Source organism: Victivallis lenta (assembly GCF_009695545.1).
Taxonomy (GTDB): domain Bacteria; phylum Verrucomicrobiota; class Lentisphaeria; order Victivallales; family Victivallaceae; genus Victivallis; species Victivallis lenta.
This window is the reverse complement of the sequence record NZ_VUNS01000020.1, coordinates 1-57,671: the sequence shown is the minus strand read 5'-3', so window position 1 is coordinate 57,671 and position 57,671 is coordinate 1. Positions and strand designations below refer to the sequence as shown.

The following is a 57,671-nucleotide window of genomic DNA, read 5'->3' as shown; positions in this document are numbered from 1 at the left end:
GACCCGGCCGATATTTCGCCGCACTTCGGCGCGTCGCCGCATTTCAGCATGTATAAGAACGCGATTCCGCTGGCCCGGCTGATCGGCTTCCACTCGATCCGCATCCACGCTCTCCGCTGGGACAGTATGGAGAAGGAGCCGGGGAAGATCAACTGGAGCGGCGTTGACGATTTCCTGCGGCTCGCCCGGGAGAACGGCTTCCCGGACGAACGCATCACCTTCAACATCTACGGCACGCCGCGCTGGGCGAGCTCGCGTCCGGAGGCGGACTGGATCAATATTTTCGTTCCGGAATACGCCGCCGTGACGCCGAAAAATCTCGATGACTGGCGGAATTTCATCCGGCAGGTCATGCGCCGCTATCCGAAGATCGGGCGTTACGAGCTCTGGAACGAGCCGCACCTGATCGGTTTCACCTGCTTCTGGGTCGATTCGACGCGGAATTTCGTCGATCTGCTGAAGGCCGGTTACGAGACGGTCAAGGCTGAAAAGCCGGAGGCGACGGTCTGGCTCGGCGGCATCGGCATGCGCTACCTGCCGTTTTACGACGAGTTCCTGAAGCTCGGCGGCGGCAGGTATTACGACGTGCTGCCGCTGCACGGCAGCTGGGTCCGCCCGGAACCGTTCCATGAACTCGAGAAGAAGTACGGACTCGAACCGAAGCCGGTTGTGAGCTCCGAGTGGCATGCGATGCTGCTGAAGCCGTATGCGCAGGACTTTCCGAGCGAACAGCTGCTGGCCCGCAATATGGTGCTCGATTTCCTGAATCAGATCCGTGCCGGAGTGACCGAGGTCGATTTTTTCTGCATCCTGAACCTCTATCGGACCGAGAAGGAGACGTTGCAGTTCCATCGGGAAAACCGCTCGTATGACACGCACGTCTCCGGCCTCTTCCGGCAGGTGCCGTATATCCAGCCGCGTTATCCGGCACTGGCGTGGCAGGTGTTCACCGCGCAGGTAAAGGGGAAGCTGAAAGTCGGCAGCGGGTACCTTTTTGACAACAATACGCAGCGGGCGCTGATGCTCGAAAGCGATTCCGGCCCGATGCTGATGGTCTGGAACACCGGCGGCAAAGCCGCGCCCGCCGCCCCGGAACTTCGCAGCGCAGTCGGTCCGGATTCCCGGATTCTGACGGCGGAGGGGGCGGAGCTTGAACGCGGGGCCCCCCTCACGCTCGAGCCGGAGGTCTATTATTTCGTCCGCGACCCCGATCCGGCCGCCGTGGCGGCATGGCGCAATACCGGCGAGGTGCTGTACGCCCAGAATGCGAAGCTCACTTTGCAGAATAAGCTGAACGGCGTCTACCGGCGCGGTGCGCTCTTTGACGCGGACATGAACCCGGTTTTTCCGCAGAAGATCGCCTGGCAGCCGGTTGCGGAGCGCGTCGTGAACAATCCCGCTCTCGCTCCGGGTGAAACGAAAGGGCGTTTTGCGGCCGGATTCACGTCGGCCGGGCTCGAACTGCTCGTCGAGGTCGAAGACCCCGTGCATGTCATGAAGGCGGACAATGGGAAGGTATGGGAGTTCGACAGCCTGCAGTTCGCGCTCGACACGAAAGGCGAAGGCTTCGACGTCGACCGCATCGAATTTGCCGCCGCGCTCGGCGAAGACGGCAAACCGGTTTTATGGAAAGTCTATGCGCCGAACCTGGCCGGCGATCTGCCGGCGCGTTACACGCCCGCCGGCGAGCGCGTCCGGAACGGCCGCTGCCGGATTGAACGGAAGGACGGCCGGACCGTCTACCGCATCGCGGTTGATGCGTCGGAGCTTTATCCGTTCAGCCTCGAACAGCAGCCGCGCGTGCGCTTTTCGCTGCTGGTGAACAACAATGACGGCAAAGGCCGCGCCGCGTGGATCGAATGGGGCTCCGGCATCGGCGGAGTCAAGGACCCGTGCCGGTACGGCAACCTCACGCCTGCGCTTCCGCCGGGACCGCTCGCGTCCCAGCAGCAGTTGAAGAACAAGGGCTGGAACAAGGAGTACGAGCTTGAATTCCGCAATGAGAACGGCATTCCGTCCGTGAAGGTCGGCAGCTCCCCGCTCTGCGCCGGAGTGAGTTCCGGCTGGTTCGGCGTGGTTCCCGGAGCCGTGTACCGGGTCCGGTTCGAAGCGCGCGGCGACGCGCGGCTTCAGGTGCTGGCGAGCGGATCGGCCGTAAAGCGGCTCGACCTGCTGCCCCCCACTCCGCTCGGCGCCGGGTGGGAGGCTTTCGACCTGCCGCTCTATGTGCCGAAGGAGTGCCGGGGGCTCTCCGTCACCTGCTTCGCCTGGCGGCAGCCGGGCCGTACCTTCGAAATCCGGAATTTCACCGTTGAACCGTTCCGGCAGTGACCGTTGCGGAAAACCGGAGGGGGATGGCTGCCGCCTCCGGCTTTCCGGTTTCCGCTTTCCTGGTTATTGCTTTCTGGCATGCGGACAGGCGAGCACACACTGTTCGAAGTTGCAGGGCCGGATTTTTTCGATGTGCGGCAGCTGCCGGAGCGCATCCGCCAGCGTCTCCTCATTGAGCTGCTCGGGATAGGCGAGGTCGAGGTGCCAGCCGGTGTATTGGTTCCCCTCCGACCCGACCAGGCTGTAACGCTTGGCCCAGTTGCAGCGGTTCACGTCGAATTTGCGGAAGCGCTGCGGCACGCCGCCGAGCACGATCTCGTGCACCTCCGGCTGGAACGCGGCGGTTTTGCAGGCCGAGAAGCAGCTGCCGGAACAGCCGGCGCAGCCCAGCTCCACCGATTTCAGCACCTCGTTCGGCGCGAGCTCCGCATCGGTCACGATTGCGACGTAGCGCATGTTCGAACCGAATCGCGGATTCACGACCGAGCCGCAGAGGCTCAGCGCCCCCAGCCCCGCCCCGACTGCGGCGAATGCGTTGCTGAACGCGTCCGGGTATTCGCCGCGCGGATTCATGCAGACTGACCCGGTGTTGTGCAGGTCGAGCGTGTAGACGCCGCGGTATCCGGCCGCCTCAAGCAGTCCGGTCAGATTCCAGGCCGCCACCCGCAGCCGCATGATCGTCTCATACTGGGCGAATACGTAGGGGCCGGCCGCCTCGGCCGGCGTCCGCGCCGTGATGTCCACTGTGGCTTTCGGCATGCGCAGCCCGATCACGATGACCGATTTCGCACCCGGCAGATAGTCTGCCGGGCCGCAGACCCGGCGCGCCTCCTTCGTGACGACCGGATCGTACGGCTTGTGAAACGAATCGGCCTTGTTCCGGCCGACATATTCGACCTCACCCTCGAAGATCGCCTTCAGATCCGGAACGATCGCGGCGAGCCGCTCCGCCGGCGCCACTCCGAAGAGGTCGCATTCTCGCAGGCGCGCTTCTTCTTCCAGGCGGTCGGTCAGCTCGCGCGGCGGGCCGTTCCGCCGGGCGGAGAACGGCAGTTCGCTGCCGGTCAGCGGCAGCGGCGCATCGGTCAGCAGCGTCAGCGTCCGGATCTCCATTCCGGGCGCTCCGGTCAGCGAAGCTGCAAATGTCTCCTCCGGGAAATTGAGGTACTGGCAGGCCGAATAGCCGAACTTTTCGAGCAGGCGGACCGCGTCATAGCCGGCCTGCGTCATGATCGGGCTCCAGGCCGCGTCGGGCAGATTCCGCTCCCGGTTCGGGATTCCGTCGCACAGCGACAGCGGCCGGCGCATCGAAACCATGCTGACGCTGCGGATCGCCCCCGGCATCAGTGCGCCGATATCGATTCCGGAGCTTTCCCGGAGTTCGTCGGCGCTCCGGACCACGACATGATCGACTCCCCACCCGCCGCCGAGAGCCCGGATCTCTTCGAAAAGGCCGCGGGGAACCGCCCCCTGCACCTCCGGGTTTTCGATATACCGGCGGCGGCGGCGCGGCGCGTTCGTATAATCCCTGTCCCAGTAGCGCAGCGCCTTCGGCAGGCAGTAGCGCAGGCATGAGCCCATCTCTCCGCCGCGGCGGCCGTATTTCACGGTCGCCTCCATGATGACCTTCTCGTCGACGACGTCCGGAATCGGCAGGTCGAGGTCGAGGTCGAAGTGTTCCCCCCACGAGCAGCGCCAGAGATTCTTGTTCGCGTAACGGTATTGTCTGCCTTCGTACTCGATGACGTTCCACCCCTTGATCTCCTTCGAGAGCGCGCCCGAACGGCACTCGCGCTTGCAGATCATGCAGCTGTCGCAGACCGAGCCCGGTTCGAGCAGCGGCGACGGCGTCAGCTCCGCATCGGTGATGACGGTGACGAAGCGGACGCGCGCGCCGAATTCCGGCGTGATCGCCAGCCCGCTGTAACCGTATTCCGCCAGGCCGGCGGCGACCGCCGAATGGATGTGCGACACATCCGGCGCGAACTGCTCCTTCAGGTCCTTGTAGCCGCGATAGCGCCAGATGTTCGATGAGACGATCGGGACCGCATTCCAGCCGAGCTTTTCGAGGAAATTGCTCATCCGGTACGACATGTCGTCGAGCCGCCAGTTCATATGGTACTGGATCTGGTACGGGCCGATCTCCTGCGGATGCTTTTTCCCGCCGAGCTCGATCGCCGCGTCAGGGTGGTGGATCGCCATCACGATGACCGACCGCGCCGAAGGCATGACCCCCTGCGGACTCATTTTGACCGGCGCGCCTGCAAAACGCCCGATATTGGCGATTCCGACCAGATCCGCCCGCAGCGTCTCCAGCGCATAGTGCTTGATCTTCACGGTTTCGGCATTGTCCACCCGGTAAACGGTCTCTGCATTCATGGCCGGCTCCTTTTGGGAAAGGTTTGTTTGGGATGATATTCATTATTGATGAACTATATTCATTATACATGAGTTTGTAAAAAAAGCAACAGCGGAAAGGAGGATTTTTCAAAAAATTCTTTGACGTGCGGGGGATCGGACTTGCGCCGGATGCAAACAGCCGGTATACTTTCCTGTATGACAACCAGGGAGGATGATATGCAGTACCGGAAATTCGGCAATACCGGATTCGAAATTTCAGCGCTCGGTTTCGGCGCGATGCGGCTGCCGGTCGCGGATGTTCCGCTCGACGGGCCCGAGCCCGATCTTGAACCGGCAATCGATCTGCTCTGCCGCGGTTTCGAGGCGGGGATCAACTATGTGGACACCGCCTATTTCTACCTGCGCGGCTGGAGCGAAATCGCGGTCGGCCGCGCGCTGAAGCGGAACCATTGGCGCGACAGGGTCCGGCTTTCGACCAAACTGCCGCTCGGCGAGCTGAAATGTGCGGACGATTTCTGGCGGATTCTCGAAAACCAGTTGCGCAAACTCGATACGGACCATATCGATTTCTATCACTTTCACGGCATCGGCGAATCGGCGCTTTCGGGGCCGATCCGCGAATTCCGGCTTTTCGAACAGGCCGCGAAGGCGCGGGACCGGGGGATGATCCGGCATTTGAGCTTTTCGTTCCACGACCGGCCCGCCGCGATGAAGACGCTGATCGACACCGGCGAATTTTCGTCGGTCCTCTTCCAGTACAATCTGCTCGACGTAGCTAATGCGGAGATGATCGCTTATGCGGCCGGAAAAGGGCTCGGAACCGTTGCGATGGGGCCGGTCGGCGGCGGCCGCCTCGCCTTTGCCGGCGGCGTCTTCGAAGATGCGCTCGGCGGGAAGTTCACGACGCCGGAGCTCGCGCTGCGCTTTGTTCTGGCGAATCCCGCCGTTTCGTGCGCGCTCTCCGGCATGGGGAGCGCCGCGATGGTGGATGCCAATACGCGGGTCGCCTCCGACGCCGACCCGCTGACGGAGCCGGAGCTCGCCGCCCTCGTCCGGGTCCGTGAGCAGTGCGGCGAACTGCGGAATCTTTACTGCACCGGCTGCAACTACTGCGGTCCATCCTGTCCGGAACACGTCCGGATTCCGGCTGTGCTCGAGGCATTGATCTACGACAGGGTCTACGGGTTCCGCGAACATGCGCGCAGCAGCTATGCGAGAATCGGTTCCGCGCCGGATAAGGAGGAGCGCAACGCCTCCGCCTGCGTCGGGTGCGGCCTCTGCGAGTCGAAGTGCCCGCAGAAGCTGCCGATCCGGAAGCATCTGGCTGAAGCGCGCGCCCTGTTTGAAGGCTGAGGCGGTTCCGGGAGCGCGAAGCGGATTTTCGCCGTTTTTCTTTGGATTTTCGTTCGCTCGCGGATTGAACTCAAACCGGGTTCATGATATATTCTGTCGGTGGCGGAACGTGCGGAAATGGATGGAATCCGGTTGGAATTCATCCATTCTCCGATTCCGGCGGTCCGCTCGTCTTCGGAGTAGCATCGATATCAAAATCTGGACAGCGCCAATATGCGTTGGAGCCTCCGGCGTGTATCTTCCGGGCTGTCCTGCAGTTGGAAAGGACGACCTATGCCGGCAATCTGGTTCACTTTGATCTCATTTCTGTTTTTTACCGGCCTCGTCGCGCTGCTGACCTGGCTGGCCACCCGCGGCGAGGACCTCAAGACGCAGAAGGGTTACTTTCTGGCCGGGCGTTCGCTGACTTTCCCGGTGATCGCCGGCTCCTTGCTGCTGACCAACCTGTCCACCGAGCAGATGGTCGGCCTGAACGGCGACGCGTTCAGCGCCGGGCTGTCGGTCATGGTGTGGGAGGTCGTCGCGGTGGTGGCGCTGGTCGCCATGGCGCTCTTCTTCCTGCCCCGTTTCCTGAAGAGCGGCATTACGACGGTGCCGCAGCTGCTTGAGATCCGTTTCGACCGCACGACTCAGATCATCTGCAATCTGATTTTTCTTATCGCATACATGACGATTCTGCTGCCGATCATCCTCTATACCGGCGCGCAGGGTATGGCGAGCATCCTGAATTTGACGGAGCTGACCGGGATTCAGAATCACACCGTCCTGCTCTGGCTTTCGGTCTGGGTGATCGGGCTCATCGGTTCGGCCTATGCGCTGCTCGGCGGGCTGCGTTCGACCGCGTTTTCGGACATGCTGAACGGCATCGGGCTTCTGGCCGGCGGCTTTCTCATCACGATTCTCGGGCTGAAACTGATCGGCGGCGACGCCGGCATTCTCGGCGGCCTCGAGACGCTTTCGACGGAGATTCCGGACCGGCTGAACTCCATCGGGGGAGCGAAGGCGCCGGTTCCGTTCTGGAACATCTTCACCGGCGTCCTGATCATCAACGTTTTCTACTGGTGCACGAACCAGCAGATCATCCAGCGGACGCTGGCGGCGAGCAACCTGGCCGAAGGCCAGAAGGGTGTGCTGCTGACCGGGCTGCTGAAGCTGCTCGGGCCGCTCTACCTCGTGCTTCCCGGCATCATGGCCTACTATATTTTCGTGGTTCAGCGAGGGGAGGAGCTGAAGTCGGTTCTGGCATACGGAACGCTCGTCCGCGAGGTGCTGCCGTGGTGGCTGACCGGTTTCTTCGCGGCGGTTCTGGTCGGCGCGATCCTGTCGAGCTTCAACTCGGCTTTGAACAGCACCTGCACGCTGTTCAGCCTCGGCATCTACAAACGGCTCTGGAAGAAGGATGCGACCGAGATCCAGGTCGTGCGCTCCGGCAAATACTTCGGCTGCCTGATTGCGGCCATGTCGATGATCGTTGCTCCGCTGCTGGCGGGACAGGACAGCATCTTCACCTATCTCCAGACCATGAACGGCATTTACAACATTCCGATCTGCGCGGTGGTGCTCGTCGGTCTTCTGAGCAAACGCACACCGGCGATTGCGGCGAAGATCGCGCTGCTCGGCGGTGTGATCATCATTGCGCTCGGCGTGCTGGCCTTTCCGGAAGCGGTGAACTACCTGTTCGGCGGTCAATGGCACTTCTTCGGTGTGGTCTTCGTGCTGCTGATCGCGGTGATGCTGTTCTTCGCCTATGCGTTTCCGCGTTCGACGCCGTGGGTGCACGAGGACTCCGGCGAGGTGGATCTGACGCCGTGGAAGTACGTGGTTCCGTGCGGAATCGCGCTGCTGGTCGTGGTAGTGCTGATTTATGCGTTCTTCGCGGATTTCTCGGTGCTGTCGCAGAGCACGGAGGTGGTTGCGACGCCGGCTTCCGCCGAAGCGGTGGTGCCGTTCGAATAAAAGCACCGGCCCGGAATTCCGACTCTCCCGCGGTACGATTTCCGCCGCGGGAGGGGAATTTTCGAAAAAATCAAGTTTTTCGATTTGCTTTTCCTGAAACGCGGATTATAGTATAAAACATCACGAGGCGTGGTAGCCAAGAGGTTAGGCAGCGGTCTGCAAAATCGCTCAGACCGGTTCGATTCCGGTCCACGCCTCCAATTTTTTTTGCCCTGATTCCAGCTCTTTCTCCCTTTTGCTCTCCAAGCTGAAATAAGAAGAACCGGTCTGCGAAAGAGAATGGAAATTCATTCGGGCCGTTGACCATTAGCATCCCGATTGGATGGACCTGATTGAACGCCTCATATGTTTTCGATGATGAATTCACTTACGGTATCAGCCGGAAGAAACAGCATGAGCAATCCATCTTGATTGAGCGTAAAAACGCTTAAGGCGGATGGATTTTTTGTTTTATCGTCTTTGGCTCCGATATGTCGGTGAGATATCGATAATGCAATCGGTATTTTTCATTGGTGCAATTGAAATTTCCCGTAAGCGGCTTATATTTAAACAGAGCAGGAGGATATCATGTGCAAACTCGACGAACTCAGAGCCAGACGGAATGAAATCTACCGGATAGCGAAAGCGCACAAGGTGGAGAAACTTTACGTCTTCGGTTCCTGTGCCCGAAAAGAGGAGACGCCGGAAAGTGATGTGGACTTCGTCGCTAAGTTTTCGCGTGGAACCACGCTGTTCGACCAAGCGGAGTTATTGGAGCAACTGTCTGAATTTCTGCACTCCAGAGTTGATGTAGTTTCGTTGGGTGCGTTAAACGGCGACACGTTCAGTCGCGAGGTAGAAAAGGATATGGTGGCACTTTGAATCCTGACATCAATCGGTTGGAACATATACTCAAGAGTATCTCCCGTGTCGAAGAGACTCTGACGGTGTCTTATGATGAATTTATCTGCAATCAGGATAAAAAAGACATTGTCTTCGCTAATTTCGCCATGATTGGCGAAGCCGCCGCCCGGATATCCGATGACCTGCGGAAAGCGCATCCAGATGTTTCATGGAAACGTTCCATTGCCATGCGCAATGTACTGGTACATAATTATATGGCTGTTGACTACAGTATTGTCTGGGATACGGCGATGGATGATTTGCCGGCCCTGAAAAAACAGATACAGAAAATATTGGAGGATATATCGGAGCAATAACCGAATCTTACAATTGAATAAGTTAAGTCAATGTTGACTTCTCAGCAGATGCTCAACTAGAAACCCACTACATTTCTAACACGAGAGTCATTGCTGGAGGAGAGCACCATATTTTTGGTGCTCCCCTCTTGCATTCTCGTGTGGGCTCGTAGTGGGGCCTCTAGTTGGTGCAATTGGGGATGCACCTCTTCTTTTGCACAAATTTTCGTCTGCTGCGTAAGATTGCCGATAGATCCCGGCATAAGATGACAAAGGAGACGAAAAATCATGAAAAGAATGCTGCTTCTGCTGTTCGGAATTCTGCTGCTGGCCGGATGTGCCACTCATCCGCAGACACAGGATAAACTTTATCCCGACGTCAAAGTATCTCGCCTCCTGCGTGTCATTGACGGCGACACTTTCGCCTGTGACATCGACGAACATTCGGCCATTGCCGGAAAGAATATCTCCATTCGTCTCCGGGGAATCAACACTCCCGAACTGCGAAGCAAAGACCCGGAAGAGCGCCTGTCTGCCATCTTCGAAAAACAACGTCTTTCAGACTTACTGACCAATGCCCATGTTATCGAACTCCGAAACATCGACCGGGACAAATATTTCCGAATCGGCGCCGATGTCTATATCGACGGCGAACCGCTTCTGCCGAAACTCAATCAACAATATCTGACCGGAGGGAAATAGGCCGTGAAAACAATTTCAGTTGGTGCTCTTGCCGGAACGTTCAATAATCGGATAGGGGCCGTTTGACTTGTATTCATTGTGGAGATAAGATCTCTCTCTGCTCATGGAGAGTATGAAAGACTTTTGTTTCGACAACTGAGCCTGGATTTGCGAGAAGATGCCTCGAGCCTTGGATCGAGGAGCTTCATTCAGGATAAATAAGTTTTGGCAATCCGCCTTTCCGCATCGATCTGTGTCCGGGCGGCTATGCTCCTGGCTCTGGCTGCCGTTTTTTTTCGCTCATGCCTTGGGACCGCAGCGGGATGAGAACCGGCTCAATCCGCCGGGAATCCAGATGCGCCAGCAGCTCTGGAGTACCGATTACGACCTCTCCGTCCAGAACTTCGTAATCCGAGATGAGGTCCTGGTCGGAACGTTGAAAGCGAAAGCTCCTGTACGGCATCCTGCGTTTGCGAATGACCAGAAAGAGGGTGGAAACCTGCACATTCGAGTCGTAATACCGCTGCACCGGGTAAACCGCCTCGATCTGGAGCGCATTGTTCGCAAATGCTTTTCTTAATTCTTCCTTTTCATAATCATTCCAGCCGGCCGGCCGCAAATCGTCCCGCACACTCAGCGGCTGCATCAGGCGATGCTGCTCGCGGCGCAGCCCGGAGTCGCGCAAATCCAGCAGCCGCTTGATGGATTCATTTTCTCCATGCCTCAAATAGTAGTTCATCAGCGGATCGTTGAGTTGGTAAATCATCAGCGGCGCTTCGGAAAGGATCGTTTCCATCTGGGCGATCAACGTTTTTTGTCCCTCTTCCGTTCCGCTTTGTTCGAGCTGCCTGACCAGGGAAAGGCCGCGGAGCGACAGGGAGCCGGGGAAACGCTTTCGCGCGGCGGCCAGAAGCTGTTCATACTCCTTTTTCCGGCCGATTGATTCCAGAAATTCGAGAAATCTGATCGCCTCCGGTTCATCATTGACCGCTTCGGGATCAAAAGCCGCAAGACGGGCGGCGTATTCTTCGCAATCGGCATGAAGTGCCGAAATTTCTTCCGCAAAAAAACGGCGGTAATAATCGTTGAGCTGTTCGTAAAACACTTTGCCGGGATGCAGCAGTTTCTCAAGTGCATCCGGATCGGCTGTCGCGTACGGCATAAGTTTTTCTGCGTCGTTATATTTCCCGACCCGCTCCCGGAACGGCGGATGCTCGTCGAAAACCGGCGGTATTTCCGCCAGGGCGGCTGTCAGGCCGTTCCGGCACTCATCATAAGAGCATTCCCGGGTCAGTGCCGAACGGATGGCGGCAGCAAAATCGATCTCTTCCGCGCTGTGCGTCATCATGAGCTGTTGAAGCGTTCTGTCTCCGGCGATTATCCGGCTGCACATCGCCGTCCGGGCCATCGCCTCAAGTTGATGATCCCGGCCGAAATACTCGACGATCCGCCGGTCGGCCTCCTGCTCGAACGAACGGCGAAGCGGGTGGAGCAGCAGATCGAAATTCCGCAGGAAACAGCGTTTCCACGGGTAGAGCAGCAGATCGAAAAGCCCCAGTTCAAGCCCTTCCCAGAAGAGGCGGATATGAAAAAACAGAGCCTGCCGCGAAAGATGGCCGCCGGAGACATGCCCGAATTCATGCGCCAGAACCGCAATCACTCCTTTGGAACTCAGAGAACAGAGCAGCGGGTAGCCGATCATCAGCACGTTGGTCCGCAGTCCGGGGACGAAGGTGAACATGCTTCCGACGCTCGCGTTGAATTCGACCGAAAGGTAGATGCGGTGAATCTTCGGAGCTTTCATCCGGCAGGCGATCCAGTTGACTTTCCGATACAGTTCCGGATAATCGCGCGGTTCGAGTTTCATCATCTGTTTCCACGGCCGGTCGCGCAATGCGGCGAGATAGAATGTGATTGTAAAAACGGCATTGACCAGCAGGACTATCCCCGTGCCCGGCGCGGCGCAGACGCGCAGCATGATCCAGACGATCCCTCCGATCACCAGAAACGCCATGCCGAAGGAGAGGAGAATCAGAAACCACAATCCGGCCAGATGCAGATGCGGGTGTTTCTGCCGGAAAACCGCGATCTGCTCGTATCTCTCCCAATCTTTCCGGTTGATCTCTTCCAGAATCACGGGTGGAGTGCCTCCCTCTCTTCGTTCGCCCGGCGCAGCAGCTCAAGCAGGTGTTTCAGCCGCAGCTTCGGCGGGTTTGCGTAGCTGATGACCGGCTGTTTGCCGTCGATGCGGAAGATGGTGCCGCCCGGATTCTTCAAGGTGACTTTGCCGTCGGCGACGGTGAGAATTTCATAACCGGCCCGCGCCGCGAGAATGCGCAGGCGGATGACTTCGAGCAGGTTTTTCACCGGTTCCGGCAGCGGCCCGAAGCGGTCGCGCAGCTCTTCGCCGCAGGCGGTGAGCTGTGCTTCGTCCTCAAGCCCCGAGAGCTTCCGGTATGCGTCGAGACGCAGCCGGTCGCCGCCGATATATTCGGGCGGGAACGCCGCGGCCAGCTGCCCCTCCGGGGCGGTCAGCGTGAAGCTTACGAAGTCGATGCCGAGCTCGACCTCCGGCAGCAGGTCGTGGCGTTCGCCGCGCAGGCCGGCGACTTCCTGCTTCAGCAGCTGGCAGTAGAGATCGAAGCCGATCGTGTTCAGATGGCCGGACTGTTCGCTGCCGAGCAGGTTCCCGGAACCGCGGATTTCGAGGTCCCGCAGAGCAAGCTGGAAACCCGCGCCGAGGTTCGAACAGCGCCGGATCGCCGCGAGCCGTTTTCGCGCGTCGGTGCTGACCAGCTGGCTTTTCGGCAGGAGCATGTATGCATAGGCCTGATGCTTCCACCGTCCGACCCGGCCGCGCAGCTGGTAGAGTTCGGCCAGCCCGAAGCGGTCGGCGCGTTCGATGAGAATCGTGTTCGCATTCGGCACGTCGAGTCCCGATTCGATGATCGTGCTGCAGATCAGGCAGTCGACTTCTCCCTGCAGGAAACGGGTCATGACCTCCTCAAGCTCGTGTTCGTGCATCTGGCCGTGGGCGACCGCGAAGCGGGCTTCCGGAATCAGCTTTTTCAGCTGCTTCGCCTTTTCGTCGATCGTGCGCACCCGGTTGTGCAGGTAGTAGACCTGCCCGCCGCGGGCGAGTTCGGCCCGGATCGCCTGTTCGACGAGGTTGTCCTCTTCGGGGGCGATGACCGTCTTGACCGGCAGCCGCAGCTTCGGCGCGGTCATCAGCGTCGAGAGGTCGCGCGCACCGGCCATGGCGAGGTAGAGCGTCCGCGGAATCGGCGTGGCGGACATGGTCAGCACATCGACTTCGGCCCGGAACCGGCGCAGCCGCTCCTTGTGTTTGACGCCGAACCGCTGCTCCTCGTCGATCACGACCAGCCCGAGGTTCCGGAAGCGCAGCTCCGGGTTGCAGAGCCGGTGGGTCCCGATCAGGATGTCGATGCCGCCGGTGCCGACGCGCCGCATGATGTCGCCCTGCTCGGCGCCGGTCCGGAACCGGCTCAGCACCTCGATCGTGAACGGATACTCCGCGAACCGTTCGCGGAAGCTGTTGTAGTGCTGCTGGGCCAGCACGGTCGTCGGGGCGAGGATCGCAACCTGATAGCCGGCTTCGACCGCTTTGAAGGCGGCCCGCATCGCGATCTCGGTTTTTCCGTAGCCGACGTCGCCGCAGAGCAGCCGGTCCATCGGCCGGGACGACTCCATATCCGCGAACACCTCGTCGGTCGAACGGCGCTGATCCGGCGTGTCGGAGAACGGAAAGGCCCGGACGAACGCGCGGCATTCGCCGTTGTCCTTCGGGAACACGATGCCGGGAGCCGACTGCCGCATCGCCTGCAGACGCAGCATGTCCGCCGCATAGGAGCGCACGCCGTGGCGCGCCGACTCCTTGTCTCTGCCCCACTTCGCGCCGCCGAGCGCGTGAAGATGCACCTTGCCGGGGCTGCCGAGGTAGCGGCTGACTTTGTGGGCCTGCAGAAGCGGCACGTAAAGCAGCTGGCCGTCCTTGTATTCGAGGGTGAGGACTTCCCGGACGATTCCCCGCGTATTCAGTGTCTTGAAGCCGCGGAAGATGCCGATGCCGTGGTCGAGATGGACGGCGTAATCGCCGTAGTCGAGGTCGGCCAGCGAAAACTCCGGGACCCGGACCGGTTCCGGTTCGACTTCGGCGGCGGCCTGTTCTTCGAGCGCCTCTTCGAGTTCGAGTTCGTGCGGGTCGTGCGTGTAGCCGCAGGTGACCAGCTCCCGTTCGGTGATGACCAGCAGTTTTTCTTCCGGCAGGGAGAAACCGCACCCGAGTCGTGCCGCATCGCAGGAGAGTCCGGCCGTATCAAGTCCCATGCGGCGGCAGTAGGCCCGCAGCGCGGGGAGATTCTCCCGGTGGGGCGCGACCAGCACGACCTCATAACCGGTTTCGAGCGCCCGGCGCAGGTGGTCCTCCAGCAGTTGCCGGGCCATCCGGCAGGCGCCTTCGCGCGCTTCCGGCGCGAATACGCTTCCGCCGTCCGTCTCCGGTGACGGCAGCGGCGGTTCGATTTCCGAAGGCGGCGTTTCGGGGTGGAAGGCCCCTTCGGTACTGTCGTAAAAAGCGAAAGAGCCCTCCCGCTTTGCACAGAGCCGGTCGATTTCGTCCAACCGGCCGACGGCTTCGGCTCCCGAGTATTTCCCGAGCCGTTCGCGTCCGGCTTCGGGATAGACGGAGAGAAACGAGAAGTCGACTCCGGCCAGGTAGTCGAAGAAGTCCGCTTCGGCCGCGCCCCCGGCCGTGATGCCGGCCCGGCCGATCACCCGGTATTCATCAAGCGGACCGGTTGAGCGCTGCGTCTCCGGCGCGAAACTCCGCAGCGAATCGATTTCGTCCCCGAAGAATTCGACCCGGCATGGAAAATCGTGCGCCGGACTGAACAGGTCGACGATGCCGCCGCGCCGGGCGAACTCACCCGATACGGTTGCCTCGTATTCGTCGTCGTAATCGAGTTTGACCAGTTTTTCGAGCAGCGCCGCGGGCGGGATTTCAAGCCCGGGGCGCAGGATCAGAGTGGACTCCCGGGTTTCGGCCGGCTTCGGCGCGGGAGCAGTCAGGGCGTGGACACTCCCGATGTAAAGATCGAAGGCATCGGTCAGCGCCGCGTTGAGCGCCCGTGCCCGCCGCGCCTCTCCCCCCGGAAACAGCAGTTTGCCCCGGCCGCATTCCGGGATCGGGAGTATGCGCAGCGGGATGCCGGTCAGCGCCGCGGCGGCTTCGCACTCCGCCGCCGCGCGGTCGGCCAGCTTGAGCTCCGGAAACGCCGCGACCAGAGGCTTGCCGAGTTTCCTGACGGCCTGGATCAGAAGGAAGGCGATGCTGCCCGGATCGACTCCGGAACGGCTGATTCCGGCATCTCCGCCGGTTTCCAGCTGTTTTTTCAGTATTTTTTTCCAGTTTCTCATTTTAATGACTTGACTTTCAGCAGGAAAGCTTTATCTTGGTAAATTTGTGGAAACACGTTTATTGAGCATTTGATCAATTTGCCGGTTCCCGGCGGTTCGTATCTTCTGTGCTCGTTTTATTATATGCCGGAAAGCCGATTTTTTATAGTGGATACGGCATTATTTTTTTATAAATTTCAATTTTTTTCATGTTTCCGCATGGGAAAATGTATTCGGTGAATCGTTTTCGTTTTGCGGAAGAGTTGGGGACCGTTATGCCTGTGAAAAAGAGTGGGTCGAATCTCGGGAAGGACCGGGCGGGCGAAGTGACCGCCGGCCTTGATGAAGAAGTCAAACTCAGGAAATCCATCCGGGTTTCCGCAGCCGGGGAGGAGGAGTCGGCGAGACGTCTCGATGTTCCGGACGAGCTGCCGGAAGAGAGCGAGGCCCCTTCCGCCGATCCGCGGCCGAAGGGCAAGCTGCTGATCAGGAAGGTTGAAGCTCCGCCGACCAAGTTCATGCCGAAGGGGGCCGCCGCGAAGCCGGTTGCTCCGGCTGCCGACGAGGAGGAGAGCTTCAGGGAGGTTCCCGAAAGCGTTGCGAAAAGCCGCCGCAAGGCCGTCGATGTTTCCGCTGTCGCCCGTCCCCGTACCAAGCAGGAGAAGGAATCGGCCCGCAAGATCGCGCTTGACTCCAAAGTGGTGGCCGGCGCCAAGAACGATACGATGAAGGTCTATATGGGCGAGATCGCCCGTATTCCGCTCGTGAACAAGAAGGAAGAGGCCGAGCTGGCAGATGCCATTCACGGCTGCGATGAGGACCGTCACGAAGATGCGCGTTCGACGCTGATCAAGGCGAATCTCCGTCTGGTGGTCAAGATCGCCCACGACTTCAAGGGGCTGGGGCTGCCGCTTCTGGACCTCATCAGCGAAGGCAATATCGGCCTTATGCGCGCGGTCGAGAAATTCGATCCGGCCAAGGGCGCGAAATTTTCCAGCTATGCAGCCTGGTGGATCAAACAGTCGATGCGCCGCGCGCTCGCAAACCAGAGCCGCACCATCCGCATCCCGGTGCAGTCGGCCGGCAAGATCAACAAGATCAAATCCGTCCGCATGAAACTGACCGAAGAGCTCGGGCGTGAACCGACCGACGCCGAAATCGCCGAGCATCTCGACTTCAGTGAACGCACCGTGGCCGGACTCCGGCTCGCCGATCTGCGCACCTTTTCGCTGCATGACCCGATCCAGCAGGGGGAGGAGGGCGAATTCCAGGATATCATTCCGGACCGTCACGCCATGACGCCCGACCAGATTCTCGGCGACGTCGAATCGGTGTTCCGGCTGATGGACCTGCTCGAGAAACTGGAAGAACGCGAACGGCGCATCCTTGAAATGCGGTTCGGGCTGCGCGGCAACCGGCCGCTGACCCTCGAAGAGGTCAGTCAGGAGATCGGCCGCACCCGCGAACGTGTCCGCCAGATCCAGAATCAGGCGCTTTCAAAGCTGAAGCAGTTGCTGGTGGATGAAGCCGGCTTCGCCGCCGACTGACCGTTCAACCGGTGCGGCAACGACGCGGGAGCGGAGGGCAGGCTGTCCTTCGGCTCCTGTTTTTTTTGCCGTTGCGATGACGAGGGAAGGATCAGGGCCTGATGTCGTCCGCCGGGAAGCGGATTCCGGTCTGACGGCGCGCCTCGTCCATGACTTCGAGCTCCAGCAGGGAATAGCGGTTGTGCGGGTTGTCGGGGGCGCCCTCCCGGATCAGCCGGACCCACTCCCGCACTTCGAAAATCATGTTCCGGCGATCGGGCCCGGCGAAGACCGTCTCCTCCCCGCCGTTCCGGTAAAAAATCGTGACTTCGCGCGGATTTGCGATCTCCCGGATCACCATGCTGCCTTCCTCTCCCTGAATCTGGCTGGGAACCCGGCTGTTTGTGATTTTCGAATAGACCAGCTCCGCCTGCATGCCGCAGTCGTATCCGGCCAGGATCGTTCCGGCGCCGTCCACGCCGTTGTCGAGAATCACCGCATCAGCCAGAATCCGGTCCGGGCGGCCGAACAGCCGGACCAGCGGATGCACGCAGTAGACGCCGATATCCATCAGCGCTCCGTTGGAGTAGGCCGGGTTGAAGGCGTTTTCGATGATTCCGGCTTTGAATTTGTCGTAACGCGACGAATATTGGCAGTATTGAAAACTCGCACGGCGGATTCTGCCAAGCCGCGGCAGCGCCTGTTCAACGGCCGCAAAGCCGGGGTCGAACACCGAGCGCATCGCTTCGAGCAGGATGACCCGGTTCGTCTTCGCGATCTCCAGCAATTTGGACAGCTCCCGCCGGTTCGAGGCGGCCGGCTTCTCCAGCAGCACGTGCTTCCCGTGCGACAGCATGAGCGCCGCCTGCTCGAAATGCAGGCTGTTCGGGCTGGCGATATAGACCGCGTCGATTCCGGCGTCCTCCGCCAGTGCGGTGAGGTCGGTGTGGATGCCGTCCGCGCCGTGCTCCGCGGCAAAGCCGCGCGCTTTATCTCCGCTCCGCGAACAGGCGGCCGCATAATGCAGTTCCCGGCATTCGCGGGCGGCTTCGAGGAACCAGCCGGTGACGAAATTCGTGCCGATCGTCGCAAACCGTATCATGGTCAATTCACCGCATTGAAATAGTAGTAGGCCAGCGTCGCCAGCGACAGCGCAAGGAACAGGACGAGCAGGATCATCAGGATCAGAAGATTCCGTCCGAGGAACAGCCCGGCATGCTTCAGCGGCGAGGCGTTTTCAGCCTTCGGCACATAGCCGGTCTGGAAGGCGAAGATGTCCTCCCGCAGCTCGGCTACGGTCTGATAGCGGTCGTCCGGGTTCAGGGCCATCGCTTTCTGGCAGATCGCCTCGAGAGCAGCCGGAATATGACGCTCGTCGGGCGCCACGTCGGACGGAGGCGGAATTTCGCCGGAGGTCGTCCGGCGCAGAATCTCCTCCATCGGCAGCCGCGAGAGCGGATTCGACAGCGAAAGCATCGCATACAGGATTCCGCCGAGCGAGTAGATGTCCGACCGGAAGCCGACCGGATGCTCCTTCAGCAGCCGGATCTGTTCCGGCGCCATGTAGCCGGGAGTTCCCTTCACATGCCCGTTCGCGTCGACGTCCTCCGTATTGGGCGAGGCGAGCCGCGAATGCGGGGAGATGACCCGGGCCAGCCCCCAGTCCAGCAGCAGCACTTCGCCGAAGTCGCCGATATTCACATTCTCCGGCTTGATGTCGAGGTGGCAGATTCCCTGCGAATGCGCGAATTCGACCGCGTTGCAGATCCGGATGAAAATCTGCAGCAGCCGGAGCTGGCTGAAGCGGTGCACCGCCTCGGCGTCGCCCTTGGCGAGCTTGCGCAGCACCGACGAAAGCGACTGCCCGTGCAGGTATTTCATTGTGAAGAACGGCGAGCCCGAGCTGTCGATGCCGAGATCGTGCACCGGAACGATGTTCGGATGTTCGAGCTGGGCAGTCAGCCGCGCCTCGCGGACGAACCGTTCGAGATCGCTCTTCGGCCGGTCGCGGAAATCCGGCATGATCGCCATGGCGACTTCACGGCCGGTATCCCGGTCGAAGACCAGCAGCACACTCTTCATTCCGCCGAAACCGACCGACCGCAGGAACTTGTACCGCTCCTGCGGTTTGATCGGCAGCGAAGAGAAGACATCGACACCGTCGCCGGTTTCCGGCACGGCGGTATCCGGGCCGATCACGCGGGTCTTCAGGTCAACGGACTGAGCCATCAGAATCAGGGACTCCTTTTTCTCAGGCCTGCGCTTTCTTCGCCGGACGCCGCGCCGGCTGCTTGACCGAATCGCAGAGCAGCCGCGGCGCGGCTTCGCCGCGCACGACCGCGTCATCGATGACGCAGCGGGTCACGCCCTCCGCCGAGGGAGCGTCGAACATGACGTCGGTCATCAGCTCCTCGAGGATTGCACGCAGCCCGCGCGCGCCGGTTCCGCGCTGAACCGCCTTGTCGGCCAGCGCGCCGAGCGCCTCATCCGTGAATTCAAGTGAGACGCCTTCCATCGCCAGCAGGCGCTGGTACTGGCGGATCAGCGCGTTCTTCGGTTCCTTCAGGATGCGGATCAGGTCCTCGCGTTCGAGCGGTTCGAGCGAGGTCATGACCGGCAGCCGGCCGACGAATTCCGGGATCAGCCCGAAACGGATCAGGTCTTCCGGCTCGCATTTCGCATACGGATTCTTCTCCAGCTTGGCGGCGGCTTTTTCGGCCTGCTCCGCCTCGTCATCGACGAGGCGCTTGAAGCCGAGCACCTGCTTGCCGCAGCGCCGCTGAATGATCTTGTCGAGTCCGACGAACGCGCCGCCGCAGATGAACAGGATGTTCGAGGTGTCGATCCGGATGAACTCCTGCTGCGGATGCTTGCGGCCGCCCTGCGGCGGAACATTCGCAACCGTGCCCTCAAGGATCTTCAGCAGCGCCTGCTGCACACCTTCGCCCGACACGTCGCGGGTGATCGAAACGTTTTCGGTTTTCCGCGCGATCTTATCGATTTCGTCAACGTAGATGATGCCGATCTGCGTACGGTCGATGTCGTTGCCGGAGGCCTGGTAGAGGCGCAGGATGATGTTTTCGACATCCTCGCCGACGTAACCGGCTTCGGTCAGCGTCGTCGCGTCGCAGATGGCGAACGGCACGTCGAGCAGCTTGGCGAGCGTCCGGGCCAGCAGCGTTTTGCCGCTGCCGGTCGGCCCGAGCAGCAGGACGTTGCTCTTGTCGAGCTCGACGTCTTTGAACAGCTCGGCATTCGCCTTGCGGTGAATGCCGGCCTGAGTCTGCAGCCGTTTATAGTGGTTGTGAACGGCAACGGCGAGCACGCGCTTGGTATGTTCCTGGCCGATCACATAAGCGTCCAATTCCGCTTTGATCGCGGCCGGAGTCGGCACGTTCAGGTCGAGGACGGGCGGAACATTCTTCTTCGCCTGTTTTTCCTGACAGAGCGCTTCGTAACCGTTCCGGAGACAGTTCGAACAGATCGCCAGCCCCTCGTACCCGCTCGGCGCAAAAATCACCTGCGGTTCATCGCCTTCGCGCGCGCCGCAGAAGGCGCACATGAGTTTGCTGTCGTTACCTTTTTTTCCCGCCATCGTCTGTTATTTCCCCTGAGAAGGTTTGGAGACCACCTTGTCGACGATTCCGTACTTGACCGCCTCGTCGGCGCCCATGAAGAAGTCGCGTTCGGTGTCCTTTTCGATCTTTTTGACCGGCTGTTTCGTGTGCGTCGCGATGATGTTGTTCAGCATCGACTTCAACCGCAGGATCTCTTTGGCCTGAATGTCGATGTCGGCCGCGGTCCCCTGGGCGCCGCCCCACGGCTGGTGGATCATGATCCGGCTGTTCGGCAGCGCGAACCGCTTGCCTTCCGCGCCGGCGCAGAGCAGCACGGCCCCCATCGACGCGCACTGCCCCACGCAGTAGGTCTTGACGTCGCAGGAGAGAATCTGCATCGTGTCGTAGATCGCCAGCCCGGCCGTCACGGAGCCGCCGGGGCTGTTGATGTAAAGATCGATGTCCTTTTTCGGGTCTTCCGCCTGCAGGAACAGCAGCTGGGCCACCACGAGATTCGCGACATCGTCGTCAATCGGGGTGCCGAGCAGAATGATCCGGTCTTTCAGCAGCCGGCTGTAAATATCGAAAGCTCTTTCGCCCTGACCGGTCTGTTCGACCACCATCGGAACCAGAAAAGAGTTGCTTTTCATGTGCATCACCTCATGTTATGTTTATTCTGATACGCTGACTGAACTGTCAACCCGGCGGCGTCCTCGCGGGGGCGCCGCCGCCTCCTCTCCCTCTTCAAACACAGAAAGAGCCGCGTCAGGCCGCTCCTTACGGAACGGTCCGCCACCCGGCTCTTTCGGAATGCGCAGCAGTTGCCTTACTTCGTCGCCATATCGGCAAGATGGTTCAGCACCTTGTTGCTCAGGATGTCCAGTTGAAGGTCATCCATTCCGCCGTTCTTTTCGAGCATGTCGCGGAATTCCTTTTCCTTGTAGCCGTAGTAGCGGCTCATTTCACGGAGCTGGGCGTCGACTTCGCCCTGCTCGAGCTTGATCTCCTCGGCTTTCGCGATCTTGCGGAGGATGAAAGTGCGGCGCAGCGCCTTCTTCGCCGGCTCTTCCGCGGCCTTCTTGTGCTCTTCGAGCCCGGCCTTGAATTTCTCGGCGTCCTCTTCGCTCTTCACGGTTTCGCGCGCAATCTTCTGGAGCTCCTTCTGGACTTCGGAGGCCAGAACCGACGGCGGCAGCTCGAATTCCGGGATCGCCTTGTCGATTTCGGCGTAGACCTTTTCGATCACCGCGCTGCGCTGCTTGCTCTGGTTCTCCTGCTCCATCGCCTTGCGGAGCATGTCGCGGAACTCCTCGATCGTCTTGACCCGGGCCTTTTCGGCCAGTTCCTGATCGGTCAGCTCAACCCGGCGCTGAATGCCCTCGACCTTGACCGTGTAGTTCACGGTTTTGCCGGCCAGGGCCGCTTCCCGGTAATCGGCCGGATATTCGGCCTTGATCGTGTATTCTTTGCCGACTTCGGCGCCGGTCAGCGCCGCGGTGCAGCCCGGAATGGTCTCGGGATCGCTGAGCCAGAGGAAGGTGCTTTCGGCTTCAAGCTGGCGTTTCAGGGCCGGGGAGGCGTCTTCCGGCAGCGGAAAGTCGCTCTTGTAGCTGACCTTCAGCATGTCGTCCTTCTGCGCCGCGCCTTCGGCCTCGGCATAGTTGCCGTACATGGCGCGGTAGGTCTTGACGCGCTCGTCGATCTGCTCGTCGGTGACGGCTTCGAGTTCTTCCTTGACCTTGATCGCCTTGTAGTCGCCAAGCTCGAATTCGGGGGCGATGTCGGCGCCGAGCGTGAATTTGAATTCCTGATCGAACTCGAGCTTCGGCTCGCCTTCGATTCCGCAGGTCACGATGTCGAGGCTCCCGTCCTTGCCGGCCAGTTCAAAAGCCGCGTAGACGATCTTGCGCTCAACCTCCTGACGGATATCGTTGCCGTATTTGCTCTTCAGCATTCCGGCCGGGGCCTTGCCCTGGCGGAAGCCGGGAATCGACACCGCATACGCGAATTCGCGGAGGACCTTGTCCGTCTCACTCTTGACCGCATCCGCCGGGACCGTAAAATCCAACTCCTTGCGGCACGGCTGCTTGGAACGCACTTCCATCTGGATGGAATCCACGAGATTCTTCGCCATCTCAATCAAACCTTTCTTTTATCCGGCTCCCGATTTGCGTCCGGGCCCTGTTTTATCTATTCAATCTATTGATACAGACCGTTTAATGTAACACAGGTTTTTCCGTTTTTCAAATCGGCGGCCGCAAAAAACCGGCACTCCGCCGGGAAGGGAGCGCCGGGAGGGTTCCGGAGCCGAAACCTAAAGCACGCGCTCGATGACGATTTCGGGGTCGATTTCCTCGCGCAGAATGCGTTCGAGCCCGCCCTTGATGGTCATGGCCGCGTGCGGGCAGCCGCCGCAGGCCCCGCGCAGCCGGAGCTGCACGGTTTTGCCGTCGATGCCGACGATTTCGAGGTCTCCGCCGTCAGCCTGGAGATGAACCCGGAGCTCTTCGAGCCGGTCGGTGATTTTCTTGCTGAGATCATCCATTTTCCGATACTCCCCGTGTTTGGATGTGAGTTTTCCTGTGCAGACAGTATAAGTCATCATCATGAAAAAATCAAGCGGCCGGATAAGAAATCACATTTTTTTCGATCATTTTTCCGGCCTCGCAGTTGCAAATCCCGGCCGGAACCGCTCCATTATGAAACATTATTATCAGACTGGCAACCACAAGAGTATGTAAACATGAGCGAACTCATCGATCTGCTGGAAAATCCGTCCGTGTTCGGAATCAACAAGCTGCCCCCGCGCGCGACGTCGTGGCCGTCGAAACGCCTTTCGATCGCGCCGGACGAATTTCTGTACGACATCGGCGACTGGCGGCTTCCGCTCGACGGCCCCTGGAGACTGCACTGGTCTCCGGTTCCGGAAGAGGAAACCGGCGGCTTCGAGGCGCCCGCTTTCGACGACTCCGGATGGGATGAGATCGAACTGCCCGCCAATCTCGAATGCGCCGGATACGGCACACCGATTTACAGCAACATCACCTATCCGTTCCACTGCGACCCGCCGCATGTGATGGGAGAACCGCCGGAAAATTGGACCGCCTGGGCAGAGCGCAATCCGACCGGCCGTTTCCGCCGCCGCTTCGTGCTGCCGGAGGAGTGGCGCGGCCGCCGCGTCGTGCTGCATTTCGCCGGGGTGCAGACCGCCTTCCGGCTCTGGGTCAACGGCGTTTTCGCCGGGTACAGCGAGGATTCGATGGGACCGGCCGAATTCGACGTGACGACCCTGGTCCGCGCCGGAGAAAACGTCGTCGCGGCGGAGTGTTACAAATATTCGAGCGCAAGTTATCTGGAAGATCAGGATTTCTGGCGGCTCTCCGGCATTTTCCGCAGCGTCTTCGCCTACTCCACGGCGGAGGTTTTCATCGCCGACGCCGCGGTGACGGCCGACCCGGAATCGGGAACGGTCCGTGCCGAGGTGGAGGTCGAGCGGTGGGACGGCTCCCTGTCGCTCGAACTCGTCGTGCGTGATCCGTCCGGCGCGATTGCGGCGCAGGCGTCCGGCGGACGTTCGCTGGCTGCGCCGGTACCGGCTCCGAAGCGGTGGAGCGCCGAAACGCCGGAGCTGTACACCGTCACCGTCGCATTGCGCCGCGGGGACGGGATTCTCGACATCCGCCATTTCCGGACCGGTTTCCGTTCGATCGAGGTGCGTGACCGGCAGCTCTTCTTCAACGGCAGACCGATCAAGCTGCACGGGGTGAACCGGCACGAGCTCGATCCCCGGCGCGGCCGGGCGGTCACCCGCGAAGGGATGCTGCGCGACATCACGATGATCAAGGCGGCGAATCTCGACGCGGTCCGCTGCAGCCACTACCCGAACCATCCGCTCTGGTACGAGCTCTGCGACCGGTACGGGCTTTATGTCATCGACGAAGCGAATATCGAAAGTCATCACCTGTCGTATCACGCCTGCGTCCTGCCGGGCGACGATCCGGTCTGGGAGCCGGCCGTGCTCGACCGGGTCGAGCGCCTGGTGAAGACGGACCGCAACTCCGTTTCAGTCACCATCTGGTCGCTCGGCAACGAGGCCGGGTACGGTACCGCCTTCGAGGCCGCCGCCGCCCATATCCGGCGGTACGATCCGCGTCCGATCCAGTATGCCGATATGAACGTCGTGGCCGAGTTCGACAGCCAGACTTACCCGACGCCGCACTGGCTTGCCGAATATTCGAAGGATAACGCGGTCCGCATCGGCGAACACGGCGAAATACCGCATCCGCGCCAGCACGGGCCGAATCCGAGCACAAAGCCGTTCATCATGAATGAGTACGCGCATGCGATGGGCAACAGCACCGGCAATTTTTTCGAATACTGGGATGTGATCGACCGCACGAAATGCCTGGCCGGCGGCTTTATCTGGGAGTGGTGCGAGCATGCGCTGGCGACTCCGCGCGGTTACGCTTACGGCGGCGATTTCGGCGATTGGCCGAACGACGGGAACTTCTGCTGCGACGGATTGGTCCGCTCGAACCGCGAGGCGAATCCGGGACTTTGCGAGGTGAAGTGGGTTCACCGCCCGCTGGTTGCCGCACTTGACCGCGAAGCGCGGACGATCACGCTCACGAATCGGCGCAGTTTCCGTTCGACCGCGGGCGAGGCGATCGGCTGGAAACTGCTGGCCGACGGGCGCGAGGCTGCGTCGGGCGGCTGGGATTTCGTGCTCGGGCCCGGCGAATCGAAGACGGTGCCGTATCCGGCCGAACTGCCGGAGGGAATCGAACGTTTCTGGCGCATTTCGCTCGGGGAGTCGGCGGAGACCGAGCTTCCGCTCGATGCGGATTTGTCGTTCTCGGTGTTTCCGGACGGGAATCCGTTCTGGGCCGATCCGGCTGCGCTCCGGGAAACGGAGAAGCCTGGCCTGCCGCTGCTTGAATCGCCGGAGGTGGTGCTCGACCGCGCCGAAACCGACAACGACCGCGGCTGCAAATTCGATTTGCGGACCCATACCCGCAAGCCGGAGGATTTCCGCACCTCGCTGGTCTGGAAGACGAACGGCATGGAGACGGTGGCGGAAATCGGCTTTATTCCGGAAAAATACTGTCCTGAAATCGCCCGCTTCGGCCTGCGGCTCCTGCTGCCGGAAAGCGCGGTCCGGCGGGTGGACTGGTACGGACGCGGTCCGCACGAAGCTTATTGCGACCGCAAGCGCTCGGCTCTGGTCGGCCGCTACGGGGCCGATCCGGCGACGCTCTGCACGCCGTACACGCGGCCGCAGGAGAACGGGCAGCGGATCGATGTCCGTACGCTCCGGCTGACCTCGGAGTCGGGCGAGGTGCTCGAGATTCTGTCCGACCGGCTGTTCGGCTTCACGCTGCGTCCGTACCGGGCCGCGTCGCTGGTGAAGGCGCGCCATAATGAAGAGCTCGGCGACGAAGGGATCTGGGAGCTCACGCTCGATCATGTCCAGCGCGGCGTGGGCGGCGACAACAGCTGGAGCCTCGACGTGCACGACGAGTACCGGATTCCGAACCGGGCGCTCGCGGCGAAGTTCCTTTTTCGCGGGAAACGGTGAAATAATCGTGCGGATTCCTTGACATTCCGCCGGAAATGCGTCATAATATTTCTGTAACGTTGCAGGTTTCATGTCGAATCGGAATGCGGAGGAACAACGCATGATTACGATCAGGGATGTCGCCCGCGAGGCCGGAGTCAGCGCCTCGACCGTCTCGGCCGTGCTGGGCAACCGGGCCGGCCGGCTCGGGATCAAGGCCGCCACCTGCGAAAAGGTCGTCCGGGCCGCGGCGAAGCTGCGCTACCGCCGGAACGATATTGCGGCGCAGATGAAGTCGGGCCGCAGGAGCAGCATGCTGTTCCTGTTGTCGGAGAGTGTCGACAATATTTTGTTCGGCGGGCTGGCCGCGGCGTGTGCGGAAGCTGAGAACGCCGGTTATTTCCCGAAGCTGCTCCGGGTGGAGACTGAAAATCACGAGGAGCTGCACCGGCGGCTTGAGCTGGTGCTGCGTCAATGTCCGGCGGCGATTCTGTGCTGGGGGGACCGCAGCGGCGACGAAACCTATCTGCGGCGGGTGACGGAGGAGTGTTCGATTCCGTTCGTCCATTTCGATTACGTGAGCCGGAGCAGCCGGGCGTATGTGAGGACGGACGATCCGTCCGGCATCCGCAGCGGGGTCGAACATCTTCATATGCTCGGCCACCGCCGTTTTGCGCATATCACCGACATCATGAAAGCGCAGTACGCGGAGATCCGCCTCAGGGATTACCGGGAGGCGCTGGCGGAGTTCGGACTGGAGCTTCCGGAAAACCGGGTCCTGTCGCTCGGACTGAATGCGCCGGAGAGCGGCGTCCGCACGTTTCTCGAGCGGATGCGGGGAGAAGGCGTGACGGCGATCACCTGCGGGTCTGATTACTTTGCGCTTCAGGCGCTGAGCGTGCTGCAGCGGGACGGCGTTCGAGTGCCGGAGGAGATGTCGATCCTCGGTTACGGCGACCTCGGCTTTGCGTGCAACTGTTATCCGCGGCTGTCGACGATCCGCCAGCCGCAGGCGGAGCTTGGAGTCTGCGCGGTGCGGATGGCGTGCCGGATGATCCGGGGCGAGCCGGTGACGGAGCCGGTGCTGCTGCCTTCGGAACTCGTCCTGCGCGAGTCTGCCGGGCCGAGAATGAAATAGGAGAACGGCCGGAACGCATTGCGCACGCGCGTCGGGTACGGTGTTTTACCAGAAAACACATCTGATTTCCCCGGAAAACCTATTTGATTTCCTTGAAAGCGTGGTATTTTATTCGCCGCAGCGTCATCCCGGGTTCGCACGCTCAGGGAGACGGTATGTTAATGGCGTACGCTTTCCGGCGGGGAGCCCGAAAGACCCGGGGCCGGTGGCCGAGGATAAAACAACTTTTTGGGGGAAGATGGGAGAATACAGCGATGAATCATTACGGCCCGATCATCCGTCACGCGGCGGAAATTCTTCACGGCGGCGACTACAATCCCGATCAGTGGCTCGAAAATCCGAAAATCATCGATCGCGATTTCGAGTTGATGGAGAAGTCCGGCTGCAATACGTTTTCGGTCGGCATTTTCAGCTGGACCGCCCTTGAACCTGCTCCGGGCGAATACCGTTTCGACTGGCTCGACCGGATCATGGACCGCATGGCGGAACACGGCTTTCATGTGATTCTGGCCACGCCGAGCGGCGCGAAACCGGCATGGCTTGCCACGGCGTATCCGGAAGTCTGCCGCGTTGACGCCGACAGGCGCCGCGAACCGTACGGCTCGCGGCACAATCACTGCTGGAGTTCCCCCGTCTACCGTGAAAGGCTCGGCGCGATCAATGCGAAACTGGCGGAACGTTATGCGGATCATCCGGCTCTTTCCGCCTGGCATATTTCGAACGAATATTCCGGCGCCTGTTATTGTGAACGCTGCATCGACCGGTTCCGCGGCTGGCTCAAAGAACGTTACGGCACGCTCGAAAATCTGAACCGCGCCTGGTGCAACGCGTTCTGGAGCCACCTGCATACCGGCTGGAATGAAATCACGCCGTGGGGCGGCTCCGAGTGCAATACGCTCGACTGGCGGCGTTTTACGACGTTTCAATGCTGCGACTTCATGAAATTCGAAGTCGACACGGTGAAGAAATTCACGCCGGACATCCCGGCCACCACCAATATGATGGGTTTCTTTGAAGGGCTCGACTACTGGCGGGTCGCCGAAGTCTGCGATTTCATTTCGGACGACGTTTACCCGCCGTGGGATACCCAGCCGGATATCCGGCTGCTGGCCGCCGAAATTTCGATGCGGCACGATATGCACCGCTCGATGAAGGGCGGCAAGCCGTTCCTGATCATGGAATCCGCTCCGAGCGCGACGAACTGGTGCCCCTGCCATCGGCTGAAGCGGCCGAACCAGCACAGGTTTGAGGAATTGTGTGCGGTCGGCCACGGCGCGGACGGCACGCTCTACTTCCAATGGCGCAAAAGCCGCGGCAACCTTGAGCGGTTCCACGGCGCGGTTGTCGATCACGCCGGCAGCTCCGAAACACGGGTGTTCCGCGACGTGGCCGAGCTCGGCGCGCTTTACCGGAAGTGCCCGGAATTGTGCGGCAGCGGCTATCCGGTCGAAGCCGCGGTCGTGTTCGACTGGGAAAATTACTGGTCTTTCTCAATCAGTTCCGGCCCCGGCGATACCCGGCAGAAAAAATATGTCGAAACCGTTCTGGAGCATTATCGCGCGTTGTGGACGCAGAACGTTCCGCTCGACGTGATTGAAAGTTTGTCGGATTTTTCGAAGTACCGTTTGCTGGTCTGCCCGATGCTGCTTATGCTGAAGCCGGGCGTGGCGGAACGGCTGAAGGCGTTCGTCTCCGGCGGCGGCACGCTGGTCATGACCTGTCTCTCCGGCTGCGAGGATGAGTCGGGGCGCTGCTTCCTCGACGGCTGGCCCGGCGACGGGCTGATGGATCTTTTCGGCATCTGGAACGAGGAGATCGGCGGCATTCCGCCGTTCGACCGCCAGTCGCTCCGGTTCGGCGGCAGGGAGTACGAGGTCGTCGAATACGCCGAGCGGATTCATCCGCGCGGGGCGCAGGTTCTGGCCGAGTACACGAGCGACTTTTATGCGGGCGCTCCCGCCGTGACCGTCAACGCCTCCGGAAACGGGAAGGCGTATTATATCGCGGCCCGGACGCGGGAGGCGTTCCTGGCCGATCTCTATGCAGGAATCATCTCGGAGATCGGAATCAAACCGGTGCTTCCGGCCGGAAACGACGGCATCTGCGGCGCGCTGCGTGTCGGCCGCGGCGGGGAGTGGCTCTTCCTTTATAATTATACCGGCGAGAAGCGCGAAGCCGTGCTTCCGGCCGGAAAATTCACGGTCGTGGGAAGCGGCGCCGCGGCATCCGGGTATCTGATGCTGCCGCCGTACGGGGCCGAAATTCTGAAAAAGTGACGCGGACAGTTGAAATTCGCTCTCTCCGGCCGTATTTTATAGCTGTACTTTTTCAAAACCAAACCAATCAGGTGAAATTATGTATCTCGGACGAATTGTGGCGATCGGCATGACGAAAGAAGGCAAGGCGGCGGCGATGTACCGTGTTTCGTCGCGGTCGTTCCCGAACCGCGAGGCCGTGCTCGGCAATCAGCAGGTGGCGATCATGCCGCGCCCGGGATTCGAGGACGACCTGCGGAAGAATCCGTATATCACCTATAACTGCATCCGGCTGACCGGGGAGTGGGCGGTTGCGACGAACGGTTCCCAGACTGATCCGATCGTCGAAAAGCTGGCGATGGGTTATCCGGCGCGCGATGCGATCGCGCTGCCGCTGCTCGCGATGGATTACGAAAAGGATTCGCTCGATACGCCGCGCATTGTGGCGGTGGTCGGCAGCAAGTGCCGCAAGGGATACCTCGGCATCGTCCGCAGGGATGCGCTGCTGGTGCGCGAATTCGATCTGGTTCCGGGGCAGGTCCGCTACTTGTCCACCTACGAGAAGAACCGTCCCTGCGACGATCAGGTGACCGGTGATTTCGACGGAACCTGTGCGCATTGCGCCGTGAACTACGTGGTGGACGGCGGGATTTTCGCGGATTTCACGAATCCGGTGACGAGTGCGGCGGCAGTGGCGGAGGGCGACGGCTACGAGCTCGCTGTCCGGGTGATCTGACGATTTCGGAAAACACGGGTACACTGTTTCGGGGGGCGGGAGTTCGATTCCGCACCCCCGCTTTTTCCGGCCGGATGATGCCCGAAGCCGGCTTGAGCCGGAGAAAATTGATTCCAGCCGGAGGTTCTCCCGCTGCCCGGGGGGAATGCAATCCCCTGAATTCGGCTGCGGATTCTCCTCTTATCCGGATTCAACGGTGCGGCGTCCGGAAGATGGAGGCCGGTTCATTGAGGAGTGCGAGGGCGCGGTTGGTCAGCACGGTATCGATGCCGTTCCTGACCGCCTGAACCGCTTCGGCATAGTCGTCGGCGTAGAACAGATTGCAGCGAATGCCGGCGGCGTGGGCGCGTTCGGCCGCCTTCGGGGAGAAATTCGTGAAGAACTGAAGCCGCCGGCAGCCGTAGCGGATCGCATTGTCAACCAGCTTCTCCGGATCATTCTGGCCGGCCATGCAGGAGCGTTCCACGCCGGGAGCATAGCGGATCGCGGCTTCGAGCACATCGGATTCGCCGCCGATGTAAGCGGCGCCGCTCAGTCCCCGCTTTTCAAGTTCCCGGCAGACGGTTTGGACCAGACTGCCGCCCGGTCCGGCGGTTTTGAGGTGGATATTCAGGCCGACCCTGCCGCCGGAGAGGTCCAGCACCTCCTCCAGACGCGGAATCCGCAGAAGGCGCCAGGCATCGCCGAAGACGTTCCCGAGGTCGATTCCGGCGATCTCGCGCCAGGTCAGTTCTTCCACCCGGTGCGGCACGCCGGCCACCCGGGCAAGATCCGGATCGTGCGAAACGACCGGTATGCCGTCGGCGGAGGGGAACAGGTCAAACTCGATTTCCTGAGCGCCGGCGGCGATCGCCGCGGCGAAGGCCGGGAGCGTGTTTTCCGGCATCGCACCCGACAGGCCGCGGTGCGCGCAGATTCCGGGAAGGGAACGGTTCATTTGGGATTTTCCTTGATTAAGAGTTTATCTCTGAATAATAAAATTGTCCTTCCCGCATTCAATTCACATCCACTTGACCGCTTCAGACACCGATGTTCTGCGGCACCGGTTCGGCAGTAGGCGTGACTGCGGATTCCAGGCTTCGCCTTATTCCGGGATCAGCTCTGAAGCAGGTCGCGGAAGGCGAGAACGCGGTAGTTTTCGCGTTTCAGGTAACGCATTTCCGATTCAAACAGCTCAGGCGGGGTATCGACCCACGGGTGAAGACGGTCCGGAATGCCGTGATAGACCAGCACCGGGATGCCGCCGGATTGCGCATAGGAAAGAGCGCGCCGGAAATTCGAGTCGTCCGCACCATGAACCGCGACGGCCGGAATGAGGTACGGGTCGTCCCGATCCGGTTCCCACGCCCGGTCCTCGACGGTCCGGGCAAAGCGGAAGCCGAGCTTTTTCAGCAGCGGCGGCGCATAGTCGGCGGCCGGTCCGCCCGGATAACCGAACGCCCTGCTGCGCGGCAGCCCGACATCCCGGAACCGTGCTTCGAGAAGCTCGATCTCCTTTTCGCACGTCTCCGGCGCCATCGCGCTGAGCCCGGCGTGGGTCATGGTGTGATTCGCAATTTCAAAACCGGCTGCGTCGAGCGAACGGATCTGCTCCCAGGTCATATACTGCCGCTTGTTGACTGCGAAGTCGGGCGGGAATTCGCAGATGAAGAATGTTGCGTGGAATCCGAGCTCCAACAGGAGCGGAGCCGCGAAGGCGGCGTGGTTTGAAACTGCGTCATCGAACGTGAGTACGACTGTCTTTCCGGGCGAAATCATAAGCAGGCTCCATGTTTGGCTCCAAATATAGACGGACTGCCGGACAATTTCAAGACCGGATGCGGACATTTCCCGTTTCAGTCTGTTCCGTCATTTCTCCGCCGTTTCTCCGTCATTTTTATAACGTGTTCGGCATCAACATGGGGAAGTTCCGTTCCTTTGGTCGTTCCGCCTGGCTTCCATACTGATTTTTTTCGACCGCCGCTTGAAAAACGGAACCTCGGTGGTATGTTATTCCCTGAAACGACAGAGAGATCAAATCGGGAGACGCTCCATTCTTATGACGGGAAAAATCGGTATGCTGTTCACCGCGGCCGTTCTGCTGGCCGGCGGCTGTGCCACCAATTCACTGGAACGCTCCCTGCCGGGCGAAGAGGGGGTCGATCCGGCGGCGGTTCAGGCGTTCGTCGAAAGCCTCGAACGGAAAATGATGCAGTCGGGCGATACGCTGAACGGCGACCCGAATGCGTTCATGCTGCTGAAGAACGGCAAGGTCATCGCGGAGGGCGCCTGGGCTCCCTGCCGGCTGGATGCGCCGCGGCACGTGTTTTCCATGAGCAAGAGCTTTACGTCGACCGCTGTCGGCTTTGCGGTTCAGGAGAAGCGCCTGACGCTGGAGGACCCCGTCATCAGCTTCTTCCCGGACAAGTTGCCGCTGCAGATTTCCGGGCATCTCGCCGCGATGCGCGTGCGCGACCTGTTGACCATGCAGTCGGGCCACAAGAGCGACCCGATCGGGAAAATGTTCGAGGCGAAGGACCTTGTGCGGGGATTCCTCGGCAGCGAAATCGAATTCAAGCCCGGCACCCATTTCGTCTATAACAACGGTGCGACCTATATGCTTTCGGCGATCATCACGAAGGTGACCGGGGAATCCCTGCGTGATTACCTGACGCCGCGGCTCTTCGAACCGCTCGGCATCGAAAACGTGAAATGGGAGGCGGATGACCGCGGAGTCAACTTCGGCGCCTGGGGGCTCCACCTGACTCCGGAGGACGCGGCGAAATTCGCCCAGTTCTGCCTGAACAAGGGCAGGTGGAACGGGAAACAGCTCCTGAGCGAAGGATGGATCAACCTTGCGACCGCCCCGCAGTGCAACGTGGTCGCCGGCGACGACCGGTCCGACTGGAATCAGGGGTACGGCTTTCAGTTCTGGCGCTGCCGGAACGGCGCGTTCCGCGCCGACGGTTTCCTCGGCCAGTATGCGGTGGTGATGGAGGACGAAGATGCTGTGCTGATCATGTTCAACTCTTCGAACCGCCTGCAGCCTGCGCTCGACACGGTCTGGGAGACGCTTCTGCCGGCCCTGCGCGGCGAACCGGTCCGCCCGGAACGGAAAACGACTGACGCTTCGCTGCGGACCTTTCTCGCCGGGCTGACTCTGTCATTCCCGGAAAAGACGGTGGAGCCGAAACTGTTCAGGCCCGGCGGCAAGGTTTCGGTGTCGCTGCCGGACGACAATCCGTTCCATGCGGAAAAACTCCTGCTTGAGCATGACGGGAAACAGCTTCGCGCCACCCTCAACGGCTACCCGATGAATTTCGGAATCGGGAGCTGGGCGGAGAATCCGGCCGTTCCGGGGGCGGCGGACGGCGAGCGCTCCTATCCGATCGAAGGGCCGCTTTTCGGCCGGGCGTTTCAGCAGGGCGCTGATGAATGGCTGCTGGTCACGGTTTCTCCGAATTCCGCCATCCAGAACTTTTTCCGCTTCCGGTTCGACGGCGGAACGGTCGCGCTCGAGGGGCGGTTCAATTTCGATGAGACTCCGGTCGAAACCACCGGGAAAATCGATTGAGCCGGTTGGAACGATGGAACCGGAGACGGAGAAACGGGAAATTTCCGGCCGCGGATCGGCGGCGGCCCTGATTCTTGCTCTGGCTGCGTTGCTGGGCGGCCCCGGACTGTTCTGGCTGCAGTCGTCATGGGCGAACTCCCCGGACGATCCGGTCGAACCGGTTTACGGACCGGAGGAAACCGCCCGGATGGAACTCGCCCGGATCGGAGACGATGCGACGGACGGCAAACCGGCCGGTATCGCCCGGCTCGCCGGCTATCTGATCCGGAACGGGGACCGCACCGCCGCCGAGAGCTGGCTCCGGCACGGGGCGGCCCAGCTCAAAGGCCCTTCGCTCATGCTGATGTACGGTGATTTCCTGCGCGGCGAGGAAGGCCGTTCCGGCCTGCTGCGGGCCGATTTCTGGTATGCCCGGGCGGAAGAAGCCGGCCGGGAGAGTGCGGACGGCACGGCCGGGCTGGAACAGTTCCGGCAGGCCGTGCGGGAACGCCGGCAGGCTGTCCGGGCGGAGTTGGAAAAATGAATCTGAAAGCTGTCACCCCGCTCGGCGCCGCTCTCATCGTCACATTCGGCTGCTCGCTTGCGCTGCTGCTTGAAAACCTCTACCTCTTCGGATACCATCTGGATCTGGAAAGCGCGGCTTTTCTTGGAAACTATCTGGCGGACCGCTCTTTACCCGAACTTGTCTTCGATCCGGCGCGCAACGACTGGAAGCTGTACCAGGCGAGGGAGCTCAGCTATTTCTTCGATTGTCTTGACGCCCGGTTCATCGGCTGGTCGATCCGGCACGGCTGGTGCCAGTTTTACACGCTCAGCGGTTTTCTGATGCTGACGGCTGCCGTTTTCGTCCAGCAGTACGGCATCCGTACGCTGTATCCGAAACTGCCGGGGTGGATTGCGACGTTGTTTTCATTCGCCTATGTGCTGACGCCGTGCGTTGCCGGCAACGGCTTTTTCCGCTCTTCAAAATACGGCTGCGCGCTGACTTTCACCATTGCGGTGTTCCTGACGTTCGCGCTGTTCCGGGGTCGGTTCCGCCGCTGGAAGTGGAAGGTCGCCGGAATCGCCGCCGTACTGCTCGGGGCGACGCTGTTCGACCGGCAGGGGGCGTTTTTCGCGGCAGCCTACGCTTCGGCCGCCGGTTTCTTTCTGCTGCTGACGCTCTGGAACCGATTTCCGCCGCTCTCCGCCGATGCGCGGCGGATTCTGTGCTCGGTGACGGCGGCTGCGCTTGCAGTGGTGCTGACCGGGACATTTTATAATCTTGCGATCGGTCCGAAGCTGATTTACGCCTGCAACGGCTACGTGCCGGATTTCAGTTATCAGAATATGAGCGGCCTGCCGCCGGAAGTTCTGCCGTTCGGGGGACGTTTCCTGTTTCGCAACATCGGTTACTCTCTGGCAGGCGTGACCGGCTTTGCATCGACACTGGCCGGGAGCGCGGCGGCCGCCGCGTTGCTTGCGCTGCTGTTCTTCGGGGGGCTGAAGCTGCGAAACCGCACGATTCTGCTTGCCGCCGCCGCATTCGCTGCCGCTCTCGCCGGATGCTGGGTCGCGGCGGCAGGCATGGTGGGGCGGCATCCGGCAGTGCTGGTTCCGGCGGTCATGTTCAGCCTCTATTTCCTGCCGGGATGGTCGCTGCTGCTGCCGTTTTTCGCGCCTGCGGCGGAGACGGTGCGGAAACTCGGATGGAAGGTCAACCCGGTCGGCTTCGTGCTGACCGTCACTGCGGCGGTCCACCTGGGCGGCTATCTGCTGCTGCACCGTGTCAACCCGGTGATCGAGCACCAGCGGGCGTACCAGGAGGCGATGCCGGCTTTCCGGCGGGCGCTCGCCGACCCCGGATACGACTGGAGGCACGACCGCCTGCCGGTGCGCCTCCAGTTTCTGATCGAGCTGTTCCGCTCTCAGCCGAAGTGATGTGCCGTCACTTTCCGGCCGGAACGAGATCGCCGTATTCCGCCGGTTTCTTGCCGTTGAAGATACCGCTTGCCCAGTGAGCCAGCCCGATCCGGTTCTTTCCGTCCGATTCGTTGACGATGAGCGAGAACCGCAGGTCGTCCCCCGGTTTCGGCACGAGCGGGTAGAGCTCCGAGATGCTCATTTCGACCAGATAGCGGGTCTTTTGGCCGGGGAGCGTTTCGACCTTCGCCTTGCCGTATTTGACCGTTGTGTTCGGAGTGGTCCATTCGGTCGGCAGGTCGCCGACCAGCGTCGGGTTGGCGGACTTGAAGAGCTCGTCCCCCTTGGCGGTTTTCGATGCGAGGAATTCGACCCGGCTGTCCGCATACCCGTCGCCGACGGCGTCGAACGCGAATTCGATCCCGTCGCCCTGCCACATATTGCCGCCTGCGCCGGGCTGGTGGAAGAGGTCGTCCTGCGTCTCCACCACGAGCTGCAGCCTGTCGCCGAAGAGCGCTGCGGCGAAGCGGGCGTCCTTGCGGAACGGTTCGAAGCCCGGCATGGTGTGGATCTTGAAACCGCGGTTGTTCCAGCGGACGTTCTTTGCGATGAGTTTGCCGTTATCGTCGAAGAGCGGCTTGTCGCCGTAAACGCCCCTGACCTTGTGTTCGAGTTCGAGCTTCGGGCGGTCGGCGCGCAGCACATCCGGACGATCCTGCCACTCCGGCGGGATTGTGACGTTCGACGCAAAGTACATTGTATGCGGCCGCAGCGTCATCGAACCGGGCTCTTTCACCGGGCGGCCTTCCCAGCTTTGAACGTTCGCTTCCGCAAAGACCGGGGCCAGCTCGGGCGCGAGCTTTTCATCCCTGTCCGTCTCCTGCCAGACGACGAGAAGCGGACCGTAATCGCTCGTGAAAGCTGCGGCCTTCTGGTTGCCGAACCGGTAGGTCCCGGTGATTCCGATCTTTCCGGCCAGCGCCCGGTCGAACGTCGCCATGACTACTGCGCCGAGCACGGGCTGGAAGTAGGGGCGGCGGCGGAAGATGCCGGAGCAGTGATTCAGCGGGGCTCCCCCTTCGGTGTGCAGCTTCAGCGTTTCGCGTTCGACGAGGTTGAAGGGTTCGAAGAACGCGATCTGTTCGGCTCCCTGCCGGACCATGCTGAAGAAGTCGAGCATCATGCGGACTGTCCGCTGGTTTTCATTCAGCTTGTAGGCCGCGTCCGTGTAGCGGATCAGGCTCGCATGCCACTCGGAGCTGACCCACGGATGCGGCTCGCTGCCGTATTTGCGGTCGAGCGCATGGAACGGCGCGATGGACTGTCCATGCCCGTGCATTGCGAAATAGTCGAAATACGGTCCGGCGCCGAGCTTCATGATCGCTTCGTAAAACGGCAGATAGCGCAGCGCCATGCCGCCGATCCAGACCTTCGATTCCGGCTGGAGCTTCTTGATCGTCTGGTAGGCGGATTTGAGCAGCATGACGTAATTCTCCGGCGTGTCGTGCCAGTAGCAGGAGTAGTTGCGCAGATGCGGCTCGTTCCAGACCTCCCACGTGTCGACGCGGTCGCCGTAGCGTTTGACGAGCTGCCCGACGAAGTTGGTCCAGTCGTTCACATCTTTGGCCGCATAGGCGTTGTAGGCCCAGACGTGGACGACGTAGCGCGTGTCGTCCGGCGTGTTCGACGCCCATCGCGGCGTGCCGTAGAAACAGATCACCGGCTTGATTCCGGCTTTCACGCACTTGTCGACGAGACGGTCGAGCCCCGCCCAGTCGAACTTTCCCTTCTCCGGCTCGATTTCGAACCAGGTCACGTGGAAACGGGCGAAATCCGCACCGGCGCGCCGGATCAGCTCGACTTCGGTTTCGCCGCGGGTGCTGTTCGGGGAGTAGCCGACCTGATAGCCGAATACCGGCGGTGTGGCCGTACCGTCGCTGCGGCGCGGCGGAATGACTGCGAACGCCTGCCGCTTCTGCTCGTAAAGGCCGATCCGGTTGTCCATGGCCCGCTCCATATACTCTTCTCCAAGTGAAATGGAGCCGTTCGGCGTCTTCGCCTCGAATTCGACGTAATAGAGTCCCGGCTCCTTCGGCTCGTATTTCCAGCCGTTCTTTTCGAATTCGGCGGCGCTGACGGTCACGGTGTCGAGCAGCTCGTTCTGCTCGTTCGTGACCTTGCCGGTGACCGAAAGCGCATCTGGCGGCATGACGCCTTCTGGCTTGAATACGACCGGCTGCCCGGGCGTGAACCAGTTTGCGAACTCACTGCCGCGGACTTTGGCGAAGGTTCCGGCCGTGACCGGCAGCTTGATCCGGACGAGCCCGAAAAAGAGCTTCCCGGCCGGTGTGCCGCCGCCGCGCTTTACGGCGAGCGTAACCCGGAACGATTCGGCGTCGGCCGGAAACGCGGAGGCCGGCAGTTCGTGTTTCGCGGTGTTCCAGCCGGCATTCTTCTTCACCGGCAGGAGGTATTCGACCGGCTTCGGCAGCGGTTTGCCGTCCTTGTCGTAGAAGGTGATGCGGCAAACCGGCTCCCCGCCGGAGAAATCGTCGGACGGACGATACTGCACGAGGATGTTCCACGGCCGCAGCGGACGGTAAACCGGCGTCGCCGCATTGCTCCAGCCGACCTCGCCTTTGGCCGGCACCGGCACGGCGAGCGAGTGGAACTGCGGGGAAACCAGCGTGAACTCCTTCGTGATGCCGCCGCAGTCCGCATCCGGTTCCGTTCCGGAGCGGAACCGCGTCCAGCCGGCCGGGACCGTGGCGGAAAACACGTTGTTGCGGAATTCTCCCTTGCGGAAATATTCGTCCACCACCATCGTGTCGGGCTTTTTCGCCGGAGCCATGAGCCGGTAGTTGCGGATCTCGAAAAATCCGGTCTGCTGCCAGACCAGGAAGTCGAGCGTCAGCTTGCTGCAGCCGTCCGGCATCCGGTAAGAGCGGGTGAAGCTCTCCCATTTGTCCGGGTTGAGCTGCGTCATCGGCAGCAGGTCGATGCGCTTGACGCTGCTCTCCGGAAAATTCATCATGACCAGAAACTTCACATTGCCGCGCGCTTCGAACGAGACCGTGAACTCATCGCCCGGAGCGATTTCGACTTTATTGCCCGCGTTCAGCGCCGCCGGACCGTCCGCAGTGAGCGCCTCGACCCGTATCGAGCCGTCCGCAGTGCGGTTTGCCTTCGCATTGCCCCAGGCGACGCCCAGATCGGCCTGCTTCACCGTTTCGACCAGCTTTGCTCCGGAGGCGCTGAAAAGCAGTCCGAGGCAGCAGGCCGACGCCAACATCGATTTTCCGAACAGATTTCTCATTTACCGAACCACATATAACTTGCATACGCACCGCTGGAAAGATCGATCTGGCCCGCCTGGGTGCTTGAGGCGTGGCCGTCGAGGTAACACATATTCAGGATCGAGCCGCCGTTATGGCGCGGCTGTTCGTCGCCCTCGGCGAAGGAGAGGGCGCCGGTATTGGCCCGGAGCCGGGCGCCGGGACTCAGCAGCGCCGCCATGCCGCCGCGCTGGAGAATCGGATGGATGTAACTGTTGTAGGAGCCGTTGTCCCCGATGTACAGGATTTCGCTCGGGCGCCGGAAGGAAGTCAGTTTCCGCTGGATGACCGTACTGACATCCCAGGCGTTGGTCAGCTGCATATGGAGATTCACACTGTAGGAAAAGGCATAGATGTTGTGATCCTTCGGATAGTTGCTCGACGGACAGCGGAAAACGGTTCCTCCCTCGAAGGTCTTCAGGATAATCTCGTTTCCGGTCAGGTCCTGTCCCTGTCCGGTGTACCGCCAGAGCAGCGGCAGCCAGGTGCTTTCGTTGTCGGTGAGGCCGTTGTTGCCGTTGGCCCGCACGGTGTAGTCGTCATTGTCGCCGGAGTACATGGCGGCATAGGTTCCGAGCTGCTTGACGTTGTTCATGCACTGGACCGTTCTGGCCCGTTCGCGGGCCTGCTGAAGCGCCGGGAGCAGCATGGCGGCGAGGATGGCGATGATCGCGATAACCACCAGAAGCTCGATCAACGTGAAACGACGACTTTTCATGATTCCTCCTTTGCACCACAATATCGTTGAAAATAGCGGGAACGGACGACGACCTGCCTTGAAACTCCTTTGCTGTTTGCTGAATCCCATCTCCGGCTGACAAGCGGATATACGTTTGATCACAGCTATAATTATATTCAGCGGAGAGGGTTTGGCTTGGATTTTTTGATTCGGATGATTGATTTTGCGAAGAAAAATCAATCCAGTCCAAAGAATTTATAAAGAAAAACGGCCGGGACGTTTTATTCCGGCCGACAAATGCCGAATGGGGAAATCACGTCGTACGCAAGTTTCCTGAAGTGAGATTTACCGGGAAAAGCCCGCCTTCGGCGCAAGCGGATGCTTCCGGCGGCCGGAGGTTCCGCACCTTCGGAATCCGCCGGGCCATAGGTCCTGAAAATCGCGCACGGCCGTCCGTCCGTTATTGCAGAAGCTTGCACACACGGTATGAAATCCGCTATTTCCAATTGCGCTGGCGGGCGGCTTCGTAGAGCAGGATCGTGGTTGCGGTGGCGACGTTCAGGGAGTCGATTTTTCCGAGCATCGGAATGCGGACCGGCAGATCGGAGTGCTCCATCCAGAGTTCGGTAAGCCCGGTCTGTTCAGTGCCGACCACAATCGCGACCGCCTGGGTCATATCGACGTCGGTGTAGAGGTTCTCGGTGTGAGGCGTCGCCGCGAGCGTCTTGATCCCGTGCGATTTCAGCCAGTCGTACGCCTCCTGGTTTTCCGCCTCCGCCAGCGGTACGGAAAAGAGGGCGCCGGTGCTGGCCCGGATCACATTCGGATTATAGAGGTCCGTGCATTTGTTGCAGATGATGAGCCCGTCGACCCCGGCAGCGTCGGCGCTGCGCAGGATCGAACCGAGATTCCCGGGTTTTTCGACCGCTTCGGCCACCAGGTAAAGGCCGTTTTCGACCACCGGCAGGTCGGCCAGCGTATGGCGTTTCATTTTTGCGACCGCGATCAGCCCTTCCGGGCGTTCGCGGTACGCCATCTTCTCGAGCAGCTGCGGCGCGACCTCCACGACCCGGACTCCCTCCGAAGCGAGCGTCTCCAGCAGCGGAAATTCGTTTTCGCCGAGAAAATGGGACGGGGAAAAGAAACACTCCAGCAGCTCCATGCCGTACTCCCGGGCGCGGGTCAGTTCACGGTAGCCTTCGAGAACGGTCAGCTGCTCCTTTTCACGCGGACGGCGGTCCCGAAGCTTGATGACGTGTTTGACGGCGTCGTTCTGCGCACTTGTGATCTTGACGAATTCCATGGGCTTTTCTTAAAAATCGTGATTGTTTCAGATGACGGATAAAATAGCATCCGAAGCTGTTTTTTTCCATGATCCGCCGGAAAAAATGACGGGATTTTCCATACGGTTCCCGATCGTCCGGGACCGAATTGCATTTCTTCGGAAAAAATCGTAAATGCCTTGCGCGTTTCCAGACATTTTTGTCGATGCCCGAAAAAGGAACGAAAATAGATGAAATGGCAGAATTCATTTACATTCAATTTGTTATGTGTTGTTTCCGCCCGGCCTCTCCCCGTCTGGCATGGTTTCTGCTGATTTATCGGCATCTCCGGCTGCAACGGCCGCGGGATCATCCAAGGAGGGAACCATGATGAAACATGCAAAAATCCGGAGTCTGTCCGGGGCGCTTCTGCTTGCCGGCCTCGTTTCTGCCGCTGCTGCGGCAGAAACGGACAGACAGCGAACCATTGTATTCACCGAAGACCGCGGTCAGCACTATATGACCAGCAAAACCTACCGGCTCAACCACGTGAAGGCGCACGACCTCATGCCCTACGTGCTCGGAGCCGTGAAACGGTTCGACAGCCAGTCCGATGTGCAGAGTCTCGATTATCTCGGCAAGGAGCAGTACCTCGTCGTTTCGACCTCGGATACGCTGCTGCCGTATATCGACGATATGATCGCCAAGCTCGACTATCCGTCGGCCAAGGTTGACGAAAACGGCATCGGCATCGAAGGCGACGGCATTTACCGCTGGGTTTACTGCCCGCTCTTCCGTTCGAGCGAAAACATGCGCGAAGTCCTGTCGCTGGCGTTCCGTCCGGGCGGATACGGGTCGGGCGCAAGCTTTTTCGATGCGCCGACCAACATGTTCTACTGGAAGAGCTCGAAATCGCAGGGGGAGGAATATCTGAAATTCCTGAAGGCGGTCGACCGGCCGGTCCCGCAGATGACGGTGACTCTGAACGTCTATATGGTCAGCGACAACGATTTCCGCGAGCTCGGCATCGATTACGTCGCCTGGAAGAACGGTCCCGGCGCCGAACTCTTCGCCACCGGCTTCGACTTTACCGACTTCGATTCGCTTTCGAAGATCAGGGATTTCACGAGCATCCTTTCCGAAGGGCCGCTCTCGGCGGCGACCGGCTGGGGAGGGATTATGGTCGCGCCGAATTTCGATGCGACGTTTCTGCGGATGCTGGCGCAGAAGGGGAAGGCATACACGGCCGGTTCTGCCGCAATCACGGTTGTCAATGATTTCACCTCTCCGGCGGCGACCGGCTGGGATGATGCGTCCTACCGGTTCAAATTCGTCCCGCAGTTCCAGAACATCCGGAAGGATGAGGAACAGACGACGACGATCGAAGCGGTAGACGGCGCCGAGTACGCCTTTTACCTGAGCATGCCGGTCATCTGCTTCGGCGAGGACCCGGCCGACCGGGCGCTGACGCTCATGTGCGAATGGAATCTGGCCGTGAACTCCCTTGTCGAAACCGACGATCTCGGCGTCACGACCATCGACAGCAATACGTTCGGTTCGATGTTGACGCTCGAGAACAGAGCCGAAAAGCTCATCGCCTCATTCGACAAGGAAATCGAGGTCGAACAGTACAACGGCATGCCGTTTTTCGGTGACATTCCGGTGCTGAAATATCTGTTCGGCGCCGAAAGCAGGGTGAAGAGCAAAATGAAAATATTCGTCACGATGAAGGCGGAGGCGGTCGAAAACGGCTCCATCGTTCCTCCGGCCGCGGGGGAAGTGATCGAGGCCGCGAAACTCGCCGCCGTAAAGTGACGCGAAAAAGGAGAAATCTGCCATGAAGAAAACGGGAAAACTGTTTTTGATTCTGCTCGGCGCCGGCCTTTCGTTCGGCGCTGCGGCCGAAAGTTGGAACACGCCGACGCCTGCACCGCTGCCGACCCAGGTTCAGCCCCGGCTCAACGTCCAGATCGGTAAGGAGACGGAGGAGATCACCTTCGTCAACACGAACAACGATCCGTTTGTCTACACGAAGGTCTATATCCTCAAACACGCCGATCCGTATGAGATCCGGCCGTACATCATGTCGGCGATCCGCTCGCGCCGGGTCGATACGAACCTGACCAAAGTCGAAGCGGTCAAGTACGCGGACGGAACCGGCATGCTGATCGTCTCGGCCGAGGAATACCGGTTCAAACCGGTCGAGAACGGCATGAGCATCGACGCCATCGTAACCGAACTCGATAAGCCGGACCTGAAATCGGAGGAGGGGCGCAAATACTTCCTCTACTATCCGAAGTATTTCGACTCGATTTCGCTGGCGAAACTGATCCGGCAGGTCGGCATGATCCGTTCCGGCGACAGCGTCGAGCTGGACGGCGGTATCGATGCCGTCCGGGCCGACACGGGGCTCAATGCGCTGCTGTTCTATTCGACCCCGGCTTCGGTCAGGAACATCGGCAGTGTGCTTGAACAGTATGATGCTCCGGCGACCGAAGCGCTGGTTGAGTACAGAATCTATGAGCTCGGCACAGAAAACGACGGCAATCTCGGCGTGGATTTCCAGGCGTGGAAAAACGGTCCCGGCGCCGACCTTTTCGCTGCCGGCGCGCGCTATATGTCCGGCTGGGACCGGTTGGCCAATAATGTGGCGTCGAACCTGATCAGGGAATCGCATTCGAGTTTTATCAATTTCAATCCGAAATGGAATTCGAAGTATCTGGATTTTCTCGTTGCGAGGAGCAAAGCGAAGGTCGTGACCGGCGGGCGGCTGTCGATCATGAACCGCGCCACCGGCATGGTCTCGAACGTGACGCGCATGCCGGTCATCGTCGAAGGAACCGAGACGGCCGGGAACGGAAACGTGCTCAACGAATCGATCGTGGTTTCGGAATGGGGACCGGCCTACACGCTCTCCGCGGTGGACCAGAAGAAGGGGATGGCGATTTCGATCGATCCGGCTTCGTATGACGGCGAGGTCGTCCTGACCCGGACGCAGATCAACACACGGACTTATTACACGCTTTCGCTGAACGACTCCGGTGCGGCATTCGTGCGTGCGGACGGCAGGAACCTCGGCCGCGTTGCGCAGGCTTACGACGCCGCGATCTCGTATACCGACGATACGGTCTCCCCGGCGGTGACGACGACGCTCGACGACTGGAGCCGTGCGTACGCCTATGCGCCGAAGAAGGACAAAACCCGCGTGACGAAGCAGGCCGAATTCGGCTTCACGCTTTCCCTGACGCCGGAGATCAACGGCAGACAGTCGATCGTGAAGGTTTCGATGAGCAACACGAATTTGATCGGCTTCAAAAGCAACGGGGAGCCGCGTACGAGCATGGCGGCGCTCGACACGAATATTCAGGTTGCAAACGACGGCGGAACCTTCTACATCGGCGGGTTGGAGAAGTCGGAACTCGTGCGCAGCGTCAGCAAAGTGCCGTTCCTCGGCGATATTCCGGTGCTCGGCTGGCTCTTCTCGGCCGAGAACGAGACGGTGAAGAAGTCGCAGCTGGTCGCGGTGCTGACTGTGATTCCGGTCGATCCGAAAACACCGGTCCCGGCGGATTTTGCGGAGGAGGCCGGGAAAATCGGCGGCCGGATAAGCAATTTCGGGCTCAGAGGGTTCGACGAAAACGAATACGGCTTCGACCAGTACCTGCTGGACAGGGAGAAATGATCCGGCCTGGAGCGCCCCTGCGGAAATGGGGCGCTTTTTTATTTGTTCCGCCTTGATTTTCAAAAAACAGCGACTATTTTAATAAAGAATTACCGAAGTGGCGGAATGGCAGACGCACTAGACTCAAAATCTTATAGTGTTGAGCTCAGAAATTGCCGATATTCGGTTTAAAGCATGTGCCGGGGTGGCGGAATGGCAGACGCAGTTGACTCAAAATCAACCGGTTACGACCATGCGGGTTCAAGTCCCGCCCTCGGTACCAGATTCAGATGACGGGCGGTTTTGCAACCGCCTTTTTTTGAGCCCGTTCCACGGCTTTTCATCACGGCAGGACAGGAGGCTGAACCGATGATTTACGATTCGATGAAAAATTTTGCGGCCTACCGGAAACTGGCTCCGGAGGCATGGGAAAAGGTGTCGGCGTTTCTGGCCGGCTGCACGCCGGAGACGCCGGCCGGCCGCTATGAGCTCGACGGCGACCGCGTATATGCGATGGTGCAGGGGTACGAGACACACGATGCGGACCCGGACAAGCTCGAGATTCACCGGAAATACGTCGACATCCAGCTTCTGCTCTCCGGCGAGGAGTCGATCGTCTGCCGCTCCGTCGCCGGTTTGAAGGAGACGGTTCCGTATAATGCGGAGAAAGACATTGCGTTTTACCGGCTTGCGATCGAGCAATCGGTTCCGTTGACGCTCGTTCCGGGCAACTTCGCCGTATTTTTCCCGGAAGAGGGGCATATGCCCGGCGTGAGCTGCGCCGGGGAACTCTACTGCCGCGAGTGTCCGGTGGCCTCCGAGCAGCCGTATCCGCCGACGCCGCCGCGCCATGTCGTGAAGGTTGTCGTCAAAATCGCCGCAAACGCGCTTTAACCGAAACAACCGCACCGCAACAAGGGGGCTGCTGCAAAACCTCAAGGTATGCGGCAGCTCCTTTGTTCACTGTACCGGGAACGGCAGCGGAGGGAGTTCAGCGTGGACACTCCTCGTTGCGCATGAGAGAACAGCTGGAACGGAGTTCTCCGCTGCGGCGGTCGAAGCCGGCCGCCACGATTCCCGCCGGCGTCTTCAGCCGGTATGTTCCGAAGTCGAGCGGTCCCGGCTGCGGGTCGAAGGAGAATTCCCGCCAGCCCGGCGCCGTCGGCTGCAGCCCGAAGAGACGGCGGGGAATCACATTGCCCGGAGCGCTTCCCCACGGGTGGACGAAGCTCATGTTCGGTTTCAGTTCCGGATTCCACGCTTCCGTCGTCACCGTTGCCCCGAGCCGGATCATATTGAGCCAGCTCCGGTCGGAATCAGCGGTCATGAGTTCGATCGCCCGGTCGGCGCGACGGCACTTGAACAGGGCGTCAAGGTAGAACTGCGCGCCGTAGACGCTGCACTTCATGCCGGAACGGTCGATGAAATCCGCGACACGCTCCAGCCGGTCCGCCCCGACCAGATCGAAAGCGACAGCGAACATGTTCGTGTGGAATCCGGCATGGCGGCTCTTCGAATTGTCGACGAAGAGCTCCTGCTCCGGGTCGAACAGCCGTTCGTTGAACGCCAGCTTCACCTTTGCGGCGAGGGCGGCGAATTCGGTGCAGTCCGCTTTTTTCCCGAGATAACCGGCCAGTTTGGACAGAGTGTCGAGCGACCAGTAGACGAAGGCGTTCGGCACGGCGTTGTCCGGCCCGAATTCATAGTTGTCGCGGCAGGACTGCGGCCAGTCGACGATGACCCGCATCGGGAACTCCGGCACAAGGCCGTCCCGCAGCAGCCGGTGGAAGCTGCATTCGGCCGTCAGCCGCCCGTAAACCTGTTTGAGCAGGGCGCGGTCACCCGTATGCATGAAATACTCGTAGACGACCGGCGCCATGAAAAGCCGCCATTCACACGGCCAGGTATAGTGGTTCATCTGGTAGAGGATCGTGCGCCGCGCCACGCGGGTGCGGGCTTCGACCGAAAAGTGGGTCAGCATATTGATGTAGGCATCCGCCTCGTAAGCCATGCGTTCACGGCTCGGACAATCCTGATAAACGTCGAGCGTCGTATACTTGACTGAGTTTTTGCAGAGCTGCCAGACCTGTCCGAGTCGCGGATCGGAACAGTCGAAGGCCGAATCGCCGTCGTCGAACGGTGAGTTCAGCGCCAGTGCCGCGATGCTGCGCGGAATCAGTTTGCCCGGATAGCCGACTAGCTCGGCATAGCGGAACGAACGCAGTCCGAACTGAAAGAGCCGCGCGCCGCCTTCCGGGAAACTCCAGCCTTCCTGATAACAGTTGCCGGTCCGCATCTGAAAGCGGACGCCTCCGTACGGCAGCAGCTCCTCGCCGAGCCGCACTTCGACGAGGGCGGCTCGGCGGCAGGCGAGTTCGAGCGAGCCGAAAACCGCGCGGCCGAAATCGACGACGATGCGGCCGTCGTCAAGACGCTCAATGCTGACCGGAGCGATACGGGTCTCCTGATATTGCGGAATCTGCGCCGGTTCGAGCGAATACGCCTTGTCATCCGCTAAACAGACGGCCTGCTCCCAGGCCGAATCGTCGAAATCCGGAGAAAGCCAGCCGTACGGGAAGCGCTCTCCGTTGATATGTTCCGGCTGTTCGCCGGGGCCCGGACTCCCCTTCGGAAACGACAGTGCGGGCTTTTTCCAGCAGACCGGAGAGAAGATATCATTGGCCAGCAGAACCTTCCAGTCCGGACCGGTCACGAATTCGCGGTACGAGCCGTCGGTGAAGTCGATGCGGATGGAGAGCGCGAAGCCGAACCGTTCGCCGCGCGACATGACGCCGACCACATTGACGCCTTTGTGAAGAATGCCGGTCAGCGGGAAATGGGTTTCGACGGTCCGGGCGGGATCGACGGGACGTGCCGGACCGATGCCGGCCGTCCTGCCATTGACGAAGAGCCGGTATTTGAGGAGACTGCCGGCAAGCAGCCAGTTGTGTTCCATACCGGGAATTTCCATCCACGAGGGGCAGGCGTAGGAGTGTGGGTCCGCGATCACGGCAGCGAATGCGCCGGATACGGGTTTGTCGAGAACAATCACTTTCCGGCAGAAGGCATTGCCGGGACCGCCGATGAAAAACATAAACCGCTCCTGATATAAGATGAATAAACATTCCGGTGTCCGGAATAATATAGACCGGAAACAGCGGATTCGCCTGGAGAAATACCGGTTCTCGATGAAAAAAATGAATTTTTGCGGACTTGTCCGCCAGCGTGAAAAGCCGTTCCGCTTCCGTCGGATTCCCCCCTCCGGCGCCGGAGAGGAAAAAAATCCCGGAAAAACATCGATTCAGATTGGAAAAAAGCCGTAACCGCGTTATATTAAGGTCAAACGCTGGTGCACCCGTAGCTCAGCTGGATAGAGCGTCTGCCTCCGGAGTAGAAGGTCATGAGTTCGAATCTCGTCGGGTGTACCATTTTTAAGCTCAAAATGAGGTCGTGAGGTAAAATTCACGATCTCTTTTTTTGTGTGGAAAAAGCAGGATTTCCCCCTCAGATTTGCGAAAATTTTGCGAAAGCCATTTGAGGGAGAGACAAATACGGTTTTGAAGAAGAACTCACGAGAAAGTTGCTCGTGTCATTCCAGAAATCTTCTGAAATGGAAATCGCTTCCTCACCTTCTGATTTTCAAGGTGACAATCTATTGTTTTTCAAACAAAATTTGACTTTTTTAAATATAATGCTATATTATTTAGTATTTCATATTTAGCATAACATAAAAGTAATTCACGGAGCACAAGGGGTGCTCAGAACAACCACGCTGAATTGCTTACTGCCTAGGCGGTAGCATTGGTCTGTTGTTCTGAGTACCCCTTTTTTGTGTCCTCAAATAGGAGAATAATAAATGAAAAATGAAAATAGTAAATTTTGTTGGATTTGTTTCAAACTCATCGCCGAAAACGAAAAAGTCGCTTATGGAGTCGGTAATGACATGATCTGTTGCATGGATTGTTTCAGTCAGTTGGAGCCTGTGAGAGAAGACTACAAGGACTGGATGGATATGATTGATGAACAGTCAGTTAACTAAAATTTTAGAGTCGCATAGAAGTTTGAACTCTTATCCGCTTGAACTGGTGGAGACACAAGCGAGAAGAAAAGAGTGGAATACCTATAGTATTCTTAAGGTAAACCACTCTTTTTCATTGAGAGAATCAGTCCAAGCGGCAATATTCGGATACTTTAAGGATCTGATCCCTGACCGTTCTTTTGGCAATTCCGGTTTTTTGGGCAATTTCGGCTTCGGAGTATCCTTGAAAATAGAGATTGAGCACTTCGTTTTCGAGAAAATGAATATGACATTTCGGTAGATCAAGTTTCAATAAATTGACTAACTGAGGAATGTTGACCAAAGCGATCACGTGATATTCGGCATCGGAATGCTCTCTGATACAGCCACGCATGATGGCTTGGTATAGATCACGCTCAAGAGTTTTGAGGTATTGCTGATTGATCATCTTATCCGCAAAAGAACCGTCACGGCAAAACTTGGGAATGAGCACTTTCTTTCCATTGAAAACCGTTTCTCCCCAGATTCTGCCAGCGTCGATTTCCTCATCACGGCAGATTGCCGTTTGGAGAGCATAGGCTGAAACGGTACGGAACAAACTCATCGCAATCACGGAAAATTGAGCTGTTCTCCCTGCGTTACTGCCGACATGTTGTCCACGAGGTAACGGAATGATGTTGCCATTCTTACTGATGATGGTTTGTTTGAGGCGGTCAATCGCCCTGGCTAATATGGGTTCTGAACTCAAGTTCTTGTTGGCAAAAAGTATGGTATTCATATCGGATTGAGTAAGAAGCTCGTCGGTTGCGTCAATAATTTTTTGGAAGACCTTCTTGTTCGACAACTTATTCTTGGTAGGATTGTCGAGAATACAGTGGATATGCGTATTCGGATAAGCGGTTTTCAACTGGTCGCATTCTATGATGGAAAAGCCTTTCCATTTTGTGCTTTGAAGTTTGGCTGATCCATCCAAAATGATAGTTTGGACGGAAGTTTCAAGTTTCACTGTCCCTGCGATGAATTCATAATGCTGATCCTTAGCTATTCCGAAAATATTCTTATTTTTTCCGAAGAACTGACAGAATTCCAATGCGAACTCGAACTCCTCCATGGCTATTGCCTTGCGATGGAATTGCATAAAGAGGTAACGGGATATTTCAGAAAAATCATAGTTCAACGGCTTGATACGGCGACAGGAGTGATCGGATAAGAGCTGTTCGATTGCCACCATATCAGCCTCCAATTCAAGGACGGGAGGATAATCAGCCAAGTGTTTATACAAAATGCTGAGGTCTTTTTGCTGAAACGAGAAATTTTCAAGCAATTCAGGACTTTCATCAATGATGACCATATGAATATTGGGCGAAAATTGCCCGTTTGCCAACGCATGCTTATAGTGTGCATGCGTACAGCAAACGACATCCGCTGAGGGCAAATCCAAACGGTATTCATCGGCACAATACTTCAATTCCGCTCCGCATGGATTGGGACATTCGGAACAGATGCGCTTCTTATTCTGATGACGGAAAACCTGCTCATCAACCTTGCAGCATTCCCCGTCACGTCCATGAAATGCGAGTGCATTACAGTTCAACTTTCTCAACGCATCGGCATTGCGCTTGCAATCGACGATCTTTTCCGACACCAACCAGAAGCGACGATTCGCCGAAGCATGAGCGGCGATAAATAACAAAGCGGCTGTACTTTTCCCGCTGCTGCAAGGCAAGCTGAGAAGCGCCTGTTTTTCCTGTTTATTGCACTGGTCAAGAATGGATAACGTGATATCGATTTTAGGAGAACGGGTATTGAAGAACTGCTGATCGAACTTATTCCTGACCTTGTCATACAAACTCAAATCCGGGTTGCTGAGATGGAATTTCTCGACAGGAAGGACACATTCTATGGATTCTTCCATTACCTTGTTTCGAGCTCTCTGGATGTCCATTCTGACCAAGCGGCGCTTTTGATGATAGTGATCGAACAACACCGGATCATTGACGATTGCGGTTTCGAGCACTTTATCGGAAACATCCGGTATGAACTTCAAACATCTGATGAGAAGCTGAAACGCAACGGCGCTACGGTCAAATAATGACTGCGTATCCTTTTTAATGGAAGCGATTCTGCTTTTTTCGACGGCATGGGATGTCGGTTCTTCCAATGAAAAATCGGACGGAAGGAACTTGTCCTGAATTTCCTCAAGTGTATATGATATTTCCGGGTTCACTTCCAAGATGGATACCTCTCTGATTTCGGCTCCCGACTTGATGTTGCGTGAGAACGGCAAACGGAACAAATGCTCCAATGAAAAACAGAAATCCACTCGATAGTGGCGGGCTATTGCCGCCACAAGCATTTTGAAGTGCCTTTTATTGGCATCCCCTGAAAGTGGAGTCGAGAGTTTATAGTGGAGCTGGAAACCTCCGCCTGTATGAACGATTATGGTCGGCTTGGGAAAATGTTCCTTGATGTATTGCCACGCATGATCACGATTTTCGAATTCGGCACGTTTATGGTGAGCCCCATAGTCAATATCCAATACAAGCTCGAATACCTTGTCCACCTGATCCTCGGTTGCTTTCCCTCTGCCCTTGAAACTCGAAATCGAGTAATACATATTATAGTTGTCAGCTTCTGCCGACTCATTCGTCTGCCAGAGCTCCCCAGCCGTGGCGATGCTCCTATGGAAACGCCAGTCAGGAGCTGAGGCTCCCCAACTGACAAGATCATTCTCTTGGAAGCCCAAGAGCGTCATAAAATCCTTGGTATTTGTAATCATCACATATTCATCCTTAATATCCGAAGTGAAAAACAGGGTTGTTCGGACTGCCAGTATCCCTGTCTGTCATTCAATGACATAAATAGATGATTATAAAAAAATGTTAACATTGAGGATTTTTTTCACCCATCTGCAGAAAGTAGGCAGAGTGCTATTTTACTTATATATAAAGCATCCGCAAGGAAGTTGTTCCCATGGCTTCACCCTCCATCTGAATTTTCTTGAAGCATGAAACCAGCTTTCGGGGAAGTTTCTCGAAAAAATATTCCTGTCGGAAAATCCGGCAGAAAGTTCCGATTTTCATATTTTTTTATATTTTTCCATTGATGGCAGCGATGAACGCTGTAAGGAGAAAAAATACAATGAAAAATAAAAATGGTAATTTATTGACCACTCAGGAAGTGGCACAGTTCCTCAATATTTCGGCACGTACCCTCAGCCGCTGGAAATTGAACAGAATCAGAATCGGGAAACGAGTCTATTACGAAGAGAACCTTATTGAAAAAATTTTAACGGAGGGAAAATAAATGGAAAATGCAGCAACTATGGAAACCTTGCTCAGTGAAATCAGATTAGTGCTCCAAGGACTATTGGATGCTGGATATAATGAACAGTTTGAACGTGTAATTTATAATGCAAGCTCAGATTTTCATATCAATTTTCCGGATGACAAAGAATATTTTGCGCTCTTTGTCGAAGCCGGAGTGTTGAAGTTTTTTGCGTTTGATACAAAAGAAGAAGCAGAAAGGCGCATCAATTCATTCACCGACAAGCTCGATGATTCGACCCAATATCGAATTGTTTCACGTTCAGTTGCGGAGATGATCGGTCGAGAACACGAATATTATCAATATCAAGAGGCGATGGCTGACTCTGATGATGAAGCGGCAGAATATCGCCAAAGACAAAAAGAAATCATCGATTTCGTTTTCTCTTCAAAATGAAGCCTATCCGGGGCGATTCTGGGCGCAATTAACAGTTCTCGTGAATTTTTATCGACAGAATCGCAATCGTTCCCAGAATGCCCCGGATTATCATGTTTTATTATTGTATATATGTTTATCTATTAATGCTTTATCTTTAAAATAAGACTTGAAATTTAGCCAATTGGGATTATCTGTAGACGACACAAACCAAGGAGGATTTTTCATGAAATTCAGAGTCGTCGTTCAAACTCGCACCACGGTATTCGAAACCATCATTGAGGCAGTCGATGCTTCAAGGGCACGGCTGATTGCTCAACAGCAATATCCCAATGCAACTATTGGGGGATGTTATCAGGAGTGAATCCCGAAGACCTCTACGCCTACCACACAGTACAGCCAAGCCCAATCGGCTTGGTTTTTTTGTTGATATGGTTGACTTTTCACTCGGCAGAGATATATTGAATACCATGAACCATACAGCAAAAAGTGAGGTAAAAAAGAACGAACAATACTTGAAATAAAATTATAAAGCTGATGAATAACGTCCATCTCTGAACTACCACTTCGATAAACGTTAACCTCAAAGTGCTTTTGCAATCAGTGTGTCAATATTTGGCACATTCTGATTGTGTGTACTTTGAGACGCTGTGGTAGGCGTAGAGATGGGCACTCCTTCGGGATGTGCCTTTTTTCATGTCAAACTCAAACAACCACAGGAGAGCCAAAAATGTCATTTCATTTCAGGTGTCCCGCATGCAATGCCAAATTAGAAGCCGAGGACGAATGGGACGGTTTGGAAACCACGTGCCCAAGTTGTTCTGTCCAAATCACAATCTCCAAACAAACCGAACCTATTCCACTTTCGTCCACGATTGCTTCCTCCCTTCCTCTATCGAAGAAAAACTTATTACGCAATAAAAGAATTCTGTGGACTGCGATTCCAGTTTTGCTTGTGATTATCACAGGAATAGGATTCATTTGCTGGGGTATATTCGGAAAAAGGAGCGTTCATCGGGATACGTTGGTCGAGAGAGATGGAATAACTTACGAGGCAAATTCTCAGACTCCATACTCCGGTTATGCAACCGACTCTTTTGCAAATGGAGAAAAAATCAAGTTCGAGTATAAAAATGGTAAGCTGAATGGTCCGTATATTTCGTATGCTGCCAGTGGTCAGATTGTCAGCATCGCCTACTACAAAGACGGAAAAGATCAAAAAGGAATTCAATACTATGATAATGGAGCCAAGCGCTTAGAGTATCAAGTGCATGGTGGTGCGAGTGGCTATGGTGAGGCGATTTCTTACTATCCAACAGGTGAATTGCTGGAAAAATATAAATATACTCCATACCTGCGACTTTGGAAAGAAGGTGAACTCATTGAATATTACAAAAGTGGGCAGATCAAAGCCAAAAAAAATTATGAAAATGGTAAGTTAAATGGTGAGTACATTTCTTACTATGAAAATGGACAACCGGAGACTACTGCGACTTATTATAACGACATACCTCGAAATGTTGTGAAGTATCATTCTGACGGCAGAAGAAAGTGATGGGAGAATTGCGTCAAAAGTTTGTAATAAATGCTTGTTCTATTTTCCTGCAGTGTACCCTGCTTGGGTGTACCCCGGTTCCATCTTTGGAATTGGGGAAAAGGGTTATAGCGGAACAGGAGCAAGTTATCACGCAACTTGAAATGACCGGAAACGTAGGAGGGCTGGTTGCGCTTGCCGAGGAGCAGGTGGCAGCCGCCCTTGACCATAAACTCTCCAAACTTTCCCAATCTGAACGGATCAAACTGCTCATAGACCAAGCCGAATGGCAACGCCTGATGGATCGCCGCAATTCCGAATCCATGGGAGAAGGTTCGATTGCTCCGATGCTTCGGTATGGACGTGAGGGAAAACGCTTGAAAAATCGGTTTACGGAACTGACCGTTCCTGAGGAGGTACGGCAAGCATTCATTGCCATGCGGAATGCGCCTGTTCACTTTCAGGAGAAAAGTATTTCTTTGCGACACGGCGAACTGGACTTCAGAATACCTGAGGATAAATGGCGGGATGGAATGCTGAAAACTGAAACCATCGCTCAACTTAATATCCCATTTTGTCGGAAGATGGTGATTGGGAAAGACACTTTTCATATTGGAATTATTGAACCGACAAATTATGGCGTAATATCCAGCTTCGGCATGGGAACGGAAAGCAACTTATCCATCTGGAAGAATGGGGGAAATATTGCCAATTACCTCGTTGGTAGAAAAATCACCATTCAAGGACTTTCGATCAATGACAGGATGGTGAAAGTGTCTTTCCTTGATAAAGCAGGAGTGTTTCAGCAGAAGGAATTCAACTATCAGATCCCCAACTCTGACTCCGTTCTGATCAATCATTGGACAACGGAGCGGATCAACTGATCTCGTATATTATTTTCGATAATGATTTCTCTTCAAGTTCTTATATTATAATCGATAATAATATAAAAACCTTTCTGAGCTCAGAAAGAAATGGAAGTGAAGTGAAATCGGTAATAGGGAAAAGTGTCTTTTCTCGGCAATCTGCAGATTTCTTGATCAGAAGGTTCTGGAGATGAAAGTCGAAGAAAGACACTTTTGGGGGGGAATGGATTCGTTTTGTTTTGAACAATTTCTCAAAACGGATTCAAGCGGAGAGAAGCCTATGAACACGAGTTTTTGATACCCCGGTGATTTGTGAAATTTCTGATAAAGAATATCCACTCTGGCGAAGTTCTCTGATCTGTTCGGTGTCGGCAATCACGTCAGTAGGGCGACCAAGAACTTTGCCCTTAGCCTTCACCCTTGCCAATCCAGCCTTGGTTCTTTCTGAAATCCGAATGCGTTCCTGTTTTGCCAAACATGCCATTAATGAAATAATGGCATCAGAGAAAATCCCCAACGAAGAAATGTATTCTTCGGTATAGGAATGCCACTTCGTGTGATAACTATCGAGTCGAGTCAAATATTCGAGTGTCTTTCTTGATCCCTCTCTGGAGAAACGATCCAACGACCAAAATAACAAAACATCGAATTTCCGTTGCCTTGCCATGATAAAAACTTTCTTGAGTCCTTGGCGTTCTTCTGCGGATTTTCCTCCAGAGGCGATGTCTCGAATTTCTTCAACAACATTCCAACCTTGCCGATCCGCATATTCCCGAAGTTGCCGAAGCTGGTTATCTGTACTCTGTTCTTCGGTTGATACTCGACTATAAATAACACAACGCATTTTTTGCTTCTCCTTGCCGTCATTCCGAAACGGTCGTTTTGAAACAGTAAATATTGGGGGCTATTTTGAGCTCAAAAAATCATCGATTTTCAGAAACGTTTTGGAACACCTCTTTTTAAAAAATTTGTGTTCGAATTCTACGTTATAAATTGAAAATCATTGGGACAGAATCCCTCCTCATTAAATCAGCGATGTCAAAACGAAAAAGTGTCATAGGCGATTGTGTTTGGAGATGCCATCCTCTATATCCTTTCCCCGCCATCACCAGAGGCATCAGTTCGGACGAGTAACACAAGCAGCGAAGTTTTGAGTTATACCGAAGGCTGAGCGGCATATTGCCGATTCCAATGTAGACCATGGTGGGCTCTTGACGATTGTGAAGAATGAAAGACATGGTTCCAAGAAATTTTTTCAGCTTTTCCGAAAATTCCCCCATATCGAGTCTTCCCCGTTTATCAATGCAATCATCAGCACACCGAAAAATTGCCTCAGAATCGACCTGTCCTGTCCTCTGCCAACCGAACTCATGGAAAAGATCATTATGATTCATGATGGTTCCATTATGAGTGCCGACACAACGCTCAGTAGCAATCGGATGATTGTTCCCATTCACCATAGGCGTTCCAACCGTTTTCCAGCGAGTATGTCCAATCAAAGTCACAGTTTTATTGTTGATACTCCGAATCGCCTCCTGATATTTCGATGATTCCGTCAGGTGTATCGCAGAAATAGGAGCTTTCAGAATTTTTCCGATTCCGTTTTTATCTGCAATATAAATGCCTGTGGCATCACGACCACGACGCTCATTATATTGAAGGAGCGAAGTGAACATATTGCCGAGAGCCTCCAGTTCTTTCCGAGTTCGACGCTTCTTACCCAAAATGATTCCGCATTGACCGCACATTGTTATGCCACCTTTTGCTCAGGTTTATGCTTGTAGCTGGCACAGCCAGGCATATTCTCAAGCAAGAATTTTCTCATAGTCTTGAATTCGTCGCCAATGGCTCCGATTCTCAGGAGGTGAACCCTCATGTCATATTTTGCCGATTCCATGGAGAGGCAGCGCTTCTTCGAGGCGGCGAATTTCACTTCTCTTGCACGGTTGACAAGCAGGAGGCAATATTGAATATAGCTTTTTACCTTTCCCGCATGGAGAGTGCTTTCAAACCAACGAAACTCCACTGTTCCTCTATAAAAGAGAGAATGAAAGTTCACGCCGTGGTATCGAGAGCTATGGTAGTGTTCTGTATGGTGGTCGTCATTATCCTTATACCACAGCTTACCAAGTTGCCCAATTGAATGAGGACGATATTTATCAACATTCTCAATAAATGACGGTTCCATCGGCTTTGTATATGAGTTCAAACGAGCCTCAGAAATTTGGAGTGCATGCAGAATCAACGGCTCTTGCTTATAAACGATTTTAGCGAGGTTCCCCAATTGCCGCCCATTCAAGCAAGAGGCATCCACATGAACGTGAATTCCACAGCTCGAATTAACTTTTCCTCCATTTTTTCGAATCGCCCGAATAACATTCTGCAGAGCTGAAATGTCGTCAGGATAAGTCAATATCGGACTGACAATTTCCGCATTCCCACGACCAATCGAAGCATCGGAAACAGCATTCCATTTACGACCGTCAAGAGCGATGCAGTGCCATTTATCATAGCTGCCGCCTTCATGTCCAATCTCGCCGCCAACCACTGTCAGAATGGCTGAAACGGTGTCTTTTCTGCTGATTCCGATAGTTTCAATCTCAACCCCAAACCTCATTCCTGAGAGCTCTGCAATTTTGTCCATTTTTACCTCTTAAAGTATTGGTATTACAATAGCTTAAGATAGATGATGGACCAAATAATTCAAGTCTAAATATAGATAATTTTGTTAGTGTTTTTAGAGTGTTTATATAATTATCGATAATAATATAAAATGGTTTCAAAATGGCGAGTTTAAGGGGAGGAAAAGACAGAGTTTGGGCGAGTTCCAAAAAATGGACAGATTTCACAGAAATCGGCTGATTTGATCCATCATTTCAAAATGAACGAAATTCAGAAATACCATAGGGGAAGAATTTGGAATGTGTCAGCTATACAGGGAAATCCGAATATGGCTCTCTGTCGCCTTGAGTTGGTCGAAAAATATTTCCTGAATCCGTGAAATTTTGTCCATGTGTTTTTCATGCGGATTCAAACGTTGTTTTTTGCCGGATTTTCCGGCGTTTTCTGTTCTGATTTTTGTCTCGGCTTCCGTCAACTTTCGTTATTCATCGAC

42 protein-coding genes and 3 tRNA genes (1 of these 45 running past the window's edge) are annotated in these 57,671 nt (G+C 57.4%); 26 read left to right on the top strand and 19 right to left on the bottom strand.

Annotation, left to right across the window (positions count from 1 at the left end; all coding sequences use genetic code 11):
* Window positions 1-2,331, top strand: the 3' portion of a protein-coding gene (locus tag FYJ85_RS16100) for a hypothetical protein (protein WP_154419501.1). The gene continues 432 nt to the left of window position 1, outside the view; the window shows 2,331 of its 2,763 coding nt (coding positions 433-2,763); its start codon lies off the left edge, out of view; the stop codon is at window positions 2,329-2,331.
* 63 nt (window positions 2,332-2,394) lie between these two features.
* Here FYJ85_RS16100 and FYJ85_RS16095 read toward each other — a convergent pair whose 3' ends face one another.
* Window positions 2,395-4,710 (bottom strand): hypothetical protein, encoded by a 2,316-nt coding sequence (locus FYJ85_RS16095; RefSeq protein WP_154419500.1) that lies wholly within the window; start codon window positions 4,708-4,710, stop codon window positions 2,395-2,397.
* A 198-nt stretch (window positions 4,711-4,908) separates the two neighbouring features.
* Between FYJ85_RS16095 and FYJ85_RS16090 the strand changes: the two genes are divergently transcribed.
* The 6 genes from FYJ85_RS16090 (at window position 4,909) to FYJ85_RS16065 (ending at window position 9,881) form a co-directional block, all read left to right on the top strand.
* Entirely contained in the window at window positions 4,909-6,045 is a 1,137-nt protein-coding gene (locus tag FYJ85_RS16090; protein WP_154419499.1) for an aldo/keto reductase, read from the top strand.
* A 273-nt stretch (window positions 6,046-6,318) separates the two neighbouring features.
* Window positions 6,319-8,001: a solute:sodium symporter family transporter gene (locus FYJ85_RS16085; protein WP_154419498.1), complete on the top strand. Its 1,683-nt coding sequence runs from the start codon at window positions 6,319-6,321 to the stop codon at window positions 7,999-8,001.
* A 126-nt stretch (window positions 8,002-8,127) separates the two neighbouring features.
* Window positions 8,128-8,201: transfer RNA gene (locus tag FYJ85_RS16080), tRNA-Cys, on the top strand.
* A gap of 367 nt (window positions 8,202-8,568) precedes the next feature.
* A complete protein-coding gene (locus FYJ85_RS16075; RefSeq protein ID WP_154419497.1) occupies window positions 8,569-8,862 on the top strand; it encodes a nucleotidyltransferase family protein in 294 nt (97 codons plus the stop codon).
* A complete protein-coding gene (locus FYJ85_RS16070) occupies window positions 8,859-9,200 on the top strand; it encodes a HepT-like ribonuclease domain-containing protein (protein WP_154419496.1) in 342 nt (113 codons plus the stop codon). The genes FYJ85_RS16075 and FYJ85_RS16070 overlap by 4 nt, the downstream gene beginning before the upstream one ends.
* A 276-nt stretch (window positions 9,201-9,476) precedes the next feature.
* Complete coding sequence (locus tag FYJ85_RS16065; protein ID WP_154419495.1) at window positions 9,477-9,881, top strand: thermonuclease family protein; 405 nt, start codon at window positions 9,477-9,479, stop codon at window positions 9,879-9,881.
* A gap of 244 nt (window positions 9,882-10,125) precedes the next feature.
* Here the strand turns inward: FYJ85_RS16065 and FYJ85_RS16060 are convergent, their stop codons facing one another.
* Window positions 10,126-11,997, bottom strand: coding sequence for a M48 family metalloprotease (locus FYJ85_RS16060; protein WP_154419494.1), 1,872 nt, complete (start codon window positions 11,995-11,997; stop codon window positions 10,126-10,128).
* A complete protein-coding gene (gene mfd, locus FYJ85_RS16055; RefSeq protein ID WP_154419493.1) occupies window positions 11,994-15,296 on the bottom strand; it encodes a transcription-repair coupling factor in 3,303 nt (1,100 codons plus the stop codon). The genes FYJ85_RS16060 and mfd overlap by 4 nt, the downstream gene beginning before the upstream one ends.
* Before the next feature lie 254 nt (window positions 15,297-15,550).
* Here mfd and FYJ85_RS23235 point away from each other — a divergent pair, with 254 nt between their 5' ends.
* Window positions 15,551-16,822, top strand: coding sequence for a sigma-70 family RNA polymerase sigma factor (locus FYJ85_RS23235; protein WP_206213244.1), 1,272 nt, complete (start codon window positions 15,551-15,553; stop codon window positions 16,820-16,822).
* Window positions 16,823-16,913: 91 nt separating this feature from the next.
* Here the strand turns inward: FYJ85_RS23235 and FYJ85_RS16045 are convergent, their stop codons facing one another.
* The 6 genes from FYJ85_RS16045 to FYJ85_RS16020 form a co-directional block, all read right to left on the bottom strand.
* Window positions 16,914-17,903 carry a Gfo/Idh/MocA family protein gene (locus FYJ85_RS16045; RefSeq protein WP_106054083.1) on the bottom strand — a complete coding sequence of 330 codons (990 nt, stop codon included), beginning with the start codon at window positions 17,901-17,903 and terminating at the stop codon, window positions 16,914-16,916.
* 2 nt (window positions 17,904-17,905) lie between these two features.
* A complete protein-coding gene (locus FYJ85_RS16040) occupies window positions 17,906-19,030 on the bottom strand; it encodes a serine/threonine-protein kinase (protein ID WP_158704097.1) in 1,125 nt (374 codons plus the stop codon).
* 22 nt (window positions 19,031-19,052) lie between these two features.
* Window positions 19,053-20,396, bottom strand: a complete 1,344-nt coding sequence (gene clpX / locus FYJ85_RS16035) for an ATP-dependent Clp protease ATP-binding subunit ClpX (RefSeq protein ID WP_106054085.1) — start codon at window positions 20,394-20,396, stop codon at window positions 19,053-19,055.
* Between the two features lie 6 nt (window positions 20,397-20,402).
* On the bottom strand, window positions 20,403-21,008 hold the full coding sequence (gene clpP / locus FYJ85_RS16030; protein WP_106054086.1) for an ATP-dependent Clp endopeptidase proteolytic subunit ClpP: 606 nt from the start codon (window positions 21,006-21,008) through the stop codon (window positions 20,403-20,405).
* A gap of 176 nt (window positions 21,009-21,184) precedes the next feature.
* On the bottom strand, window positions 21,185-22,492 hold the full coding sequence (gene tig / locus FYJ85_RS16025; RefSeq protein WP_154419492.1) for a trigger factor: 1,308 nt from the start codon (window positions 22,490-22,492) through the stop codon (window positions 21,185-21,187).
* 180 nt (window positions 22,493-22,672) lie between these two features.
* Entirely contained in the window at window positions 22,673-22,903 is a 231-nt protein-coding gene (locus FYJ85_RS16020; protein WP_106055755.1) for a NifU family protein, read from the bottom strand.
* 198 nt (window positions 22,904-23,101) lie between these two features.
* On the opposite strand from FYJ85_RS16020, the gene FYJ85_RS16015 reads away from it, so the two are divergent.
* The 4 genes from FYJ85_RS16015 (at window position 23,102) to FYJ85_RS16000 (ending at window position 30,044) form a co-directional block, all read left to right on the top strand.
* Window positions 23,102-25,936, top strand: a complete 2,835-nt coding sequence (locus FYJ85_RS16015; RefSeq protein ID WP_206213243.1) for a glycoside hydrolase family 2 TIM barrel-domain containing protein — start codon at window positions 23,102-23,104, stop codon at window positions 25,934-25,936.
* Window positions 25,937-26,036: 100 nt separating this feature from the next.
* The gene (locus FYJ85_RS16010) at window positions 26,037-27,053 is read left to right on the top strand and encodes a LacI family DNA-binding transcriptional regulator (protein ID WP_158704099.1); all 1,017 of its coding nucleotides are present in this window, start codon (window positions 26,037-26,039) and stop codon (window positions 27,051-27,053) included.
* A gap of 254 nt (window positions 27,054-27,307) precedes the next feature.
* Complete coding sequence (locus tag FYJ85_RS16005; protein WP_206213242.1) at window positions 27,308-29,329, top strand: beta-galactosidase; 2,022 nt, start codon at window positions 27,308-27,310, stop codon at window positions 29,327-29,329.
* A 79-nt stretch (window positions 29,330-29,408) separates the two neighbouring features.
* Window positions 29,409-30,044: an IMP cyclohydrolase gene (locus FYJ85_RS16000; protein ID WP_106054091.1), complete on the top strand. Its 636-nt coding sequence runs from the start codon at window positions 29,409-29,411 to the stop codon at window positions 30,042-30,044.
* Between the two features lie 190 nt (window positions 30,045-30,234).
* Here the strand turns inward: FYJ85_RS16000 and FYJ85_RS15995 are convergent, their stop codons facing one another.
* Both FYJ85_RS15995 and FYJ85_RS15990 read right to left on the bottom strand, forming a co-directional pair.
* Entirely contained in the window at window positions 30,235-30,981 is a 747-nt protein-coding gene (locus FYJ85_RS15995) for a glycerophosphodiester phosphodiesterase (RefSeq protein ID WP_154419489.1), read from the bottom strand.
* Between the two features lie 158 nt (window positions 30,982-31,139).
* Window positions 31,140-31,802, bottom strand: coding sequence for a polysaccharide deacetylase family protein (locus FYJ85_RS15990; protein ID WP_206213241.1), 663 nt, complete (start codon window positions 31,800-31,802; stop codon window positions 31,140-31,142).
* 280 nt (window positions 31,803-32,082) lie between these two features.
* Here FYJ85_RS15990 and FYJ85_RS15985 point away from each other — a divergent pair, with 280 nt between their 5' ends.
* The 3 genes from FYJ85_RS15985 to FYJ85_RS15975 are packed head-to-tail and all read left to right on the top strand — an operon-like array spanning window position 32,083 to window position 35,517.
* On the top strand, window positions 32,083-33,597 hold the full coding sequence (locus FYJ85_RS15985) for a serine hydrolase domain-containing protein (protein ID WP_154419487.1): 1,515 nt from the start codon (window positions 32,083-32,085) through the stop codon (window positions 33,595-33,597).
* 13 nt (window positions 33,598-33,610) lie between these two features.
* Window positions 33,611-34,120 (top strand): hypothetical protein, encoded by a 510-nt coding sequence (locus tag FYJ85_RS15980; protein WP_154419486.1) that lies wholly within the window; start codon window positions 33,611-33,613, stop codon window positions 34,118-34,120.
* Window positions 34,117-35,517, top strand: a complete 1,401-nt coding sequence (locus FYJ85_RS15975) for a hypothetical protein (RefSeq protein WP_154419485.1) — start codon at window positions 34,117-34,119, stop codon at window positions 35,515-35,517. Before FYJ85_RS15980 ends, FYJ85_RS15975 begins: the two co-directional genes overlap by 4 nt.
* 7 nt (window positions 35,518-35,524) lie before the next feature.
* Here FYJ85_RS15975 and FYJ85_RS15970 read toward each other — a convergent pair whose 3' ends face one another.
* The 3 genes from FYJ85_RS15970 to FYJ85_RS15960 all read right to left on the bottom strand — a co-directional run bounded on the left by FYJ85_RS15970 (window position 35,525) and on the right by FYJ85_RS15960 (window position 40,816).
* Entirely contained in the window at window positions 35,525-38,815 is a 3,291-nt protein-coding gene (locus FYJ85_RS15970) for a family 1 glycosylhydrolase (protein WP_154419484.1), read from the bottom strand.
* Entirely contained in the window at window positions 38,812-39,552 is a 741-nt protein-coding gene (locus FYJ85_RS24205) for a type II secretion system protein (RefSeq protein ID WP_206213240.1), read from the bottom strand. Before FYJ85_RS24205 ends, FYJ85_RS15970 begins: the two co-directional genes overlap by 4 nt.
* Window positions 39,553-40,009: 457 nt before the next feature.
* A complete protein-coding gene (locus FYJ85_RS15960; RefSeq protein WP_106054099.1) occupies window positions 40,010-40,816 on the bottom strand; it encodes a TrmH family RNA methyltransferase in 807 nt (268 codons plus the stop codon).
* Window positions 40,817-41,162: 346 nt separating this feature from the next.
* On the opposite strand from FYJ85_RS15960, the gene FYJ85_RS15955 reads away from it, so the two are divergent.
* From FYJ85_RS15955 to FYJ85_RS15940, 4 genes are all read left to right on the top strand, one after another.
* On the top strand, window positions 41,163-42,590 hold the full coding sequence (locus FYJ85_RS15955; RefSeq protein WP_177995268.1) for a hypothetical protein: 1,428 nt from the start codon (window positions 41,163-41,165) through the stop codon (window positions 42,588-42,590).
* Window positions 42,591-42,612: 22 nt separating this feature from the next.
* Window positions 42,613-44,457: a type II secretion system protein GspD gene (locus FYJ85_RS15950; protein ID WP_106054101.1), complete on the top strand. Its 1,845-nt coding sequence runs from the start codon at window positions 42,613-42,615 to the stop codon at window positions 44,455-44,457.
* Window positions 44,458-44,635: 178 nt separating this feature from the next.
* A tRNA-Leu gene (locus FYJ85_RS15945) sits at window positions 44,636-44,719 on the top strand.
* An 86-nt stretch (window positions 44,720-44,805) separates the two neighbouring features.
* Window positions 44,806-45,330 (top strand): NanQ anomerase/TabA/YiaL family protein, encoded by a 525-nt coding sequence (locus FYJ85_RS15940; RefSeq protein WP_106054102.1) that lies wholly within the window; start codon window positions 44,806-44,808, stop codon window positions 45,328-45,330.
* 97 nt (window positions 45,331-45,427) lie between these two features.
* On the opposite strand, the gene FYJ85_RS15935 is transcribed toward FYJ85_RS15940, so the two are convergent.
* The gene (locus FYJ85_RS15935; RefSeq protein ID WP_154419482.1) at window positions 45,428-47,530 is read right to left on the bottom strand and encodes an alpha-L-rhamnosidase-related protein; all 2,103 of its coding nucleotides are present in this window, start codon (window positions 47,528-47,530) and stop codon (window positions 45,428-45,430) included.
* Between the two features lie 257 nt (window positions 47,531-47,787).
* On the opposite strand from FYJ85_RS15935, the gene FYJ85_RS15930 reads away from it, so the two are divergent.
* Both FYJ85_RS15930 and FYJ85_RS15925 read left to right on the top strand, forming a co-directional pair.
* Window positions 47,788-47,864: transfer RNA gene (locus FYJ85_RS15930), tRNA-Arg, on the top strand.
* 428 nt (window positions 47,865-48,292) lie between these two features.
* The gene (locus FYJ85_RS15925) at window positions 48,293-48,475 is read left to right on the top strand and encodes a hypothetical protein (protein ID WP_106054105.1); all 183 of its coding nucleotides are present in this window, start codon (window positions 48,293-48,295) and stop codon (window positions 48,473-48,475) included.
* Between the two features lie 124 nt (window positions 48,476-48,599).
* On the opposite strand, the gene FYJ85_RS15920 is transcribed toward FYJ85_RS15925, so the two are convergent.
* Complete coding sequence (locus FYJ85_RS15920) at window positions 48,600-51,233, bottom strand: terminase gpP N-terminus-related DNA-binding protein (protein WP_106054106.1); 2,634 nt, start codon at window positions 51,231-51,233, stop codon at window positions 48,600-48,602.
* Window positions 51,234-51,595: 362 nt separating this feature from the next.
* Here FYJ85_RS15920 and FYJ85_RS15915 point away from each other — a divergent pair, with 362 nt between their 5' ends.
* The 5 genes from FYJ85_RS15915 (at window position 51,596) to FYJ85_RS15895 (ending at window position 54,574) form a co-directional block, all read left to right on the top strand.
* The gene (locus tag FYJ85_RS15915) at window positions 51,596-51,760 is read left to right on the top strand and encodes a helix-turn-helix domain-containing protein (protein ID WP_154419481.1); all 165 of its coding nucleotides are present in this window, start codon (window positions 51,596-51,598) and stop codon (window positions 51,758-51,760) included.
* Window positions 51,761-52,177, top strand: a complete 417-nt coding sequence (locus tag FYJ85_RS15910) for a hypothetical protein (RefSeq protein ID WP_106054107.1) — start codon at window positions 51,761-51,763, stop codon at window positions 52,175-52,177.
* Between the two features lie 205 nt (window positions 52,178-52,382).
* A complete protein-coding gene (locus FYJ85_RS15905) occupies window positions 52,383-52,520 on the top strand; it encodes a hypothetical protein (RefSeq protein WP_154419480.1) in 138 nt (45 codons plus the stop codon).
* A 366-nt stretch (window positions 52,521-52,886) separates the two neighbouring features.
* Complete coding sequence (locus tag FYJ85_RS15900) at window positions 52,887-53,711, top strand: toxin-antitoxin system YwqK family antitoxin (RefSeq protein WP_158704104.1); 825 nt, start codon at window positions 52,887-52,889, stop codon at window positions 53,709-53,711.
* A complete protein-coding gene (locus FYJ85_RS15895) occupies window positions 53,711-54,574 on the top strand; it encodes a lysozyme inhibitor LprI family protein (protein WP_106054109.1) in 864 nt (287 codons plus the stop codon). Before FYJ85_RS15900 ends, FYJ85_RS15895 begins: the two co-directional genes overlap by 1 nt.
* A gap of 244 nt (window positions 54,575-54,818) precedes the next feature.
* Here the strand turns inward: FYJ85_RS15895 and FYJ85_RS15890 are convergent, their stop codons facing one another.
* The 3 genes from FYJ85_RS15890 to FYJ85_RS15880 form a co-directional block, all read right to left on the bottom strand.
* Window positions 54,819-55,400 carry a recombinase family protein gene (locus tag FYJ85_RS15890; RefSeq protein ID WP_106054110.1) on the bottom strand — a complete coding sequence of 194 codons (582 nt, stop codon included), beginning with the start codon at window positions 55,398-55,400 and terminating at the stop codon, window positions 54,819-54,821.
* A gap of 142 nt (window positions 55,401-55,542) precedes the next feature.
* Window positions 55,543-56,280, bottom strand: a complete 738-nt coding sequence (locus tag FYJ85_RS15885; protein WP_206213239.1) for a class II glutamine amidotransferase — start codon at window positions 56,278-56,280, stop codon at window positions 55,543-55,545.
* A gap of 26 nt (window positions 56,281-56,306) precedes the next feature.
* Window positions 56,307-57,200 (bottom strand): amidoligase family protein, encoded by an 894-nt coding sequence (locus FYJ85_RS15880; protein ID WP_154419477.1) that lies wholly within the window; start codon window positions 57,198-57,200, stop codon window positions 56,307-56,309.
* Window positions 57,201-57,671: the final 471 nt, after the last annotated feature.

What these genes read in the sequence shown, in the direction of transcription:
- FYJ85_RS16005 (WP_206213242.1), top strand. Translation starts at nt 27,308, where the DNA reads ATGAATCATTACGGCCCGATCATCCGTCACGCGGCGGAAATTCTTCAC.
- FYJ85_RS16010 (WP_158704099.1), top strand. Translation starts at nt 26,037, where the DNA reads ATGATTACGATCAGGGATGTCGCCCGCGAGGCCGGAGTCAGCGCCTCG.
- FYJ85_RS15940 (WP_106054102.1), top strand. Translation starts at nt 44,806, where the DNA reads ATGATTTACGATTCGATGAAAAATTTTGCGGCCTACCGGAAACTGGCT.
- FYJ85_RS16090 (WP_154419499.1), top strand. Translation starts at nt 4,909, where the DNA reads ATGCAGTACCGGAAATTCGGCAATACCGGATTCGAAATTTCAGCGCTC.
- FYJ85_RS16045 (WP_106054083.1), bottom strand. Translation starts at nt 17,903, where the DNA reads ATGATACGGTTTGCGACGATCGGCACGAATTTCGTCACCGGCTGGTTC.
- FYJ85_RS15905 (WP_154419480.1), top strand. Translation starts at nt 52,383, where the DNA reads ATGAAATTCAGAGTCGTCGTTCAAACTCGCACCACGGTATTCGAAACC.
- clpX (WP_106054085.1), bottom strand. Translation starts at nt 20,396, where the DNA reads ATGGCGGGAAAAAAAGGTAACGACAGCAAACTCATGTGCGCCTTCTGC.
- FYJ85_RS15980 (WP_154419486.1), top strand. Translation starts at nt 33,611, where the DNA reads ATGGAACCGGAGACGGAGAAACGGGAAATTTCCGGCCGCGGATCGGCG.
- FYJ85_RS15880 (WP_154419477.1), bottom strand. Translation starts at nt 57,200, where the DNA reads ATGGACAAAATTGCAGAGCTCTCAGGAATGAGGTTTGGGGTTGAGATT.
- FYJ85_RS16020 (WP_106055755.1), bottom strand. Translation starts at nt 22,903, where the DNA reads ATGGATGATCTCAGCAAGAAAATCACCGACCGGCTCGAAGAGCTCCGG.
- FYJ85_RS15990 (WP_206213241.1), bottom strand. Translation starts at nt 31,802, where the DNA reads ATGATTTCGCCCGGAAAGACAGTCGTACTCACGTTCGATGACGCAGTT.
- FYJ85_RS15915 (WP_154419481.1), top strand. Translation starts at nt 51,596, where the DNA reads ATGAAAAATAAAAATGGTAATTTATTGACCACTCAGGAAGTGGCACAG.
- FYJ85_RS24205 (WP_206213240.1), bottom strand. Translation starts at nt 39,552, where the DNA reads ATGAAAAGTCGTCGTTTCACGTTGATCGAGCTTCTGGTGGTTATCGCG.
- FYJ85_RS15900 (WP_158704104.1), top strand. Translation starts at nt 52,887, where the DNA reads ATGTCATTTCATTTCAGGTGTCCCGCATGCAATGCCAAATTAGAAGCC.
- tig (WP_154419492.1), bottom strand. Translation starts at nt 22,492, where the DNA reads ATGGCGAAGAATCTCGTGGATTCCATCCAGATGGAAGTGCGTTCCAAG.
- mfd (WP_154419493.1), bottom strand. Translation starts at nt 15,296, where the DNA reads ATGAGAAACTGGAAAAAAATACTGAAAAAACAGCTGGAAACCGGCGGA.
- FYJ85_RS16040 (WP_158704097.1), bottom strand. Translation starts at nt 19,030, where the DNA reads ATGGCTCAGTCCGTTGACCTGAAGACCCGCGTGATCGGCCCGGATACC.
- FYJ85_RS15970 (WP_154419484.1), bottom strand. Translation starts at nt 38,815, where the DNA reads ATGAGAAATCTGTTCGGAAAATCGATGTTGGCGTCGGCCTGCTGCCTC.
- FYJ85_RS16075 (WP_154419497.1), top strand. Translation starts at nt 8,569, where the DNA reads ATGTGCAAACTCGACGAACTCAGAGCCAGACGGAATGAAATCTACCGG.
- FYJ85_RS15975 (WP_154419485.1), top strand. Translation starts at nt 34,117, where the DNA reads ATGAATCTGAAAGCTGTCACCCCGCTCGGCGCCGCTCTCATCGTCACA.
- FYJ85_RS15890 (WP_106054110.1), bottom strand. Translation starts at nt 55,400, where the DNA reads ATGCGTTGTGTTATTTATAGTCGAGTATCAACCGAAGAACAGAGTACA.
- FYJ85_RS15925 (WP_106054105.1), top strand. Translation starts at nt 48,293, where the DNA reads ATGAAAAATGAAAATAGTAAATTTTGTTGGATTTGTTTCAAACTCATC.
- FYJ85_RS16000 (WP_106054091.1), top strand. Translation starts at nt 29,409, where the DNA reads ATGTATCTCGGACGAATTGTGGCGATCGGCATGACGAAAGAAGGCAAG.
- FYJ85_RS15895 (WP_106054109.1), top strand. Translation starts at nt 53,711, where the DNA reads ATGGGAGAATTGCGTCAAAAGTTTGTAATAAATGCTTGTTCTATTTTC.
- FYJ85_RS15920 (WP_106054106.1), bottom strand. Translation starts at nt 51,233, where the DNA reads ATGATTACAAATACCAAGGATTTTATGACGCTCTTGGGCTTCCAAGAG.
- FYJ85_RS15960 (WP_106054099.1), bottom strand. Translation starts at nt 40,816, where the DNA reads ATGGAATTCGTCAAGATCACAAGTGCGCAGAACGACGCCGTCAAACAC.
- FYJ85_RS15910 (WP_106054107.1), top strand. Translation starts at nt 51,761, where the DNA reads ATGGAAAATGCAGCAACTATGGAAACCTTGCTCAGTGAAATCAGATTA.
- FYJ85_RS23235 (WP_206213244.1), top strand. Translation starts at nt 15,551, where the DNA reads ATGCCTGTGAAAAAGAGTGGGTCGAATCTCGGGAAGGACCGGGCGGGC.
- FYJ85_RS15935 (WP_154419482.1), bottom strand. Translation starts at nt 47,530, where the DNA reads ATGTTTTTCATCGGCGGTCCCGGCAATGCCTTCTGCCGGAAAGTGATT.
- FYJ85_RS16065 (WP_154419495.1), top strand. Translation starts at nt 9,477, where the DNA reads ATGCTGCTTCTGCTGTTCGGAATTCTGCTGCTGGCCGGATGTGCCACT.
- FYJ85_RS15995 (WP_154419489.1), bottom strand. Translation starts at nt 30,981, where the DNA reads ATGAACCGTTCCCTTCCCGGAATCTGCGCGCACCGCGGCCTGTCGGGT.
- FYJ85_RS15985 (WP_154419487.1), top strand. Translation starts at nt 32,083, where the DNA reads ATGACGGGAAAAATCGGTATGCTGTTCACCGCGGCCGTTCTGCTGGCC.
- FYJ85_RS16015 (WP_206213243.1), top strand. Translation starts at nt 23,102, where the DNA reads ATGAGCGAACTCATCGATCTGCTGGAAAATCCGTCCGTGTTCGGAATC.
- FYJ85_RS15950 (WP_106054101.1), top strand. Translation starts at nt 42,613, where the DNA reads ATGAAGAAAACGGGAAAACTGTTTTTGATTCTGCTCGGCGCCGGCCTT.
- FYJ85_RS15955 (WP_177995268.1), top strand. Translation starts at nt 41,163, where the DNA reads ATGATGAAACATGCAAAAATCCGGAGTCTGTCCGGGGCGCTTCTGCTT.
- clpP (WP_106054086.1), bottom strand. Translation starts at nt 21,008, where the DNA reads ATGAAAAGCAACTCTTTTCTGGTTCCGATGGTGGTCGAACAGACCGGT.
- FYJ85_RS16095 (WP_154419500.1), bottom strand. Translation starts at nt 4,710, where the DNA reads ATGAATGCAGAGACCGTTTACCGGGTGGACAATGCCGAAACCGTGAAG.
- FYJ85_RS16085 (WP_154419498.1), top strand. Translation starts at nt 6,319, where the DNA reads ATGCCGGCAATCTGGTTCACTTTGATCTCATTTCTGTTTTTTACCGGC.